This window comes from Phenylobacterium sp., assembly GCF_036495085.1.
GTDB lineage: Bacteria > Pseudomonadota > Alphaproteobacteria > Caulobacterales > Caulobacteraceae > Phenylobacterium.
Genome location: NZ_DASXNL010000016.1, coordinates 1 through 57160, shown reverse-complemented (window position 1 = coordinate 57160; position 57160 = coordinate 1). Strand labels below are relative to the sequence as shown.

The following is a 57160-nucleotide window of genomic DNA, read 5'->3' as shown; positions in this document are numbered from 1 at the left end:
CCGGCCCAGCGCCTCGGCGGCCGGGCGCTGCAGGTAGGCGCCGGCGCGTTCATAGAGCGGGAAGCCCATGAAATTGTTTGCCGTGGCGTAGCGGATATCGAGCCTGATCCTCTTGTCGACCGTCGTCAGCTCCACCAGGTCGGCGGGCCGCTTGCCGGTCTCTGACGGCGGCGAGGCCGCCAGCGCCGCAGCTCGGACTTTCGCCGGATCGGCCTTCACCTTCGCCTGGATCGCGGCGACGGCCTCGGCCCCGAAATCGCGCCGCGGCAGACGCAGACCCATGAGAAATACGGCCTGAGCACGTCCCCCGGCGTCAAAGTCGAGGGCGCCTCGCTGTCCGTTCTGCAACTCGACGGCATAGCCGGAGCCGCGCCGGATTAGCGGCGAGCTGTGGATGGTCGGCGCGTCGGCGTAGAGGCGGCCCTTGTCCTCGTAGATCGTCAGGATGAAACCGGGTGCGCCGTACTGGCCAAGCAGCCTTTCGAGGGCCGGCGGCGGCGCCGGCGGGAGGGCCAAGGCGGGCCTGGTCGCCGCCAGGGCGACGAACATCAGCAAGGCAAGGGCGGTGCGTCTTGGCATGCCCAATTGGTGTGGTGCTCTGGGCCATTCCACAAGCGCCGTTGCGTATGTCGAACAAGCGTTTGATAATGAACCGAAGGCGGAAACATACCGCCATTTCGAACAATCACAGCGCTAGGGAGACTCGTCATGGCTTGGGATTTTGAGACCGACCCGGAGTTCCAGAAGAAGCTCGACTGGATCGAGGACTTCATGCGTGAGGAGGTCGAGCCGCTCTCCTATCTGGGCATGGCGGTGTACGGCCCGCTCGGCCGCGAGAAATTCATTCGGCCGCTGCAGCAGAAAGTGCGGGACCAGGGCCTGTGGGCCTGCCATCTGGGTCCGGAACTGGGCGGCCAGGGCTACGGGCAGCTGAAGCTCGGCCTGATGAACGAGAAGCTGGGCCGCAATGGCCTCGCGCCCACGGTCTTCGGCTGCCAGGCGCCGGACAGCGGCAACGCCGAGATCATCGCCCACTACGGCACCGACGCCCAGAAGGAGAAGTATCTTTGGCCGTTGCTGAACGGCGAGATCCGATCGGCCTTTTCGATGTCCGAGCCCACAGGCGGCTCCGATCCGCTGACCTTCAAGACCCGCGCGGTGCTCGACGGCGACGAGTGGGTGATCAACGGCGAGAAGTGGTTCTCCACGAATGCTCGGTATTCCAAGGTGCTGGTGCTCTACGCCGTCACCGATCCCGACGCCAAGGACCCCTACCGCCGTACCTCGATCTTCCTGGTTCCCACCGACACCCCCGGTGTCGAGATCGTCCGCAATGTCGCCGTCGGCGGCGGCGGCGAGATCGGCGGGGGCAACGAGGGGTACGTCCGCTACACCAACGTGCGCCTGCCCTACGATGCGCTGCTGGGGGAACGCGGCGCGGCCTTCGTGATCGCTCAGGTGCGCCTTGGCGGCGGGCGTGTGCACCACGCCATGCGCACTGTCGGCGCCTGCAAGAATGCGCTCGACCTGATGTGCCGGCGCGCAGTCAGCCGCACCACCCGTGACGGCAAGCTCGCCGACCTGCAGATGGTGCAATCCGACATCGCCGAAAGCTGGATCGCGCTGGAAAGCTTCCGGCTGATGGTCCTGCGGACCGCGTGGCTGATCGACAAGCACAAGGACTACAACCTCGTGCGCAGGGACATCGCCGCGATCAAAGTGATGATGCCGAAGGTCTATAACGACATCGCCACCAAGGCCGCCCACTTGCACGGCGCGCTCGGCGTCTCGAACGAGATGCCGTTCATGCACATGGTCACCTCGAGCCTGGTCATGGGCATCGCCGACGGGCCGACCGAGGTGCACAAGGTCACGGTCGCCAAGCAGGTCCTCAAGGACTACCGCCCCGACAACGACCTATTCCCCGCCTACCACATCCCCAAGCTGCGCGAGGCGGCCCACGAAAAATACGCCAAGGAGCTCGGTGAGCTGAAAGCGGCCTACTCCGAGCGCAAGGAGAAGGCCCCGGCCTAGAAGCGCTCTGCGTTGAAACGCCGATTGTGCAATAGATCGTCGCCTCGACCTGCCGCCGGGCGCGTCGGGCGACGAGTTCGTTTGGAGTAGATGAGAGTGACTGACGCTGCCTGGCCCGTGATGTCGATTGCTCAAGCGCACGCGCGTCTGACCGCGCCGGGCGAGCGCTTCGAGATTGAGGAGATCCCGATCCGCGGGATTATGACCAAGGTCTGGAAGAACGCGCCGCCGACGCTCGCCGATGTGTTTCAGAACGCCCGCAGCTTTCCGGACCGCGAGTTCCTGGTCTACGACGACGAGCGGGCGACTTACGAGGCTTTCGCCCGCGCGACGATCGCGCTCGCCCATCAGCTGCAGGCCGACGGGGTCAGGAAAGGCGACCGCGTCGCGGTGATCATGCGCAACCTGCCGGAATGGCCGGTGGCGTTCTTCGCCGGCGTCCTCGCCGGCGCCATCGTCACCCCGCTGAACGCCTGGTGGACCGGTCCGGAGCTCGAGTATGGCCTGGCCGACTCCGGGGCCAAGGTCGCCATCGTCGACGACGAACGCCTGCGCCGGATCGTCGGTGACCTGGATGATCTGACCCACCTGCAGCGCGTCTATGTTTCGAGACTGGACGAAGGGTCGACGCACTCGAAGGTTGCGCGGCTCGAGGACGTGATCGGTTCGGTCAGCCGGTGGAAGGGCCTGGCCGTGCAGCCAATGCCCGATGTGGAGCTGGGACCCGAGGATGACGCCACCATCCTTTACACCTCAGGTACGACCGGCAAGCCGAAGGGCGCACTGGGCACCCACCGCAACATGACGTCGAACATCGGCGCCGGCGGCATCTCGGCCGTGCGCAACTTCCTGCGCGCTGGCGAGCCCTTGCCCGAGAGCGACCCGCACAAACTGCCGCAGCGGGTGACCCTTCTGGTCGTCCCGTTCTTCCATGCCACAGGCCTTTCGGCGACGCTGGGCCCGACGATGAACGCCGGCGGCAAGATCGTCCTGATGCGCCGTTGGGACGCCGAACCGGCAATGCGGCTGATCGAGCGCGAGAAGGTGAGCTCCACGGGCGGCGTGCCGACCATCGCCTGGCAACTGATCGAGCATCCGGCGCGCGCGAAGTACGACCTCTCCTCGCTTGTGGCGGTGACCTACGGCGGCGCGCCCTCGGCTCCCGAGCTGGTGCGCAGGATCGGCGAGACCTTTCCAGGCTCGACCCCCGGCAACGGTTGGGGGATGACCGAGACCACGGCGACCTTCACCTCGCATCTGGGCAAGGATTACGAGAACCGGCCCGATAGCGCCGGCCCCGCCGCGCCCGTGGGGGAGATGCAGATCCGCGATCCCGCCGACGGCAAGACCATGCTGCCGGTGGCGGCGGTGGGTGAGCTCTGGGTCAAGGGCCCGCAGGTCGTAAAAGGCTACTGGAACAAGCCCGACGCCACGGCTGAAACCTTCGTCGACGGCTGGTTGCGTACGGGCGACCTGGCGCGCCTGGACGAAGAGGGCTTCCTCTTCATTATCGACCGGGCCAAGGACATGCTGATCCGAGGCGGCGAGAACATCTACTGCGTGGAGGTGGAGAACGTGCTGTACGACCACCCCGCCGTCATGGATGCCGCTCTTGTCGGCATCCCGCACAAGACCCTAGGCGAGGAACCTGCTGCTGTCGTCCATCTCAAGCCGGACGGCGTGGCCACGGAGAGCGAGCTTCGCGCCTTCGTCCGCGCGAGACTGGCGGCCTTCAAGGTCCCGGTTAAGGTGGCCTTCTGGCCGGAGACCCTGCCGCGAAACGCCAACGGCAAGATCCTCAAGACCGAGCTGAAAAAGGTCTTCGCCAGCGAAACCGAGACCGTATGAGCAGACCGCCGACCGCGGGCCCCCTGATCGTGGGCGTAGGCGGAACGCCCCGCAGCGGGTCGTCCACCGAGCGGGCGCTCGCCCTGGCCCTGCGACGGGCGGAAAAATCCGGCGCGCGGACGAGAGTGTTTGGCGGCGAGTTCCTCGAGCGCCTGCCACACTTCAACCCGGGGCCGCAGGGTCCGAGCCCTGAGCAGGCGGAACTGGCCGCCGCGGTCCGCGAAGCCGATGGGATCATCCTGGCGACGCCCGGCTATCATGGCTCACTGTCCGGCGTGGTGAAGAACGCGCTCGACACGCTGGAGCTGACCCGCGACGACGAGCGCCCCTATTTCGACGGAAAGCCGGTCGGGATCATCATCACCGCCGACGGCGCCCAGGCCGGCGGCACGACCTTGATGGCGGTGCGAGGCATCATACATGCCATGCGTGGCTGGCCGACGCCCTACGGCGCCGCGTTGAACGCTGCGAATCTGTTCGATGCAGCGGGCGAGTGCCGGCACCCCAAGGACACCTGGCAGATCACCACCGTAGCCGACCAGGTCATGGAGTTTGCACAGATGCGACGCGCTCATGTGCTAAGGGGCGGCTCATGAAGCGCCCCTATCTCGTCCCGCCCTCGAACGGATCCGAAGGTCCGCCGACCGATCCCGACGCCTTCACCTCGGCGATCTCGCCCATCGAGGACATCATCGAGGATGCCCGTAACGGCAGGCCCTACATCCTGGTCGACGCCGAGGACCGGGAAAACGAGGGCGACGTCATCATTCCCGCGCAGTTCGCGACGCCCGAGCAGATCAACTTCATGGCCAAGCACGCGCGCGGCCTGGTCTGCTTATCGATCACCGCGGAGCGGGCGCGACAGCTGCGCTTGCCGCCCATGGCCAGCGACAACCAGTCCGGCCATGGCACCGCGTTTACGGTCTCCATTGAGGCTCGCGAGGGGGTGACCACCGGAATTTCCGCCCACGACCGGGCCCACACCATCGCGGTCGCCGTCGACCCGACCAAGGGCCCCGACGACATCGTCTCGCCCGGCCACGTCTTCCCGCTGGTCGCCAGGGACGGCGGAGTGCTGGTCCGCGCCGGTCACACCGAGGCGGCCGTCGACATCTCCCGCATGGCCGGACTCAACCCGGCCGGGGTGATCTGCGAGGTGATGAAGGACGACGGCTCGATGGCGCGTCTTCCCGACCTTGTCGCCTTCGCACAGCTGCACGGCCTGAAGATCGGCACCATTGCCGATCTGATCGCCCATCGCAGGCGCACCGAGCGGCAGGTGGAGCGGGTGCTGGAGACGCCGTTCAACTCGACCTACGGCGGGCGCTTCCGGATGGTCATCTACCGCAATTCCATCGACCAGACCGAGCACGTCGTCCTGACCCGGGGCCGGATCGAGCCAGACAAGGCGACGCTGGTGCGTATGCATCGCGTGGATCTGGCCACTGACATGCTCGGAGCCGTGGAGGCCAGGCGCGAGTACGTGCCAAAAGCCCTCCAGACGCTGGCGGATTATGACGGCGCAGCCGTGGCGGTGTTTATCCGTGACTCGAACCCGCACTGGCTATCCGAACGCTACGGCCAGCCGCAGGCGAACCACTCGGAGAATATTCTGCGCGACTACGGCATCGGCGCGCAGATCCTGCTGGATCTCGGCGTGCGCGACCTGTTGCTGCTCACCTCGTCGAAGACCGTGCTGCCGGCTTCAGCAGGCTATGGCCTCAGGATCGTCGGCCGCGTTGCGCTGAGCTAAGGGGCGGCATCAGCTCGGCCGTCAAGCTCTCGACCCCGCGCCTCGACGCCTTCTTGACGGTCTGGCCCGCCCTGAGGACGAGCGGCCGTATACAATCTCGTTTCCTCACCCGCCGAACCGGCCTATAGATCGCCATCACACCGCCCGGCCGAAAGGCCGGGCGCCTTCATTTCCGACGCACGGAAAACCGATATGACCACTGACATCCTGATGCCGAAGGCGACCGCCGTTTGGCTGGTGGACAACACCTCGCTCACCTTCGAACAGATCGCCGACTTCTGCGGCCTGCACCCGCTTGAGGTTAAGGGCATCGCCGACGGCGAGGTGGCGCGCGACATCCGCGGCGCCGACCCTATCGCCAACGGCCAGCTCAGCCGGGAAGAACTGGACCTCGCCGAGAAGAACGCGAAGCACAAGCTTGTCGCCCTGAAGAGCCGGCACGCCGAATATCTGAAGCCGCAGAAGAAGGCGCCCCGCTACACGCCGGTTTCGCGCCGGCAGGACCGCCCGGACGCCATCGCCTGGTTCCTGCGCAATCACCCCGAGGTGGCAGACGCCCAACTCGCCCGCATCCTGGGTACGACCAAGGCCACCATCGATCAGGTGCGCAACCGCACACACTGGAACTCCGCCAACATCAAGCCGGTCGATCCGGTGACGCTTGGCCTCTCCACCCAGCTTGAACTGGATGCGGTGGTGAAGAAGGCGGCCGACAAGAAGGCCAAGGAAGATAAGCGCCGCGGCATCGTCGAGCCGGAAGGCCCGACGCTGATGCCGGCGTCGGAAACCGGCCTGCTGGAGACTGAAGACCATGCCCCGGCCTTCGCCGAGCATCATGATGACAACGACCACGCCGACGATGACACCGACGACTAGATTCTGATTGAAACACCGAGGCGGGTGAGAGAGGCCCTGCAGGGCTTCCCTCACCCTCGCCGGCGCACCGCCGGCTTCAGCTCTCCCACTTCGGGGAGGGATTGTGCGACGCGAAGCCTAGTGCAGCTGGCCGCGCAGGGCTTCCATCTCTTCCTTCAGCTTCAGCTTCTGTCGCTTTAGCTCCTTCAGCCTGATGTCGTCGGCGGCCGGCCTGCGCAGTTCGTCCTGAATGGCTTCTTCGAGGGACTGGTGGCGAGATCCGAGTTCCCGGATCCGGGCTTCCAACGCCATGATGGATGGCCTCCTTGCTGTTGGAAACGTCAGTGAACACCCGCTATGCGCGGCTGTCAGATCAAATATGTTTGCGGACGGCGAAGCTGAAGCGACGCCCTTAGTTCGCGCATTCAAGGACCCTCGCATGTCGAGAAGCGAGCAGCCCAGGTTGGTGGTCGGGATCTCCGGGGCCTCGGGGGTCGTCTACGGCCTGCGGACGCTGGACGCCTGTCGCGAACTGGGGATCGAGTCCCATCTGGTGATGAGCCGGGCCGCGGCCCTGACCTTGTCACAGGAGACCGAACTCACCGCGGCTGACGTCAACGCCAAGGCGGGCGTGGTCCACAAGGTCTCCGATATCGGCGCGGCCATCGCGTCGGGTTCATTCAAGACCCTTGGCATGATCGTCGCTCCCTGTTCAGTGAGGACCATGAGCGAGATCGCCAGCGGCGTGACCTCATCCCTGCTCACCCGCGCCGCCGACGTGGTGCTGAAGGAACGCCGGCCGCTGGTGCTGATGGTGCGCGAGACGCCGTTGCACCTGGGACACCTTCGGACCCTCGTAAAGCTGGCGGAGATGGGCGCTGTGATCGCCCCGCCATTGCCGGCCTTCTACGCCAAGCCCGCCAGCCTGGAGGCTATGGTCGATCAGTCGGTCGGCCGCGCGCTCGACCTCTTCGGAGTGTCATGGACGCCGGTTAAGCGCTGGGGCCAGGATGTTGGTCCATTGAAGACCGAGGCTTAGGCGTCGTGGCGCTCTGGGACTGGACACTTGAGGCCTATGCGCGAGCCGGCGTGCCGGAAGCTTGCCTGTCGCTGCAGGATCAGTACGGCCAGAACGCCTCCCTGCTGCTTTGGGCGGTGTGGGCGGAGGCCGGCGATCCGGTGATGCTGGCGCGAGCGGCCGATGTAGCTCGCCGATGGGAAGCGCTGGCGCTTGCTCCCTTGCGCGATGTGCGCCGGGCGCTCAAGCCGAGCTTCGAGGGCGTGTCGGACTCCGCGCGCTCGGCCCTGCGAGAAGATGTGAAAGCCGTCGAGCTTCGCGCCGAGCGGGTCTTGATGGAGACTCTCGAGGCCATGACCGAAGGCCGTGGCGGCGTCCACGCCCTGACCGCCCTGGAAGGCGCGTCAAAAGCCTGGGGCAAGCCCGCCCCGTCAGATGTCCTGGCTGCGCTCGCCGGCGCCCTGGGGTAGTATCGAACCTGCGCATGAACGACGATCAGCCCGAAGAATTGCTGCAGGCGAAACTCGCCGAGTTGCGGCAGGATCACGCAGACCTCGACGCCGCGGTCCAGGCGATTGCGCTCTCGCCCCTGCCGGACATGCTGCTGATCGCGCGGCTGAAACGCAAGAAGCTGGCGCTGAAGGACGAAATCACCCGCATCGAGGATCAACTGACCCCCGACATCATCGCTTAGCTCAGCGAGGCTTTGCGGTGCGCGCGCTTGCGCGCGTACATCGCCGCGTCGGCCTGGGCGACCAGGCCCTCCGGGTCGGTGTCCTGGGTGATTTCGCGCACGCCCCAGGAGACATGGAGCGGCGCAGACCAGTCTCCGAACTTCAGCGGCTCGACCTCGATTGCCCGGGCCAGCGCGGCGGCCTTGGCCTCGGCCGTCGCGTGATCGGCCTGGGCCAGGATGACGGCGAATTCGTCGCCGCCCATACGGCCGACAACGTCGCTCTCCCGCACATGCGCCAGGAGCCGCTCGGCGACGGCCTTGAGCGCGGCGTCCCCGGCGGCATGTCCAAGGCGGTCGTTGACCCCCTTAAGGTCGTCAAGATCGAAATAGACGAGGCTGGCCGGTGAGCCATATCGCTGGGCGAAGGTGCGGATGCGGCCAAGTTCGCGGAGCAACGCGCGGCGATTGAGGAGCGGTGTCAGGGCGTCGCGGTCCGCCAGGTCCTCGATCTCCCGGAGCCGGCCCTTCAGCCGGGTGACCTCGCCGCGCAGATCGTCGATCTCGCCGAGCAGGGTCTGGATCGCGCCGCGCACCGCCGGCGTCATCTCCATCTCGGTGACGCCCAGGAATTCGGCTGTGTCCGGCGTCGCCGTCGGGCGCGCCTGAGCCCCGGCCTGCGCGAGCGCGCGTCTTCGCATGGCCGAGAATGGCTCGCTGCGGGCGCCGGTGATTTTCATAGGCTTGATTTCCTAGGGTCTTGAGACGGAATCACGGCGGCGACGGCGACTTAACCAAATCTAGTCATCCTTGGTTGCCCCTGCAAAGTCGGCGCCTATACTCCGCGCCCTTCAAGCTAGGGGGCCGGTCACGACATGAGCGCCAAGCACGCGCCCGTCGCCATCATCATGGGCAGCCGTTCCGACTGGCCGGTGCTTCGGCACGCCGCCGATATGCTGGAGGCGCTAGGCGTCGCCTATGAGGCCAAGGTCGTCTCGGCCCACCGGACACCCGACCGGATGTACGCCTTCGCGAAGGGCGCCAAGGCGGCCGGCTTCCGGGTGATCATCGCGGCCGCCGGGGGCGCGGCCCATCTACCGGGGATGACCGCTTCGCTCACGGAGCTGCCGGTCCTGGGCGTGCCCATCGAGTCCAAGGCGCTGAAGGGAATGGACAGCCTGCTGTCGATCGTCCAGATGCCGGCCGGGATCCCGGTCGGCACCTTGGCGATCGGAGAGGCGGGCGCCAAGAATGCCGGCCTGATGGCGGCGAAGATCCTGGCGCTGGCCGACGAAGACCTCGCTGGACGGCTGGAAGCTTTTACCGCCCGCCAGACCGACGGGGTCGCTGAAACGGTGGAAGACGCGTGAGCCCGCCCGCGCTCCCCCTCGAGCCCGGCTCGACCATCGGCATTCTTGGCGGAGGCCAGCTCGGCCGCATGCTGGCGCTCGCCGCCGCGCGCCTGGGCTTTGACGTGGTGGTGCTGGAACAGAAGGCCGACAGCCCGGCCGGGCGCGCCGCCTGCCGACTGATCGTCGCTGACTACGGCGACGAGGCCGCCCTCGCCCAACTCGCAGGCCTCACGAACCTGGTCACTTATGAATTCGAGAACGTGCCGTCGGCATCCGTCGCCTGGCTCGCGGCGCACGGCGTTGAGGTGGCCCCGGGCTCGCGAGCCCTGGCCGTGGCGCAGGACCGGTTCGAGGAAAAGACGTTCCTGAACGCCAACGGCGCACCCACTGTGGCCTTCGCCAAAGCCGACACAGCGCAGGAGGCCGCTGATGCTGTGGCGCAGATTGGCGCACCGGCCCTGATGAAGACGCGCCGCGAAGGGTACGACGGCAAGGGCCAGCGCTGGGTGGAACACGCCGCGGGCGCGGTTTCGGCCTTCGAGGCTCTGGGCGGGGTTCCGGTAATCGTCGAGGCGGCCGCAAGCTTCGTTCGCGAGCTGTCGGTCATCGCCGCGCGCGGCCGGGATGGCGCGACGGCGATCTATCCACTGGCCGAGAACCATCACGAGAACGGCATACTCCGCCGATCGATCGCGCCGGCTCACGCCGATGCGGCGTTGAACGACCAGGCCGAACGCATCGCCGCGCGGGTCCTGGCCGGCCTCGACTACGTGGGCGTGATCGGCATCGAGCTCTTCGAGATGGAGCGTGGCCAGTTGCTGGTGAACGAGATCGCCCCGCGCGTGCACAACACCGGCCACTGGACCGAAGACGGCTGCGAGGTCGACCAGTTCGAACAGCACATCCGCGCGGTGGCGGGCTGGCCGCTGGGCCCGACGCGGGCGATCGCGCGCGTGGAAATGGTCAACTTGCTCGGCGAGGAGGCCGAAGCGTGGGCCAAATTCGCCGCCGAGCCGGAAACCCGGCTGCATCTTTACGGCAAGCGCGGTTCTCGCCCCGGTCGAAAGATGGGTCACATCAACCGGGTCAGGCCGCTCTAGTCGCGCGTCGAAAGCCCGTATCGAATTCGGCCGAGCGCGCCGGCGGCCTTCTCCAGCATCCGAGAGGGCTTGAGCTTCGTCGTCGCCTTCCATTTCTCGAAAGCCATGACATCGGCGATGCGGCGATCGGTGAACGCCAGCGCCGCTTGTGGGCCCGACGAGAGGCGGATGGCGAGCGCGCCGGCAAGGATGCCGGCCAGGAGGGCGCGCTTGGAGTAATGGTTCTCGTCGGTGGCCGTGTCGCCGGCCCAGCGCCAGAGAACATCGGCGCTCCGCCAGGTCAGGCGCGCACCCAGCGGCGCATTTGCGGGGAGGGCGAGGAACCCTGCCCAGCGGCGGACCGCCGCCTCGTCCGCTGCGGCGACGGCAAGGCGCGCCTCGACGGCGCGCGCGATGCGCTCGCGGATCTTCAGGGCCTTTGGATCGACGTCAGCGAGAGCCTCAAGCGCCTGGGCGTCATGCCGGTGGGACAACAGGGTCGCAAGGTCGGCGGCCCCTTGCGGCAACAGCAGTTCGGTCTCGCCGGACGACAGGCCGCACGCCTTGCCCGCCATTGTCGCTGTGCGCGAGGTCCAGCCCTCCCGTGGAGCGATCCTCAGCGCAGCGTCCAGCACGCGCTGCTCGGCGGCGTCCGCCCAATCTTGGCGGGGTGTCTTGGGGGCGGCTTCAGCCATGTCACCCCTTTACCCCACCTCGGGCCTAAGGAGAAAAGCCTGTCGTGCGGCGTGGACATCACGAGCCTCTTCTGATATCTCGCCGCGCTCAATCCGGTAGGCTCCCGCCTGCGGGACGTAGTTTCTTTTTGTTCGCTCGCCGCCGCCCCTGAGCAAGGGACGTAAGGGGGCCGGGCGCCAGGCGACAATAGGAGAGAGACCTCTGGTTCAGATTTTCGTCCGCGATAACAACGTCGACCAAGCCCTCAAGGCGCTGAAGAAGAAGATGCAGCGCGAGGGCTCGTTCCGCGAAATGAAGCGGCACGTGCACTACGAAAAGCCGTCGGAAAAGCGCGCTCGCCAGAAGGCGGAAGCCGTGCGCCGGGCGCGCAAGCTGGCTCGCAAGCGCGCTCAGCGCGAAGGGCTGATCGCCGCGCCGAAGAAGCCGGCTCCCCGGTAGCGCTTAATTCAGCAAATTCGTGCCTATCTAGGGGCCGCGTCTTCCGGGCGCGGCCCCTTGCTTTTGTGGTCAAGGCGCGGTCTTCCGTCGCGCTGTTGCCCGGACAACTGGTGAAACGGCGATCAGAGTCTTATCTTCGACCTGACGCGAAGCCCTTTTCGAGGCGGTCCTAACCGATGAATCTGCGCAATCTGGCCATCTGGGGCGTCATCGTCGTCGTCCTCATCGGCCTCTACTCGATGGTCACCGGCGGCGGCAAGGCAGCCAGCTCGGGGGAAATCACCTATTCGCAGATGCTGAACAAGGTCGACGCCGGCGAGATCAAGTCCGCCGAAGTTCGCGCTGGTTCAGTCACGATCACCGACCAGGCGAACAAAACGTTCACCGCCTATACGCCGAACGACCAGGGTGACCTGGTCCATGAGTTGCGTGCCCACGGGGTCAACGTCTCGGCCAAGCCGGTCGGCGGGATGACCGTCGTCGGCTTCCTGCTGCAGAGCTTGCCCGTACTGTTGCTGATCGGCGTCTGGGTGTTTTTCATGCGCCAGATGCAAGGCGGCACGCGCGGAGCCATGGGCTTCGGCAAGTCGAAGGCCCGCCTGCTCACCGAGAACAAGAACCGCGTGACCTTTGAGGACGTGGCGGGTGTCGAGGAAGCCAAGGAAGAGGTCGTCGAGATCGTCGACTTCCTGAAGGACCCGCAGAAGTTCCAGCGCCTGGGCGGCAAGATCCCCAAGGGCGCCCTGCTGATCGGCCCGCCCGGCACCGGCAAGACGCTGCTCGCGCGCGCCATCGCTGGCGAGGCCGGCGTGCCCTTCTTCACCATCTCCGGCTCGGACTTCGTCGAGATGTTCGTCGGCGTCGGCGCGAGCCGCGTGCGCGACATGTTCGAACAAGCGAAGAAGAACGCGCCCTGCATCATCTTCATCGACGAAATCGACGCGGTCGGTCGTCACCGGGGCGCCGGCCTTGGCGGCGGTAACGACGAGCGCGAGCAGACTCTGAACCAGCTGCTGGTCGAGATGGACGGCTTCGAGGCCAACGAGGGCATCATCCTGATCGCCGCCACCAACCGGCCCGACGTGCTGGACCCGGCCCTGCTGCGCCCCGGCCGCTTCGACCGCCAGGTCGTGGTGCCGAACCCCGATGTGAATGGCCGCGAGCGCATCTTGCGCGTGCACATGAAGAACGTGCCGCTGGCCGCCGACGTCGAAACCAAGGTCATCGCCCGCGGGACGCCCGGCTTCTCCGGCGCCGACCTTTCCAACCTGGTCAACGAGGCCGCCCTGATGGCCGCGCGGAAGAACCGCCGCATGGTCACGATGCGCGACTTCGAAGAGGCCAAGGACAAGGTCATGATGGGCGCCGAGCGCCGGTCAATGGTCATGACCGAGGAGGAAAAGCGCAATACCGCCTACCACGAAGGCGGCCACGCCCTGGTGGCGCTCACGGTCCCGTCCGCCGATCCGGTGCACAAGGCCACGATCATTCCGCGTGGTCGCGCGCTCGGCATGGTGATGCAGCTGCCGGAAGGCGACCGCTACTCGATGAACTTCGAGCAGATGACCTCGCGTCTGGCGATCATGATGGGCGGCCGCGTTGCCGAGGAACTGATCTTCGGCAAGGACAAGGTGACCTCGGGCGCTTCCAGCGACATCCAGGCGGCCACGGGCCTCGCCCGCAACATGGTCACCCGCTGGGGTTATTCCGACAAGCTGGGCCTCGTTTCCTACGGCGACAACCAGGAGGAAGTGTTCCTCGGACATTCGGTGTCGCGCACCCAGAACGTCTCGGAAGAAACCGCCAACATCATCGACGCCGAGGTCAAGCGCCTCGTCCAGGCCGGCTATGACGAGGCCAAGCGGATCCTCACGGAACGCCTGGAGGACCTGCACACGCTGGCCAAGGCGCTGCTCGAGTACGAAACCCTGAGCGGCGACGAGATCATAGGCGCGCTTAAGGGCGTGGCTCCGAATCGCGATGACGTCGACGCCAAGCGCCCGACCGGCCCGGCGGTGGCGGTGCCGATCTCGCCCAAGCCCGAACCGGCGTGAGGTTGAGGGCGACCTCAAGTTGACGAAGGGCGGCCACCGGCGACGGGGCCGCCCTTTTTCGTTATCAGGTCTGGCGATGATGGCTCCGCTCATTCTGCGGCCCGTGGGAGTCCCTCCCGTGAAGGTCTGGGGCGTGATCAACGTCACGCCGGACAGTTTCTCCGATGGCGGGCGGTTCGACGAACCGGGCGCGGCCTTGGTCCAGGCGCGCCGGCTGATCGCCGAGGGAGCCGACGTCATCGACGTGGGCGGCGAGTCGACCCGGCCAGGCGCCAAGGCCGTCGGTGCGGCCGAGGAGATCGCCCGCGTCGTCCCGCTGATCCGCGCGATCCGGGCTGAGAGCGAGGTCGCTATTTCGATCGACACCATGAAGCCCGAGGTGGCGCGCGCCGCCGTGGCGGCCGGCGCAACGACGTGGAACGACGTCTCGGCTCTGCGGCATGGGCCCGGGAGCCTGCCCGCGGCCGCCGAGCTCGGCTGTGACGTGGTGCTGATGCACATGCAGGGCGAACCCCGGACCATGCAGTCCGCGCCACGCTACGAGGACGTTGTCGCCGATGTGACGGCGTTTCTGGCGATGCGCGCCGAAGCCGCCATGGCCGCCGGCGTCGTCCGCGAGCGGATCTGGCTGGATCCCGGCGTCGGCTTCGGCAAGCACATGCTGGATCACAACCTGCCAATCCTCGCCGGGCTGGATCGCATCGTGGCCCTGGGTTTTCCGGTGCTGCTCGGCGTGAGCCGCAAGAGCTTCATCAGCGCAGTGGACGGGCGCGGACACGCCGCCGACCAGCGCTTGGGCGGCTCACTCGCCGGCGCTCTCGCGGGTGCGGCGGCGGGGGTCGCAGCCGTGCGCGTGCATGACGTGCGCGAGACCGTGCAGGCGCTGCGCGTATGGGAAGCGATCGCCGCCTCGCAGGCTCCCTAGCGACACGGATGCAGATTTTCCGCCCCGGCCTGATCCAGTTGCATCGTGCAATTCGACGTATCCCGCGCTATCGCCTCGCCATGTCGTCCCTGGGCCGAGTTCTGATCATCGCCGGATCCGACTCCGGCGGCGGGGCGGGGATCCAGGCGGACATCAAGACGGTGACCGCCTTGGGCGGCTATGCGGCGACGGCGGTCAGCGCGGTCACGGTGCAGAACACGCTGGGCGTCAGCGCTGTCTATCCGATCCCAGCCGAGGTCGTGGAAGCGCAGGCGCGCGCGGTGCTGGACGATATCGGCGCGGACGCCATCAAGACCGGCATGCTGGGGTCGAAAACGGTGGTGGAGGCGGTCGCCCGGATCCTGGCGTCAGCGTCTGGCGTTCCTGCGGTTATTGATCCCGTGATGGTGGCCAAGGGGGGAGCGTCACTGCTCGACGCCGAAGCTATCGCGGCGGTGAGGGCCCTCCTGATACCGGCTTCGTCGCTGCTCACCCCCAACGCGCCTGAGGCGGAGGTCCTGACGGGCTTAACGGTCTGCGCCGCCGACGACCTGCGCCGCGCCGGCGAGGCTCTGCTGACTGCGGGTGCGAAGGCCGTGCTGATGAAGGGCGGCCACGTGCCGGGCGCGCGAGTGATCGACGTCCTGATGACCGCCGAAGGCGAGACGGTCTTCGAGGCCGAGCGGGTCGATACGAGGCACACCCACGGCACCGGCTGCACCCTCGCCTCGGCCTGCGCCGCGGGCCTGGCCCAGGGATTGACCCTGACTGAGGCTGTCGCGCGTGGCTGGGCCTATGTTCAGGAGGCCTTGGCGCGCGCGCCCGGCTTTGGGGCGGGCGCCGGGCCACTCGATCACGCATGGCCCTTGAGGGGACGTATATGACCGACGCACCGGAGCGGCGCCTGGAAGAGATCGTCCGCGGCTCCCCAAGCCTGATGCAGGTGCTCACCACCGTTCGCGACCTGGACCTGCCTGACTGGCTGATCTTCTCTGGCGCCATCTACCAACGGGTGCTCAACCATCTGACCGGCCGCGACCCGGACTATGGGATCAAGGACTACGACCTCGGGTATTTCGACGCCTCCGACACATCCTACGAGGCCGAAGATGCCGTCATCCGCCAGGTGGCCTCGGCTTTCGAGCCGCCGTTGCGCGAGATGGTGGAGGTGCGCAACCAGGCGCGTGTGCACCTGTGGTTCGAGGCGAAGTTCGGCGAGCCCTATGCGCCGCTGACCCGGACGGCCGACTGCCTCGAGCGCTTTGTCAGTCCGCTGTTCGCGGTGGGCGTGCGGCTGGAAGCCGACAACCGGCTGACGGTCCTGGCTCCCTTCGGCCTTTCCGACCTCTTCGCCCTGCGGCTTACGCCCAATCCGAGGCGCAGGACCAACGGCTTTGCGCGAACCTCCGCCTCGGCGACGGCGCGCTGGCCGGAGCTCACTGTGATCAATTCGTCACTTGCCTAAGTCCTCCCTGCGCCTATCTGCAAGCTTCGCCCTAAAGGAGACCAGGGATGCGCCAATGGACCATCGACGCTTTCGCCACCGGACCCTTCCGCGGCAATCCGGCCTGTGTATTGGAGCCGATGGGCGCGTGGCCTGACGCCGACTGGATGCAGGCCCTGGCCGCTGAGAACAACCAGGCCGAGACGGCGTTCCTGCTGAAGACGCAGGACCCGGCGCGATTCGGGTTACGGTGGTTCACGCCGGCCCTGGAGGTGCCGCTCTGTGGTCACGCCACCCTCGCCTCGAGCCACGTGCTGTTCTCGGAGCTGGGGCTCGCGGCCGAGGCTTTGACCTTCGATACCAAATCCGGGCCCCTGACGGTCCGGCGCGCGGGGGATGGGGGCTATGAGATGGATTTCCCCGCCCAGCCGCCGCGAGAGCAGGCGACTCCTGCGGGCCTCGCCGAGGCGCTTGGCGCCGAACCGCAAGAGGTCTGGGCGTCGTCCTTTCTGGTCGCCGTGATGAAAAACGAGGCCGACGTTCGCGCGCTGAAACCGGACCTCGTGGCTCTGGAAGCGGTCGCCAGTGACGCTACGGGCGGACGCGGCAACGTCGGTGTGGTGGCGCTTGCCGACCCGGGACGGCCCTACGACGTGGTCGACCGGTTCTTCGCGCCGGGATCCGGCATCCCTGAAGATCCGGCCACCGGGTCACTGCACTGCATCTTGAGCCCCCTGTTTGCCGAGAAGCTTGGTCGGCCGCGCGTCAGGTTCCACCAGGCCTACCCCGGCCGGGGCGGCGATCTCGACTGCGAGGTTCGGGGCGACCGCGTCCTGCTTCGCGGACGCGCGGTCACCGTGCTGGACGGCACGCTACGCCTTACCTGAGCCGAGACAGTGACGCCCCGGGGACGCCAAATCCCGGGGCGCTTGATACTTATCCAGGAGCCGCAAGCCGGCTTGCCTAGCGACGCCAGTCCCGGTCGGGGCCGGACCTGTCATGGTCGCGCCAGGCGTAGCTGTTCTGAGACATATAGACGTTCAGCCCGGCCTGCACGTGGCCCAGCCCGCGAGCGAGCTCCTGGCGTTCCCAAGGTCCCGCCCGGCCGGTGTCGAGGCGCCACGCCAACGGCCGAAGCTGGTGCAACTCGCCCAGAAGCTGCTGGGCCTGGCCCCCTGAGATGCGGCCTTCATTGACCGCGTTGCGAATGCGCCACTCGTAAGCCCTGTAACCCGAGCCGTCTTGGACCCCGTAGGCGGAGCCGTGGTCATTGACGCCGTAGGTGCGCCAAGGCTGCGCCGCTGCGGGCGCGACAGCGGCGGCCAGGGCGGCGGCGGCCGTCAGTCCGAGCAGTGTCTTCTTCATGGCATGGTCCTCCCGAACCAGTACGCCGGAACTCCGGACGATGGAGGGATGGAACCACGCGGGCTGTGACGCGAACCTGAGGGCCTCGTTGTTCGCCGTTCAGATGCGCAAGGCATCGACGACCACGGCGCAACGAGGCGCCTTTGCGCCTGTCGGCGGCCGGAACGCCGGAGGTTACGGCTTCGGCGTTCGGATCAGGCGACCTGGGTCGCGGCGGGCGTGCGAGCGGCCGCACCAGTGGCCGCAGCAGTGAGCGCGGCGCTTACGGCCTCATAGAGCTTGGCGATCTCGATGGGTTTGGCCACGTGTCCGTCCATGCCGGCGGCAAGGTATTCGTCCACCTGGTGTGTGAGCGCGTTGGCGGTCAGTGCCACGATCGGCGTGCGCCGGCGCTGTTCGGAAACCTCGATTCCACGGATCAGCCGCGCCGCATCGATGCCGTCCATGACCGGCATCTGGATGTCCATCAAGACGAGGTCGTAGCCGCCCAGCTTCCAGGCCTCGACCGCCTGCTTGCCGTCCGCGACGATGTCGATGTCGATGCCCAGCGACTCCATCACCGCGGCCAACACCTGCTGATTGGTCGGATTGTCCTCTGCCGCCAGCAGCCGCAGGTTGCGTTCGCCGGTGTCGGCGGCCGCCTCGGGCTGGGCCGCCTCGACCGCTTCGCCTCGGCTGAGCGGTAACTCGACAGTAAAGGTCGAGCCGTGTCCCTCGCGACTTTCCACGTCGATAGAACCGCCCATCATCTGGGTGAGCTCGCGGCAGATCGCCAGGCCGAGGCCCGTCCCGCCGAAACGCCGGGTGGCGGAGTTGTCCGCTTGGGTGAACTTCTCGAACAGCGCCGGCAGCTTCTCGGGCGCGATCCCGACGCCGGTGTCGCGGACGACCAGGCGAAGGGCGCCGGTTTCGTCGTTAACGTCGACAACCGCTTCGACCGAGCCCTGGCCGGTGAACTTGACCGCGTTGGAGAGCAGATTGCCCGTGATCTGGCGAAGGCGGTCGGCGTCGCCGCGCCACCAGCCTTGCGCCGCCTCGCTCAGCGTAAAGCCGAAGTCGAGGCCCTTGCCTCTGGCCAGGACCTGGAAGCTTTCGATGGTGGAGCTGAGCGTCGGACCCAGATCGAAGTCTTCCTTTAACAGACTGAGCTTGCCGGCTTCGATCTTGGAAAGGTCGAGGACGTCGTTCAGCACCGCCAGCAACAGGCTGCCGGACTGGCGGATGATGCCAAGGCGCTCGCGCTGCACGTCGGCCAGCTCGCCCATCGACATCACCTCGGCCATGGCCAGGACGCCATTCAGCGGAGTTCGTATCTCGTGGCTCATGTTGGCCAGGAACTGGGTCTTAAGCACATTGGCGGCATTGGCGGCGTCGCGGGCGCTTTCCAGTTCGCGCATGGCCCGCTTCAGGTCCTCCTCCCGCTCGCCGAGCTTGCCGAGCAAATGGTTGAAGCTGGCGGTCAGGCCGCGGAACAGTTCGTCCTGCGCCTCAACCTCGACGGGCTCGAAACTGCCGCTCTCGGCCACCTCGTGCATGGCTTCGGACAGCCGCTGCACAGGCGCGATAACCCGGTGCGCCATCCCGCGGGCGAGGAACAGCGCGACGCCGACACCCCCGAACAATAGAGCGGCGGTGAGCGCAATGAACTGGGGCAGCAGCGCCGTGAGCGCCGGCCGGCGCACGACGAGCGCCAGGGTCCCGACCTTGCGTCCGTCGGAGACGACGTCTGACCGGATGACTTCGGTCGGGGTTGAGGCGAGTTCGCTTGCGCCTCGGTCATAGGCGGCCAGGATGTGGCCATCCAGTCCGGTGAGGCGCGCGGCCGCGACATTTCGGCTCGCCGCGAGCGCAGCGACGGGAGCCTGGATCATCGCCTGGTTGCCAACGGCGATCGCGGGGGCGGCGGTGGTCGCGGTCATCTCCGCAAGACCGGTATACATCTGGTGAGACTGGGTGCGCGCCACCGCCCACTGCTGCAGCATGAACGTCAGGCACGCTGCGATCAGCACCACAAGGGTCGTCACCAACCCGACGCCCGCAACGCGCGCGTGGAAGGTCGCTGTCGAGGGCGAGCCGGGGGTGCCGTTCGATGAGGTCATAAGGTTCGCAAAGGCCGCACGGACCTTCGCTTTAGCCCAACATTCCTAACGCTTCGCTTCCCGGCTGTACGGCCGCGGCGGTTCCAGCCCTCGCCAAACTCCGGAAAACTGTGCCTTTGGCGCCACAGTACAACCCGTGGGGGAGAAAAACGTAGTTAACAACCCATGAATCGATTGCGAGAAGGTTAAGCTTCTATTTACCCTGACGTGTGGTTGTTCACCGTTTCTAGGGGATCGTGATGGAAAAGGCGTTTGTGGCTCAGCGGGTGGCTAAAAAGCTGTTCGTGACCGAGGCCGCCGTCGATGGCGCGCTGGCGGAAGCGTCAGAACTGATGAGCGAGATGCTCAAGGCTCGTAAGGACGTGAACGCCTCGATGGTGTTCGCCGACGACGCGGCCGTGAAGATGGTCGAGGCGATCAAGGCGCTCAGCGAAGCGCGCACTGCCATGGTCGGCGTGCACAACGAACTGAATGAGGCCAAGCTGCGGCTCGGCATCCGCACCAAGCTCGGCGTCGAGAACAAGAGCTTCCTCGGCGAGGAAGCGGCTCCGACGGTGATGCGCGAAGTCGGCTGATTTTCTAGCCTTCATTGCAATGAATTAACTGGTGGTGCGCTCCTATTGGGTTAGGGGCGCATTTCCATGTCCATTTCACCCATCACCGCCGCCATCGCTTTGCTCGGATTTGCGGGGTGCGCCTTCGCCATTTTGAAGGGCGGACCGGCGGAACGCAGCGGCGGCGCCGTGATCCTGGCCAATCTCCTGCTGCTCTGGGTTGCCGACATGACGTGGCCCGACGCCTCGTCGGGCGTCGTCGGTCTTTTGGTGGATGGGCTGACGGCGATGGGCCTTCTGTTCATCGTCCTTCGCCACGGAAGCCTTTGGCTGGGCGGCGTCATGATCCTCTATGCCGCCCAGTTCAGCCTTCACTCATTCTACTTCGTCACCGAACGGCCCAAGGACGACTTCCACGCCATCGCCAACAACACCAACTTCATCGCCATCATCACCTGCCTGATGATCGGCGCCTCGATCGCCTGGCGCCGCCGTCTGCGTAGTGTGGCCAACTAGGCCGGCGATATCGGGGCTCACAGCCGCCCCAGAAACTTTCCCTTGCACCGCAGCGTAAACGCAGGCTTTTGGCCCGCGGGCCACGCCCTCCCAACGGGGCGCAGTCCATCTGTGAGGATGGGAGACATAGCTATGACGACCCCCGCGACGCCGGCCATGCGGCCGGCGCGACCTGAATTTTCATCCGGGCCATGCGCAAAGCGCCCCGGATGGGCCCCCGAAAATCTCCAGAATGCGGTCCTTGGGCGCTCGCACCGTTCCAAGCTTGGAAAGGCGCGCCTCAAGGAGGTGATCGACCGCACTCGGCAGGTGTTGGAGGTCCCCGACGATTTCCTGATCGGCATCGTGCCCGGCTCTGACACCGGGGCCGTCGAGATGGCCATGTGGTCGATGCTGGGCCCGCGGCCCGTGCAACTCCTGGCCTTCGAGAGCTTTGGCAAGGACTGGGTGACCGACGTGGTCAAGCAGTTGAAGATCGAAGCCGAGGTCCTGGAGGCGCCCTACGGCGAGCTGCCGGACCTGGCCAAGGTGCGGCCCGACGCCGACCTGGTGTTCACCTGGAACGGCACGACATCGGGTGTGCGCGTACCGAACGCCGACTTCATCGCCGCCGATCGCGAAGGCGTGGTCATCTGCGACGCCACCAGCGCCGCCTTCGCCCAGGACCTCGATTGGGACAAGCTCGATGTGGTCACCTTCTCCTGGCAGAAAGCCCTGGGCGGAGAGGCCGCGCACGGCGTCCTGGTCCTGTCCCGGCGTGCGGTAGCCAGGCTCGAAACCTACAGTCCGCCGTGGCCCATGCCGAAACTCTTCCGCATGACCAAGGCCGGCAAGGTCACCCTGGACCTGTTTGAGGGCGCAACGATCAACACGCCCTCGATGCTAGCCGTCGAGGATGCCGTCGATGCGCTCAAGTGGGCCGCTTCCATTGGCGGCCTTGTGGAAATGCGCCGCCGAGCGGACGCCAACCTCGGTGTCCTTGAGGCCTGGGTGCAGAAGACCGGCTGGGCCGCTTTCCTGGCGGAAGACCCGGCGATCCGCTCCAATACCTCGGTGTGCCTCAAGGTGATCGACCCGCGGATCACGTCCCTTTCCGAGGATGCCCAGGCCGACTTCGCCAAGAAGCTGGCCAGCCTCCTGGAGAAAGAGGGCGTGGCCCTCGACGTGGGCGGCTACCGCGACGCGCCACCCGGCTTGCGGATCTGGTGCGGCGCCACGGTCGACACCTCCGACCTCGATGCACTGACGCCGTGGCTCGACTGGGCCTTCGCGACCGCCGCCTTCGACCTTCAGCCCGCCTGAACCCGGCGCGCGCCCGCGCGCGCCTTCTCAAAACTCACCCTCTCCGCCACGGCGGAGAGGCTCTCCCCAACGGAGACCTCCATGCCCCGCGTTCTCATTGCCGATAGCCTGAGCCCTGCTGCGATCGACATCTTTCGTCAGCGCGGCGTCGACGCCGACGTCAGGACGGGCCTCGCCAAGGAAGACCTGATCCAGATCATCGGCGACTACGACGGCCTCGTCGTGCGCTCCGACACCAAGCCCAACAAAGACGTCATCGCCGCCGCCAGCCGCCTCAAGGTGATCGGCCGCGCCGGCATCGGTGTCGACAACATCGACATCCCGGCGGCCACCGCCGCCGGCATCGTGGTGATGAACACCCCCTTCGGCAATTCGATCACAACCGCCGAGCACGCCATAGCGATGATGTTCGCGCTGGCCCGCCAGATGCCGGCGGCAGACGCCTCCACCCAGGCCGGCAAGTGGGAAAAGAGCCGGTTCATGGGGGTCGAGCTCTACGGCAAGACGCTGGGCCTGATCGGGGCCGGCAATATCGGCTCCATCGTCGCCGATCGGGCGCTAGGGCTGAAGATGAAGGTCGTGGCTTACGACCCCTTCCTGTCCGTCGAGCGCGCCGTCGAACTCGGCGTCGAGAAGGTCGAATTGGACGACCTCCTCGCCCGCGCCGACTTCATCACCCTGCACACCCCCCTCACAGACAAGACCCGGAACATCCTCTCGGCCGAGAACCTCGCCAAAACCAAGAAGGGCGTGATGATCATCAACTGCGCCCGCGGCGGCCTGGTGGATGAAGCTGCGCTGAGGGCCGGGCTGGAAAGCGGCCACATCGGGGGCGCGGGCTTCGATGTGTTCGTCACGGAGCCGGCCAAAGAGAACGTGCTCTTCGGCGCACCGAATTTCGTGGCCACCCCACACCTGGGCGCCTCCACAAACGAAGCGCAGGAGAACGTCGCCCTGCAAGTCGCCGAACAGATCAGCGACTACCTGCTCACCGGGGCGGTCACCAATGCCCTGAATAGCCCCTCGGTCACCGCCGAAGAGGCGCCAAGGCTGAAGCCCTTCATCGCGCTCGCTGAAAAACTCGGCGCCTTCGCAGGCCAGATGGTCGACTTCGGCATCAAGGCCATCGACATCGCCTACGAGGGTGACGTGGCGGCGCTCAACGCCAAGCCAATGACCGCCGCGGCCCTGGCCGGCGTCATGCGGCCGATGCTGGCGGAGATCAACATGGTCTCGGCCCCGGCGGTGGCGAAGGAGCGCGGGATCACGGTTTCGGAAAGCCGTCAGGAAGAGTCGCCGATCTACGAGAGCCTGATCCGCATCACCATCACTACCGAGAAGGGCAAACGCTCCTTTGCCGGCTCGGTGCTGGCCGGCGCTCCGCGGGTTGTTGAGGTGAAGGGCATGGACCTCGACGCCCCGTTCGGCCCGACCATGCTCTACGTCAACAACCTCGATAAGCCGGGCTTCATCGGAAATCTGGGTGGCCTCCTCGCCGAGGCGGGAGTCAATATCGCGACCTTCAACCTCGGCCGCGTTTCCGCCGGCGACGACGCCATCGCCCTGGTCGGCGTCGATCAGGAGCCGAGCCAAGCTCTTATCGGCAGGATTCAGGCCTTGCCGCACGTGAAAGAGGCGCGCTCGCTCCGGTTCTAAGGAGCCATCGTAGTCGCCCTCTGCGGGGTGGGCCCTCACCCAGGCCCGCACCTGCGATCGCGTGGGCACGATCCGTGCCGACGCGGGCCAGGTGGCGCAGCTCGTCTTGGTCTCGGCGGCGACCCCCTCGCAGACGATGCCGCGGCGCTGCGCGCGCGCCGCCCTTCCCCCGGAACCTCTGCAAATCCGCGGGTAGCTGTCTGAAGCTACGCAGCGGCCTTGCTGTCCGGTGCCTGCTTCGCCGGGGTCCGTTTCACGCGAGGCTTTCGTCCCGCGCCAGAGCGTTCCTCTCCACAGGCTATCACCGCAGAGCTTGCCGCCAGTCGGTCGAGATTTCGCGCGGCGTCGAGGTCGCGATCGGCCGCATAGCCGCAGGTGTCTGGCGCGCAGACTGGCGCCTCCGCGCGGTCGGAGCGATGCGTGGGTCTACGAGCGCGTTGGTCGCCGCGCCGGCGCGCGGCGTCGACGACTACGGCCGAGGCCGGGGGAACACTTACGCGGCTCGAACGCCGGGTACGACCTGCCAAACTCAGGCCTGAGCGATTTCGCGTGGCGCCGGAGGCGGCCAGCCGCACGGTGGCCTACGCACGCGTGTCCAACCCCGACCAGCAGGCGCCCTGAACCGGCAGACGCAGGTCCTGGAGCTGTGGACGATGCCGGAATAAAAGCCCTCTCGCAAAAGAGTTCCTGACGCCCTCGCGACAACTTAGTCCGCGTCAATATTTTGAGACAAGCAAGCGGCGGAGGTCAGCCACCGCTCAGCGCGCCGAAGATCAGCAGCTCCTGGCCATCCACAAGGGCCGCGACAGTGCTCCGCGTTTCCTGGAGGCCGATGAACAGCCGCATGTGCTTGCGCACACGGTCCTGTTCGTCGATCACCCGGAACTTCAGGCCGGGAAAGCGGCGCTCGAGATCGTCAAGTACGCCGCCCACGGTGGCGCCATCCGCCTCCACCCGGGTCGCGCCGCCTGTATAGGAGGTGAGCTGCGAGGGGATCAGGACCTGGATCATGGGATCGGCGCTGCGACCACCGAGTAGATTTCGGGAAGGTGGGCTGTGATCTGGCGCCAGTTCTGGCCCTCGTCCCCGCTCATCCATAACTCGCCGTTGGTGGCCCCAAGATAGAGGCCCATGGGTTCGGCGCGGTCAGCGCAAAAGGCCTGACGCTTGACGGTGAACCAAGCCTGGTCGGCAGGGAAGCCCCTGTCCTGGCGCTCCCAGGTCGCCCCGCCGTCGCGTGTCCGGTAAGCGGCCGGCTTACCGCCGGGGCTCACCCGCGGCCACACATCGGTGCCGTCCATCGGCCAGACCCAGGCGACGTCGGCATTGCGGGCGTGAGGAACGATCGTGAAGCCGATGTCGCCGACCTCGGCGGGCATCGCATTGCCGATCCTCTCCCAGCGCGTGGCCGGACGGTCCAGCCGGTAGATGCCGCAATGGTTCTGTTGCCAGAGTCGGTCGGGATTGGTTGGAGCCAGGGCGATGAAATGCGCGTCCTGGCCGAATTCGGGATAGGGGTCCGGAAAAAAATTCGCCTCCACGTTCTCGTTCAGCGGCCGCCAGGTTTCCGCGCGGTCGGTGCTCTCGAACACGCCGCCGCTGGACGTAGCGACGTACATATGCCGAGCGTCGCGAGGGTCGATGATCACCTGGTTCAGGAGCGAGCCGTCCGGCGTGCCGGCCTCCGGCGGACACCAGTCCCAGTAACTCGGGTGGTCGTTGAAACCCGCGACGCTGTCCCACGTCTCGCCGCCGTCGGCGCTACGGAAGAGGCCGGGTGGTGAGGTGCCCGCCCACCAGACGCCAGGCTCATCGGCAAGCCCGGGCTCGAGCCAGAAGCTGTGGTCGACGGCCCGCGCCCGGCTATCATCGGATTTCGGAAAGGCCGGCGGGCGCCTGGCTTCGGTCCAGGTGGCGCCGTCGTCTGCGGAGCGGAAGATCGTCGGACCCAGGTGGCCGGTGGAGGCGGCCATGACCAGGGTTCGGCCATCACGTGGATCGAGCACGAGGTGGTTGACGATGGAGCCAAGGAATATCGGCCCCTGGACGCGCCAGGTCCTGCGCTCCTCGTCGCTTCGATAGATCCATGCGCCCTTGCGGGTGCCCACAAGCAGCTGAATTCCGTCGGTCATGGACGCCTCCTGACCCTAGGACGCTGCATTTCACGTCAAACCGACACCGACCGGCAAGTCCTCAAGTTTTGTCTGATCTAGGTGCGCCTCGGGGCAGGCGTGGCGGGGACCGCGTCGGCGATCATGCGGACGAAGTCGCCGCGATAGTCGTCGACCACTCGCATCTCCGTGTCGAAGACCATCGTCGCGCGCCGCTGGGGATCGTAGGCCGGCCAGTCGGGGATCGAGGAGTTGTTCGGGTCGCCGGTCTTCGCGAACGCCACCCACGTCGCCGACAGCCGGTCCGACATCAGCCGCCCGCCCTTGGTCCCGGCCCCGCCGATGGCGTTGCGCGACAGATGGAAGGAGGCCTCCACGTCGTGGCCATGGACTGCGCCGAACTTGCCGTCGAAGGCCGGCGTCGCCCAGTCCCAGACGTACATGTACGTCGGAGCCCTGCCGAGCGCGGCCCTGCGCTCGGCCTGCAACATGGAATTTCCGCGGGTGGCGTCAGTGAAGGCTTCAGCCTGGGTCAGGTAGGCAGACTGCCGAGGGTTGGAGCGACGATACGCAGCCAGGATCTGATCGCCCTTGGCGCCGAACCGCTCGCGGAAAAGGCCGGCCAATCCGGCCTCGTCGAGGTCGAAGTTGGTCAGCCTGAGCGCCGCGTCGTGCAGGGTCGTCGAGATGATCACCGGCACGTCGGCCGATTCCTCGGGCGCGCCTGGATCGAAGGGATGGCGCGGCAGGACCTTGCCGTCCACCACCGGACGGAAATTGCCTCGAGATCCTACCTGCGCCTCCAGCAGGTCCTGCCAGGACACTTTCTGGATGTCGGCGATGTTGGCCTTGGCGAGCCCGAGCGCCTTTAGCAGTTTCTCCGCCTCGGCGGTGGCCTCCGGTTTGGTCGCCTGGCGAAGCGTCGACCCGGACTGCACGGCCGCGCGGTGGAACAAACCCTTGGCGGACGGGACCGCCAGGAGGGTCGAAGTCTTCGACCCGCCCCCCGACTGGCCGAAGACCATGACCCGTCCAGGGTCGCCTCCGAAGCGCTCGATGTTGTCGCGCACCCACTCGAGCGAGGCGACCATGTCCATGACGCCGCAGACGCCGGCATAGGCGAACTCCGGCGGCGCGCCCAGGTCGGCCAGGTGAGTGTAGCCGAAGGCCGCCAGCCGGTGGTTGACCGTCACCACCACCACATCGCCCAACCGGGCCATTTGCGCCCCGTCATACATCGGCCCGTTACCGGAGCCGGTCGTCCAGCCGCCGCCGTGGAAGGAGACCAGCACGGGGCGCTTGGCGTGGTCGTTCACGCCGGGTGTCCAGACGTTGAGGTTGAGGCAATCCTCGCCCATGCCGCCCGGCCCGACATGCCGGTCCCAGGCGATCAGCATCGAATAGTCCGACGCCAGGTCGGCCGGCGTCTGCGGAGAGATCTGGCCGTAGCCGATGCTTTCGCGGACCCCGGTCCAGGGGCTCGGCTTCTTGGGCGGCATGAAACGGTTCTTGCCTCCGGTGGGAGCACCGTAGGGGATACCCTTGAAGAGCTTCACCCGCCCGTTGGCGATGCCTTGCACCTTCCCGGAGGTGGTCTCCACGGTCCAGAAAATGGCCCCCGGCTCCCCGCCACCGCCCAGGACCGGCGCAGGCCGCGCCGGCGCGGGGGCGGGCGCTTGCGCCTCGGCTTTCGGCGCCGCGAGCGCACCCGCCGCGGTGGCCGCGAGCGACGCCGCCTGGATGAGGCTGCGGCGACTGAGCGTCAGGCCGGGTTTGCGTTCCATGCTCGCCTCCTAGCCCCGCTGGCCGGGGGCCGGGGGATGAGCATCCCACCAGGCGCGGATTTCGCCACGCGGATTGAAGTCCTGCCGGGTGTCGTTGTCGTAGACCATCACGGCGCGGGTCTTGTCGTCGTAGGCCTTCCACGGCGGCACGTGGGCGTTGTTCGGGTCGCCGGTCGCGGCGAACGCGGCCCAGGTCGAGGCCAGTCGGTCGGCCATCTTCTTGCCCGGCGTCGAGCCGGCGAAAAAACCATCGCGATAGGAGTGGAACGAGGCCGAGACATCGATCCCGTGCACTGCTCCGAACCTGCCGTCATAGGCCGGCGTGCGCCAGTTCCACTGGTAGACGTAGGCCGGCGCCGCGCCCAGCGCCGCCTTGCGCGTCGCCAGCGCATAGGCCGCGCGCCGTCCGCCCGCATCGGTCAGCGCCTGAGCCTGGATCAGGAACGGCGTCGCGCCGGGGTCATAGCGCCGGTAGAGCGCCAGCACCTCAGCGCCCTTGCCCCCCGTCCGCTGGTCAAGCAGGGCCCGAAGCCCGTCCTCGGTGAGATCGAAATTCGTGAGGCCGAGGGCGGCATCCTCCAACGTCGTCGAGACGATCACCGGCACATTGGCGGAGACCGCCGGGGCCACCGGATCGAACGGGTGGTTCGGCAAGGCGTCGGTCCCGATCACGGGAGAGAAATTGGCGCGCGCCGCGGTCTGGGCCTCCAGGATCTGCTGCCAGGACGCCTTCTGGATGTCGGCGATGTTGGCCTTGCCGAGGCCGAGCTGCTTGATGAGCTTCTCGGCGGCCTCCGCGCCGGCCTCTGGCGTCATGAGCCGCAGCGCCGCGCCGGACTGAACAGCGGCGCGGTGGAAGAGGCCTTTGCCCGGCGGCATGGCCAGGACGGTTGAGGTTTTCGCGCCCCCGCCGGACTGACCGAAAATCATCACTCGCCCAGGGTCGCCGCCGAAATTTTCGATGTTCTCCTTCACCCATTCAAGGGATGCGATCAGGTCCATGACGCCGGTGACGCCGGCGTACTTGAACGCGTCCGGCGCCCCAGCTCCGACGAGGTCGGTGTAGCCGAAAGCGGCCAGCCGGTGGTTCACCGTCACGACGACCGCGTCGGCGTAGTGGGCGAGGTTCTTGCCGTCGAAACCCGGGGCATTGCCTGAACCGGTGGCGAATCCGCCGCCATGGAACGAAACGAACACCGGCTTCTTCGCAGCCCTATCGACGTTGGTCGTCCAGACGTTGAGCGAGAGGCAATCCTCCCCCATGCCGCCGACCTGGCGATCCCACATGATCAGCTGACCATATTCGCCGCGGATGTCGGACTGGGTCTGCGGGCAGACCGAGGTAAAGGCGAAGCACTCGCGCACGCCGGTCCACGGCGCCGGCTTCTTGGGGGGCATGAATCGGTTCTTGCCGCCGGTCGGCGCGCCATAGGGGATGCCGCGGAATTCCCAGGTCGGACCATTGGCGATGCCCTGCACCTTTCCGGTGGCGGTGGTGGTGACCTGAAAGATCTTGCTGGAGCCACCACCAGCCGCCAGCCCGGCGGGCGGCATGGCCGGCGGGGTGGGGGCTTGGGCGGCCGCCTTGCCGGCCACGGCCGCCGTGGCGGCGACCGCGGCGCCGGCGATCAGCATCGACCTGCGGCTTGCATCTGGTTGATCCTTGGACACGCGCTTACTCCCGGCCAGATACATTTTTTCCATGGACGCGGGCGGCTGGCTCGCACGCTCCTGACCAATTGAAAGCTTAAGCGTCGTTCTGGTTTGTGGTCAACGAAGACTACAAATCACTTTTCGCTACTTTGCAGCTCATCGACGAGGCGCTGACGCATGTCCTTTAGGAGGGCTACGACCTTCAGGGCGTCGCTCGTGGGTCGTCCGATGAAAACCGATTCCATGGCCAGCCCGTGGAGGGCGGCGCGGGTGAGATGCGCCAGGACGTCGATCTCGGCGGTCCTTTCCGGCACGCCCAGATTTATCGCCATCCGGCGACGGGAGCGGTGCAGGGCCGCATCAAGATCGTCGGCGAACAGGGGGTAACGCGCAGCGAGCTCAGGGTCGCTGCGGGTGGCGATGGTGATTTCCATCAGCGCGATCGCGGCGGGCTCCTGAAGTGACGCCCAGACGGCGTCGACCCCATGCAGGAACCGGTCAGGCCCGTCCGGATAGGGCCCGAGGTTCTCACGAACCGCGGCTCCACGGGCGCGGGAGGCGTAGTCCGCCACGCCCAGGATCAGATCCACCTTGGTCGGAAACTGGTGCAGCAGTGAGCCGCGGCTCACCTTGGCAAGCCGCGCCACGAGGGGCGTGGAGGTCGCGGCGTAGCCGAATTCTGCGAGGCAGCGGACCGCCGCCTCCATGATCTTCGCCCGCGTCGCGGCGCGCCGCTCGGCGTTGGGGCCGCGCGGAACCTTGGGCTTTGGAGCCTTAACCATGGACCGAACATGGCGCGGTGGCGCGCTTCCGCCAAGCCTAATGGAAATCGCGGCTGCGGACGAGGCGGTCGGAAGCCCTGGCGTGCGGCTGAGGGGGCTTGGCGCCGGGCGCCTCTTCGTGGTCGCGCATTTCGCTCAGTTTGGCGGAAAGGTCGGTGAAGCGTTCGGCGACCAGGTGGATGACATCGCCCGCCACCTGGAGCTGGCCATGCACGACCAGGAATGAGGCGCTCATCACCAAGCGGCGATTGGCCTCGAAGGCGTCCTTCCAGCAAACTATGTTGGCGATTCCGGTCTCGTCCTCCAGGGTCAGGAACACCACGCCCTTGGCCGTCCCTGGCCGTTGACGCACCAGAACGAGGCCGCCGACCGACAACTTGCGGCTATCACCCACGCTCTTCATCGCTGAACAGGGGACCACCCGCATCCGCGTCAGGTCCTCCCGGAAAAAGCTCACCGGATGGGCTTTCAGCGATAGGCTGGTGGTGCGGAAATCCTCCGCCACCTGCTTGGGCAGGCTCATGAACGGCAACTGGACCTGGGCCTCCTTCAGGTCCTGGCGAGCGAGCAGTGGCGCGTCCCGTTCGGCACGGATCTCACCTGCCATGCCCTTCACCGCCCACAGCGCCTGGCGACGGTCCAGCCCCAGCGAGCGGAAAGCGTCGGCTTCAGCCAGAAGCTCCAGGCCCCGGCGCGAGAGGCCCGAACGCAGGACGAAGTCTTCCAGTGTGGTCAGCCCCAGGGCGCGGGCTTTCATGAAGTCCTCGGCTTCCTGCCTCTTGAAGCCTTTGATCTGGCGAAAGCCCAGGCGGAGCGCCCTGTGCGGCGTGCGCGGATCGTCGGGGGGTTCCAGCGTGCAGTCCCAATCGCTGGCGATGATATCCGGCGGCCGTACTTCGACGCCGTGCTCCTTGGCGTCGCGAACCAGTTGGGCCGGCTGGTAAAAACCCATCGGCTGGCTGTTGAGCAGGCTCGCGCAGAACGCATCGGGGTGGTGACGCTTCACCCAGGCCGAGGCGTAGACCAGCAGCGCGAAGCTGATCGCATGGCTTTCGGGGAAACCGTAGGAGCCGAAGCCCTCAATCTGCTTGAAGCAGCGCCCCGCAAATTCCCGGTCATAACCCCGCCCGGCCATGCCCTCGATGAACATCTCCTTGTAGGACCACAGCTTGCCGTTGGCGCGGAAGGTGGCCATGGACCGGCGCAAGCCGTCGGCGTCGTTTTCGGAGAAATGGGCCGCATCGATGGCCAGGCGCATGGCCTGCTCCTGGAAAAGAGGCACGCCGAAAGTCTTGCCGAGCACCTTCTTCAGTTCGTCGCTCGGGCCATGGTCGGGATGCGGGGCCGGGAATTCCACGGGCTCTGTTCCCTCGCGGCGGCGGAGGTAGGGATGCACCATGTCGCCTTGGATCGGCCCGGGCCGGACGATCGCCACCTCGATCACCAGGTCATAGAATCTGCGCGGCTTCAGCCTCGGCAGCATCGACATCTGAGCCCGGCTCTCGACCTGGAACACCCCTACCGAGTCGGCCTTGCAGAGCATGTCGTAGACCGCTGGGTCCTCCTGCGGGATGTGGTCGATGTCCGTGATGCAGGTCCCGTTCGGTAGCGGCGGCAACATGTCGAAGCTGCGTTTCAGGGCCGTCAGCATGCCCAGCGCCAGAACGTCGACCTTCATCAGGCCGAGCGCATCGATGTCGTCCTTGTCCCATTCGATAAAGGTGCGCTTCTCCATGGCCGCGTTGCCGATGGGCACGGTTTCGTCGAGGCGGCGCTTGGTCAGGACATAGCCGCCCACGTGCTGTGACAGGTGGCGAGGGAAACCTAGCAATTCCTCGGCAAGGGTGACCGCGCGGCGGATCTCGGGCGTCTTTGGATCAAGGCCGACCTGGCGGATGTGGTCGTCGGGGACACTGTCTCCCCAGCTGCCCCAAACGGTGTTGGCCAGGGCGGCGGTAACGTCCTCGGTCAGGCCCAGCGCCTTGCCGACCTGGCGGATAGCCATCCGCGGGCGATAGTGGATCACAGTGGCGACGATGGCCGCCCGGTGGCGGCCATAACGCTCGTAGACGTATTGCATCACCTCCTCGCGCCGCTCGTGCTCGAAGTCGACGTCGATGTCCGGCGGCTCGCCGCGATTCTCGGAAATGAAGCGGGAAAAGAGCAGGTCCTGGTCTTCTTTGGTCGGATCGACCGCGGTCACCCCAAGGCAGTAGCAAACGCAGGAATTCGCCGCCGAGCCGCGGCCCTGGCAGAGGATTTTCAGCTCGTCACGGGCGTGGCGTACGATGTCGTGGACCGTCAGAAAGTAGTTCGGGAAATCCAGTTTCTCGATCAGGTTGAGCTCGTAGGCGACGAGGTTCCTGACTTTCTCCGGGACGCCGTCGGGATAGCGCCACTCAGCGCCCGCCCAGGCCAGGTCGCGCAGGTGCTGGATGGCGGTCTTGCCGGGCGGGACCGGCTCGTCGGGGTATTCGTAGCGGAGCTGACCAAGGTCAAAGCCGATCCGCTCGGCGATCTCGACACTGCGCTCGACCGCGCCCGGGAACCTTGCGAACAGACGCGCCATTTCGTCGGGCGACTTCAGGTGACGCTCGGCGTTGGCCTGCAGGCGCAGTCCCGCCTGCTGGATGGTGCAGGTCTCGCGGATGCAGGTGAGCACATCCTGCAGCGCCCGCCGTTCGGGGACGTGGTAGAGCACGTCATTGGCCGCGACCATCGGCGCGCCGTTCGCCAGGGCGAGAGCGGCCAACTGCGACAGCCGCTTCAGGTCGCGCGGCCCATATCGCCGGGCCGCCGCCAGCCAGACGTTCCCGGAGAGCTCGCCGCCGATGCGCCGAAGGTCGCGCTCGAAGCTCTCGTCAAGATGGTCGGGTGGGACCACCAGCACGAGCTGGCCTTCGGCATGGTCTGCAAAGTCGTTCCAGTGCAGCTCACACGAGCCCTTCCTGGCGCGGATCTGGCCGACGGTGAGCAGACGCGTCAGACGGCCGTAGGCCTCGCGATCAGACGGGTAGACGAGGAGGCTCGGCGTCCCGTCGGCGAAGTCCAGCCGGCAGCCGGTGAGGTCGCGGATCTTCGCGCCGGCTTCCTGCAGATCGTTCTTCGCCGACCAGGCCCGCACGACACCGGCGAGCGAGTTGCGGTCGCAGACGCCGATGGCCTGCATGCCGAGTCTGGCGGCTTCAGCCACCAGTTCCCCAGGGTGCGAGGCCCCTCGCAGGAACGAGAAGTTGGTCGCCGCCTGAAGCTCGGCATACCGGGCGGTCACGTCAGATCCGTGAACGGATTGAAGGCAACCTCCCAGAGGTTGCCTTCAGGGTCCGCGAAATAGCCGGAGTAGCCACCCCAGAAGACGTCCTCAGGCTGCTTGATCGGCGTCGCGCCGGCCGCGATCGCCTCAGCGAAAGCTTGGTCGACGCCTGCCTTCGATGGCTCGTTGTGGGCGATCGCAACCCCGCTGAAGCCGGAGCCTTCGGCTGACACCGTGGCGTCTTTCGCAAGTTCGTCGCGCGGGAAAAGGCCGAGCCACGTTCCCTCCAGGCGGAACATGACCATGTCGTCGCCGGGCTTGTAGTTGTGCGGCGGGAAGCCCAGGCCGTCACGGTAGAAGGCGATCATTCGGTCGAGGTCGCGGACGCCGAAGGTGATCAGGCTGATCTTGGGTTTCATCTGGATCCTAACCGAATAGGCCGTGCAGCCACCACTGGGGCGGCGTCGCCGGGTCACCGTAAAGGCCGGCGCGGAATAGCCAGAAGCGGGCGCCCGCCTCGTCCTCGACCCGGTAGTAATCGCGCACGTGATCTGTCCTCACGTTCTCGATCGGGCCCTTCCACCACTCCTCGCCGATCCGCTCGGGCCCCTCGGCGCGGCGTATGCGATGCAGCTGGCCGCGCCAGCGGAACTGGGTCGGCGGATCATCGGGGGTGAGCGCCATCACCGCCTCGACGGGCTCGGGACGGCGCAAGAGGCGGGCTGGGCGTGGGGTCTGCCGGTTCCAGGCTTGGGCCTCCGGCGGGGGGGCAAGTGGCCGCGCTCGACGGGTGGCGAGTTCCGGCACATGGCTCTCCACCGGCACAGGGCGCCAGACCCGCTCCGCGCCCAGGCGGTTGACCAGCCGGTCGACGAGCGGAGCCAGGCCCTCCTCGACAGTGGCCTCGCGGGCGTTGTCGAGCCGCGCCTGGCGTCCGGAGATCGGCTCGACGCCATGGGCGGCGATCGTCACCACCTCGATCCCGAAGCCTGGATCGATGGTCTCCAGCCTTGGCGCGAAAAGCTTCGCCATCCGCGCGGCGTCGCGACCGGGCAGGGAGAGGCCGATGGCCAGCGGCAAGGCTTTTCCGTCCAGCCGATGGAAGCAGACCTCGAAGCGCCGTGCGCCTTGGCCCTCGATTTCCAGCCGGGCGCAGAGCCTGGTGGCGACGTCGAAGGTGACGCGCGCCATGTCTTCCGGGGCGCTGATCGGCTCGGCAAAGGCCAGCCTGGCGAACCACGGTGTCGGCGGCCGGCGGAAGGTGAGCGCTTCTCCCTCGCGCCCAAGGGCCTGGTCGAGGCGCGTGAGCGCCGCGCGACCGAAGCGGCGGCCGAAGGGGGCGCGGGGCATGGCCATCAGCTGGCCCACCTGGCGCAGGCCCAGACGCTCGACTTGCGCCCAGGTTTCGGCCTCCAGCCGCAAAGCGGCCGGCGGGAGGGGCGCGAGCAGTGGGCCTTGGCCGCCCGGCGGGGCGATCGCGCCGTCCTCGCCGAAGTGGGCGAGCGCCCAGGCCGCGCCCGGCGTGTCGGCGATGGCGCAGCGGAACGGCAGCCCGTTGGCGATGAGACGGCTGCGGAAATCGGCCAGCATCTGCGCTTCGCCATTCCACAGGTGGTCGACACCGGTGACATCCAGGAAGAACCCGTCCGGCGCATCGGCCGCCACTGCGGGTGAGAAGCGTACGCACCAGTCGACGAGGGTGGTCAGGGCCGCAGCGTCAGCCTCCGGCTCGGCCTCGGCGGTGATCAACTCGGGGACCAGGGCCATAGCGTCGGCGGCCTTCTGGCCGGGCCGCAGGCCGTAAGCGGCGGCCTTGGCGTCGACGGCGGCCAGGCGGCGGACCGCCCTGACGGTTTCCAGCAAGGCGAACGGCGCATGGCCCCGCACCTCCCCCAAAGTGTTCCCTGCGGGAACGGTGCTGGGATCAGGCGACCCGGGAGAGGGCCGGCGCCGGCGCCAGTTGGCGATCGCCCAGTTCGGCGACCAGGCGCAGAGGATGCGCGACATCCGTCATCTCCAAAGAATAGGCCTGCGTGGCCTCGAACAGCCAGGCCCCTGTCCGTCCCCCTCTGCAGCGTTCCAGCACCGCCTCGAAGCGCGGCGCACCCAGGCCGAACTCGCCGGGCGGCGGCTCGGAGGGGGCAGAGGCGATCCGCCAGCGGGTGGCGGCCGCCGACCCGGTCGCCTCGCGCTTCGCCCGGCCGCCATAGGGCCGGCGGAGGATCAGGAAGCCGGTGGCGTGGCGCTTCTCGCAGGCGAGTTGCAACCTGCGCCCGGCGGTGAGGTCAGCGGCCTCCGCTTCGCCCACTACAGCCGCGACGCCCACGGTTGAAAGCGCGTCCTCCATCACCGACAGGGCCTCGGCTTCGTCGCGGGCGCAGACCTGGATCAGCCGCTCCGGCGGAAACCCGAGACCCTGCAGTCCCGGCGCCCACAGGTCGTCGCGGCGCAGCACCCAGACCACCTCGCCCCGCCTGGCCAGGGGCGCGGCCATGAGCGCGGTGAAGGCCGCCGGCGCCGCCGCGGTCTCCGCCTCCATTCCGCTGCCGCCGATCTCGTGCCAGCGACCGAGCGGCAGGCCACCGCCAGGCAGGCAGCTATCGATCCGTTGATCTCCGAACGGCAGGGATTCAGAGTCCGTCCGTCCGCCCGCCTCGATCGCGGCGATCTTCGCCTTGAGGGCGGCTAGCCCTCTTGCGCGAAAATCGGACATGGCTTTGCGGACTCCTTTCGTTCCACTTTTGTTCTAGAACATGAACATAAGGAGTCAAGCCGCCTCAGCGTTCCCTTGACCGCTTGGCCTCGCAGACCAATCCTCCCGGCCATCAAACCGGGGGAACAGCCGGTGGAAGGACTGCAAATGCACCGTATAGCCGCCATTCTTGGGGTCGCTGCGACACTCGTCGCCGGCGGGGCCCGCGCCCAGGCCGACAAGCCCATCACCGTCAAGATCGACTCAGGTCCGGTGGTCGGCGTAGCCGGCGAGAAGGCCAACGTCTTCCGCAACATCCCCTTTGCCGCATCGCCGGTTGGGACGCTGCGCTGGGCGCCGCCGCAAGCCGTGAAGCCCTGGACCGCGCCTCGTGCGGCAGCCGAGGCGGGCCCCTCCTGCCCGCAACCGATGAACGCCGACAACACGCCCAACTCCGGCGGCGCCAACGGGCCGATCTCGGAAGACTGCCTGCAGCTCAACGTCTACGCCCCGCCCAATGCCAAAGGCGCCCCCGTGATGGTCTGGATCCACGGCGGCGGTCACCGCACGGGCGCGGGCTGGATCTATGGCGGCGAAAACTTCGCTCGCGACGGCGTCGTCGTGGTGACCATCAACTATCGCCTAGGCGCGCTCGGCTACTTCGCCCACCCGGCCCTGACCAAGGCCGCCAGGCCTGGTGATCCGGTCGGCAATTACGGCCTGATGGACCAGATCGCAGCGCTGAAGTGGGTGCAGCGGAACATCGCCGCCTTCGGCGGCGACCCCAAGAACGTCACCGTCTTCGGCGAGAGCGCCGGCGGGATGAGCACCCTCGCGCTCCTCGCCACCCCCTCGGCCAAGGGACTTTACTCGAAGGCCATTGTGGAGTCTGGAGCCGGCTGGTTCGCGCCTAAGACACTGGCGGCCAAGGAGGCCGAGGGCGTCGCTGCGCTGGAGAAAGCAGGGATCACGGCTGCGAGCGCGGAAGATCTGCGCGCGCTGCCGGTCGACAAGCTCGTGGCGGTCAACGCCGACTACCAGCCCTTCACCGACGGCAAGCTGATGACCGAGACCCCCTCACAGGCCCTCGCTGACGGCCATTTCGCCGACGTGCCGCTGATCATCGGTTCCAACTCCGGAGAAGACTCGCTGATGGGGCCGCGTCCCGTCTCGCCTCAGGTCGTGGCGATGATCCCGGCGGCCGCACGCGCGATATACAAGGACGAAGCGGCCGCAGGCGACGACACGCTCGCCCGCGCCATCTTCACCGACCGGATCATGGGCGGCCCCGCCCGCTGGGTGGCCGCCAAGGCCTCGTCCGGGCAGCCGGCATACCTCTACTACTTCACCTACGTCGGCTCGCGATTCCCGCCCACGAAGACCCGCGCCGGCCATGCGGACGAGATCCAGTACGCTTGGGAATACTGGGGCCGCCGCACGCCGATGAGCATGGTCAGCGCCAAGGACCAGGCCGTGGCCAGCCTGATGCATGCCTGCTGGGTGAGCTTCGCCAAGACTGGGGTTCCCAAGTGCGGAACGGAGGCCTGGCCCGCCTACACGCCAGCCGGTGATCAGCTGATGGAATTCGGCGCGACCAGCGGCGTGCGCACCCACCTGCGAAAGGCCCAGCTCGACGCCCAGGAGATGGTGACCCTGCCGACCCTGGCGCTTGGCGGGACCAGCGCCCTTGCGGCGCGCAGGAGCGACGCCGCCCCGAACTGAATCCCCGGGCCCTGCGTTCCCACCCGGAGGCGCTCATGGCTACTCGACCGACCTGGCAGGGCTACCTGCGGCTCTCTCTCGTGAGCTGCCCGGTGGCGCTTTATACGGCCACCTCGCGCACTGGTGAGGTGCACTTCAACATGCTGTCGAAGAAGACCCACAACCGGATTCGGATGATCCCCACCGATCCGGAGAAGGGACCAGTGGAGCGGTCGGACATCGTCAAGGGTTATGAGATCGAGAAGGGCCACTACGTCGTCATCACCGACGAGGAGATCAAGAACGTTCGGCTGGAGACCACCCGCACGCTCGACATCGAACGCTTCGTCGAGGAAACCGACATCGATCGGCTCTATTGGAACGACCCCTATTTCATGGCCCCGGACGGCGATATGGCGCTCGAGGCCTTCGCCGTGATCCGCGAGGCGATGAAGCAGGCGGGAAAGGTGGCGCTGGGCCGCCTGGTCATGCACCAGCGCGAGCGGATGATGGCGCTGGAGCCGCGCGACAGAGGCATCGTGGCCTATACCCTGCGCAACAATCGCGAAGTGCGCCAGGCTGAGGACATCTTCGAGCACATCAAGGCCGAAAAGCCGCCGCCGGCGATGGTAGATATCGCCACCAGGATCATCGACCAACTGGAAGGCCCCTTCGATCCCAGCCAGTTCAACGACCGCTATGAGGACGCGCTACGGGCGCTGATCAAGGAGAAGGAAAGGGGCCACACCGTTGAGGCGCCGGAAGAGCCCAAGGGCGCAGAGGTCATAGATCTCATGGAAGCCCTCAAACGCAGCCTGGGCCAATCTGGCGGCGGTGGACGTCGCAAGGCGGCGACCCATCGTTCCGGAGCCAAGAAGCCCGCCGCCAAACATTCAACGGTCAAGAAGCGCGCTTAGGGCGGCCCGGCAAAGCTGGTCTCCAGGACAAGCTTGTTCGGTCGCCGACAGAACATCCCAGGGCCAGGTTCGGTCGCGGCGCCGCGGTGGCGCGGGGGCCCTGCATAGCCGGCCCCGCGCCACCGCAGTGGCTACTTCGCCGAGTTCGGCGAGGCGCTGGCGCCGGCTTTGACGTCCTGTTCGGCCCAGTCGAGCTGGGCTTTCAGGAAGTGCTCGTGCGGGACCGGACCGTCGGCGCCGAACTCCATGAAGGTCTCGTTCGGCGCGAACCTCGGCCACGTCGGTCCGCCGGCGCTGTCGGGATTGCCGGTCTTGATGAAGGCCGCCCAGTAGGCGTTGACCGCCTTGGCCAGGGCCATGTCCTCGGGCGCGAAGGTCTGTTTCGGGCCCGCGAAGGCGTACCTGATCTCAGCGGTGTGGACAGCGCCATACTGGGACCGCGCCTTCTGGCCCGCGGACACGTAGGAGAAATAGTAGGTGAAGACCGGCTGGCCGGCCTTGGCGTGCGCCCGGCTGATCGCACGATCGGGCTCGGTGATGTACCGGCGCGTCGCCATATCGTTGACGATCTGGAGCGTGTTGCCCTCGCTTTTGGGATCGAAGGCGGCCATGGCTGCGGTCTTACGATCCGCAGGCATGGCGTCCAGCACAGCCGGCTGCGGACGGAAGAGGCTGGCCTCGTTGGAATTTCCGCCGATCATCAGCGGCACCTTGGCTTGCTTGCCGGCCGCGAAGCCCTCGGCGACGCCGCTCTGGACGTAGCGTCCGTCGAGGATCGGCCCCGCACGGCTGGTGAACGGGCCGGAGTAAGGCATGGCCGAGAGCGGCGCCTTACGCAGCGCCGCAGCGGCTGCGGCGTCCTCGCCGGTCACGCCCGCAAGCGCGGCGGCCTTGACGCCGGCGGCCTGCGCGTCAGTCATGGACATGGGCTCGACCCGGCCGAAGCTCGACTCTCCGATCGCCTTCTGGAAGAGGCCACGGGCATCGGGCGCCAGCATCAACTCCAGCACGGAGATGCCGCCGGCGCTCTCGCCGGCGATCGTGACGTTCTTGGGGTCCCCGCCGAAGGAGGCGATGTTGTCGCGGACCCACTTCAGCGCCGCGACCTGGTCCATGTAGCCATAGTTGCCGCAGGGGCCCTCCTTGCAGAGCGCCGGATGCGCGAACCACCCGGCGCGGCCAAGCCGATAGCTGACCGAGACGGTGATCACGCCTTCCTTGGCGAACTGGATGCCGTCGGTTTCCGCCCCGAACGCACCGGTGGCCGAGCCGATGGTGAAGCCCCCGCCATGGATCCAGACCAGAACCGGGAGCTTCTCGCCGGGCTTGGCGCCGGGCGGGCGGGTGACATTCGCGAACAGGCAGTCCTCGGTGTAGACGCCCTTCTGCGTCGGCTGGCATGAAGCGCCGGCCTTGGTGGCGTCGCGTGCGCCGTTCCAGCTCGGCGCGGCCGCCGGCGGCTTCCAGCGCAGGTCGCCGACCGGCGCCGCCGCGTAGGGAATGCCCCAGAATTCTTCGACGCCGTCGACGACGGCGCCTTGCAGGGCGCCCTGCCTGATCTTCGCCGTGGGTCCAGCTGCGGTTTGAGCGAAACCGGCGGTCGGTGTGGCCAGAACGCCCAGAACAAGACAGGCGGCAGTCAATGTGCGTCGAACGATCATCCAAATCCCCAAATTTTCAGGGATCTCTAGGAGGCGGCTGTTTCGCGATTGTGTCTTACAGGCCGGCTAAGCGCTCAGCCCTTCAGCTTCCGGATCGCCGGCGTCAACGGCTGCTCGACGTCGCAATAGTCGGCCCAGGCGTCGGTCTTTTTCAGCAGCGCAGGCGCAGTGCGGACCGTGAAGGCTTTGGGGTCCAGACCGGGTCTCACCTGATCCCAGGTCAGGGGAAAAGACACCGGCGCTCCGACCCTCGCGCGAGGCGACAACGGGGCGACCGCCGTCGCCATGCGGTCGTTGCGCAGATAGTCGAGGAAAATCCGGCCGACACGCTTGGCCTTGGCCATGTTGACCACGTAGCGCTCCGGTTGGTCGCGGGCGACGGCCAGGCAGACGTCCTGCGCAAACTGCTTGGCGGCCGGCCAGTCGATCTTGCCCTTCTCGTTCTTAAGCGGAGTGACCACGTGCAGGCCCTTGCCGCCGGTGGTCTTGCAGAAGGCCACGAGACCAAGCGCCTCCAGGCGCGCCTTCACGGCAAGAGCGCCTTCGATCACCCGCTCGAAGGGAATCTCCTCGTCGGGATCCAGGTCGAAGACCAGGCGGCCCGGAACCTCTGGCGCGAAGGGCTGGCAGTTCCAGGGGTGGTATTCCGTGGCGCCCTGCTGGGCCAGCGCGGCAAGCGCCTCGACCCGGTCGACCTGCAGATAGGGCTTGTGGTCGCCGAACACCTTGACCTCGGATATCAGCGCCGAGGATCCTTTGCTCACGTGGCGCTGGAAAAATCTCTGGCCGCCGCTGATGCCGTCCGGCGTGCGGATGATTGAGCAGGGACGGCCCTTTATGTGGGTCATCATCCAGGGCCCGACCTCCTCCAGGTAGCGGGCGAGGTCGAGCTTGGTGACGGGGACCCCGTCACCGCCATCGGGCCAAAGAGCTTTGCCTGGATTGGAGAGGGTCACGCCCATGACGATCGGTGGCCCGGCCCTCACCGCGGGCGCAGGCCCCGGCGGGCGGGCGGGTTGAGCAAGTTCGACGTCTCCAACGCTCGTCGGCGTCTCAGCCTCGACTTGGGCGGCCGCCTTGTCTTCCCGCAGCGCCTTGAAGGCGGCCTGGCGCACCATACCCGACGACGTGAAGCCCGCGAACTCGATCTCGGCGACCAACTCGGGACGCGCCCAGTGGACATTGGCGGCCTGCAGGGACGCCTGCGGCCCTGAGAAAGGACTCCTGTCTGACTCAAGCCGTACCAGTCGGGGGAGGACACGTGCGACCTTGTCGCGGCCGAAACCAGTCCCTACGCGGCCGACATAGACCAGCTTCCCGTCCCTGTTCACCCCTACCAGCAGCGAGCGAAGTTGGCCCGTCTCGCCGGTCCAGCCACCGATCACCACCTCGTGGCCGGCGCGGCACTTGGATTTCAGCCAGCTGTCGCTGCGCTCGGAGCGATAGGGCGCATCGAGGCGCTTGGAGACGATGCCTTCCAGCGACATGCGGCACGCTGAGCCCAGCACCGCCTCGCCGGCGGTCTCGAAGTGGTCGACATAGCGGATGCGCCCGGCCGTCCTCGGCGCGCCGTCGAGCACGGCCTTCAGCCGAGCCTTGCGCTCTCGCAGCGGCCGGTTCCTCAGGTCTGCCCCCTCTGCAAACAGCAGATCGAAGGCAAAGAAGATCAGGTCCCCGGTTTTGCCGTCAGACAGCGCAGCCTGCAGGGCCGCAAAGTCAGGCCTCCCATTGGCGTCGAGCGCGCACGCCTCGCCATCGACGATACAGTCCGGCAACACCGTGGCATCTTTGGCGATCTCTCTGAACTTGGCCGTCCAATCGAGGCCCGCGCGGGTCTTCAGCGCCGCGCGGCCGTTCTCGACGCGCAGCTGCAGTCGATAGCCGTCGAACTTGATTTCGTGGCCCCATCCGGACCCGGGTGGCGGCCGGTCCACCGACCTGGCGAGCTGGGGGGGCACAAAGCCCGGCATGCCTGTGGCCTTCAGCTTCGGCCCCGGCGCCGTGCGCAGCGGCGCAGCGGCGCGTTTCTCAGCCGCTTCGCCCTTGTTCGTGGTCCATACCCGTTTGCCGCCGTCTCGCGTCTTACCGGTCATGAACCGCGTCGCTCCTTTGCCCTTGCCGGCAGCGATCTGCTCCATCGTCCGCCCTGAGGCGACCGAGGTCATCTCTGCGGCAACGAGCGCGTCGCCATCGCCCTCCATGGCCCAGCCATCATGGTGCTTGATCAGCAACCAGTTGTCGCGCTTCTCCCGTTCGCGGCGTTTCATCCGTACCAGGACGAATCCGCCCTTCAGCCGCTCGCCGTCCAGGACGAACTTCAGGTCGCCCTTCCTCAAGCCATCGTGGGGGTCGCTCCCCGATTCGGGCGCCCAGTAGCCTCGGTCCCACAGCATGACGGTTCCACCGCCGTACTGGCCATCGGGGATCGTGCCTTCGAAGTCGCCATAGTCGAGCGGGTGGTCCTCCACCTCGACGGCGAGCCGCTTGTCCGCCGGGTCCATCGACGGACCTCGGGTGACCGCCCAGGATTTGAAGGTTCCGTCGAGCTCCAGCCGGAAGTCGAAATGCAGCCGAGTGGCGTCGTGTTTCTGGATCACGAACCGGAGCCGATCGGACGGCTGAACCTTCTCCTCGCCGCTCGGCTCCGCTGTCTTCGAAAAATTGCGCATCGACTGGTAGCGGGCGAGCTTGTTCACCATCGGGACAGCTCCGCGAAGGACCTTTGGACGGAAAGGCCCGTGCGACACCGTGGGTTCCCCCCTAGCTGGCCAATGCGGTCCGCCGTTCCTTAACGCCCGTCAGCGCGCCCACGAAGGCGTCGCGCCAGGCGGTCACGTCGTCGCGCTGGACGTTGTCGAAGAGCGCATGCCAGCGGCGGACCCGCTCGGCCTTCTCCATGCTGATCGCCCGCTTGAGCGCGTCGGCGATCTCTTCAGGACTGTTGGGATTTATCAGGAGGGCATGGCGCAGCTGCTGTGCGGCTCCGGCGAACCGCGAGAGGATCAGTACGCCCGGGTCCTCGGGGTTCTGCGCTGCGACGAACTCCTTGGAGACCAGGTTCATGCCGTCGCGCAGGGGAGTCACCAAACCGACCCGCGCTGCGCCGTAGATGCCGGCGAGTTCGTCACGGCGATAGTTCTTGTTCACATAGCGGAACGGGTTCCAGTCCACATCGGCGAACTCGCCGTTGATCCGCCCGGAGAGCGCGTCCAGCCGCCCGCGAATCTCCTGATAGGCTTCGACGCTCTCGCGGCTGACCGGCGCGATTTGCAGCATCAACACTTCGCGCCGCATGTCCGGGTTGTCGGCCAAGAAGCGCTCGAAGCCCAAGAACCGCTCTTCAAGTCCTTTGGAGTAATCCAGCCGGTCGACGCCGACTACCAGATGGCGGAAGACCGTTGCGGCGGACATCAGGTCGCGCATGCGCCGCGCTTTGGGGCTGGTCAGCAGACGCGCGAAATCCTCGGCGTCGATCCCGATCGGAAAGGAGCCGACCCGCAAGGATCGGCCGAAAGCCTGCAACCGGCCGGGCTCAGGCTCCGAGCCGCCAGCCTCGTACAGCACGTATTCCTCGAAGGCCTGGCTGTACTCCGCCGTCTGGAAGCCGACGAGGTCATACTCGAACATCGCCTGCGCCAGCAGGGCGTGGCCGGGCAGCGTTGTGTACACCTGCCTCGCGGGCCACGGGACGTGCAGGAAGAAGCCGATCCGGTTCTTGACGCCCAGCGCCCTCAGTTCACGAGCAAGCGGGATCAGGTGGTAGTCGTGCACCCAGACGAGGTCGTCCGCCTCGATCAGTGGCGCCAGGGTCTCGGCGAAGCGACGGTTCACCCTGCTGTAGCCCTCGCCATAGACCCGGTCATAGGCCGCCAGGTCAGTGCGGTAGTGGAACAGCGGCCAGAGAGTCTTGTTGGCGTAGCCGTTGTAATATTCGTCGAGATCCGCCTCCTCGAGGTCGACGACGGCCGCCGTCACCCCGTCGATGGTCTGGATCGCCAGTTCGCCGGAGAAAACCGGTACAGTCTTTCCGCTCCAGCCGAACCAAAGCCCCGAGTACTCCCGCAGCGCAGCCGCGAGCGCCATGGCCAGACCGCCGACGGCTTCTTCGCCGACGTGACCGGGCGGATTGACACGGTTGGAGACGACAATCAGGCGGCTCATGTGGCCGCCTCCAGCCAGGCGAGCGCTGCATCCACGCCGAGCAGGCCGAACCTCGCCTCCGTCAATCTCGGCTCACCGACCCGAACGCCTGCGCCACCCAGGGACTGGACCGCCTCGAAGCCGAACTCATCGGTGGCGTCATCACCGACAAACACCGGCCGGGCGCCTGCGAACGGCGGCCGCGCCATGTAAGCACGCACACTGTCGCCCTTGTTGGCGCCCGGCGTACGTAGCTCTTCGACCATGTCACCCTCCTGAAGGGCGAGTCCGGTGCGCCGGGCGAGGTCGCGGGCGCATGCACGGGCGGCGGCGGCGTACTCCGGGGCCAGGCGAAAGTGCAAGGCGACTGAAAGGCCGCCCTTTTCCTCAACGAGCAGGTGCGGATCACGCGCCGCCAGGACGGCGAAGCCCGCGGCGGCGAGGGAAAGGCTGGGGTGCGGGGGCGTCTCATACACAGCGCCGCTGGGGTCGCGAACAACCAGGCCGTGGACCGCGGCGACCGACGTCACGCACCCTTCCAGAATGCGGTCCACATCGGCAAGCGTCCGGCCGCTGACCACAGCCAGGCGGCCTTCCAACTTGACCGCCAGACGTTCGAGCAGGCTCGTGCGCCGTGGATCGGGGCCCACGTCCTGTGGCCTTGCGGCGATCGGCGCGAGCGTCCCATCGAGATCGAGGAACAGGGCGGTCTGCGTCAGCCTCAACGGCTTGGGCGCAGGCAACTCAACCGTGACGTTCTGCATCGACATGAATAAACGCCCGCCTGATGTAGGCGGAACGCCTCACGGCCGCGTTCGATCCCGTGGAATTCCTTGACGATCTGTATAGCAATCCGCGCTATTCGAGCGCTCCGCTCAACCACGTGACAGGTGACGCCCGATGGCAGAGACGCCGCTGGCCGATGCAATCGTTCTGTTCGGGGCGACCGGTGACCTTTCGCGGCGCATGCTGCTGCCGTCGCTGTATTTCCTCGATGCCGACGGCCTCCTGCCGCTTGACTTCAAAATCCTGGCGACCGCCCGCGCCCAGCTGAGCCGCGAGGAGTTCGTCGAGCAGGCGCGCCAGATCCTCCAGGCGCGGCCGGAGGCGGTCGACGACAAGGTTTGGGAGCGCTTCTCCGGGCGGCTTGACTATGTGGCCTGCGACGCCACGACAGCCCAAGGTGTTGGGCTGCTGAAGCCCCACGTCGACCGGTTTTCCCGGCCGATCTTCTTCCTGGCGATCTCGCCCAGCCTCTATAGCCGCGTCGCCGCGGCCTTGGCCGGGGCGGATCTTGCCGGTGAGCAAAGCCGCATCGTGCTCGAAAAGCCCATTGGTCGCGACCTTGCCACGTCGCGCGAGGTCAACGAGGCGGTGGGCGCCGTCTTCAACGAGGATCGGATTTTCCGCATCGACCACTACCTGGGCAAGGAGACCGTCCAGAACCTGATCGCGCTTCGCTTCGCCAACACGCTTTTCGAGCCGTTGTGGAACAACCTCACCATCGACCACGTGCAGATCACCGTGGCGGAGACGGAAGGCGTGGGCGACCGCTGGCCTTACTATGACGAGTACGGCGCGCTCCGCGACATGCTGCAGAACCACATGCTGCAGCTCCTCTGTTTTGTGGCCATGGAGCCGCCAGCGGACATGGATCCCCGCTCGGTGCGCAACGAAAAGGTCAAGGTGCTGCGCTCGCTCCGCCGCCTCACCCGCGCCGACGCCCAGAACGCCTCGGTCCGCGGCCAGTACGCAAAAGGCGTCGCAGGCGGCAAGGAAGTCGCCGGCTACGAGACCGAGCGCGGCCAGCCGACCGGCACCGAGACCTTCGCGGCGCTGCGGGTCGATATAGACAACTGGCGTTGGGCGGGCGTGCCCTTCTTCCTGCGCACCGGCAAACGCCTGCCCGAGCGGCGCACCCAGATCGTCATCCAGTTCAAACCGGTGCCGCATTCGATCTTCGGAAATGCGGCCAGCGACGACCTGGTCGCCAATCGCCTGGTCATCGACCTGCAGCCCGACGAGGACATCGAGCTGCTGCTCATGAACAAGGCGCCGGGCATCAGCCGGGGCGGCATGCGGCTGCAGCCACTGCCCCTCTCACTCAGCTTGCTTCGCGCCTACGAAGGCCCGGGCGCGCGGCGTCGGATCGCCTACGAACGCCTGCTGCTGGACGTTATCCACGGCAACTCCACCCTCTTCGTCCGCCGCGACGAGGTGGAGGAAGCCTGGCGGTGGGTCGACGGCGTCGCCGCGGCCTGGGCGGAAGCCGGGATGGCGCCCAAGCCCTACGCCGCCGGCAGCTGGGGCCCCTCGGGCGCTTTTGCGCTCATTGAGCGCTCGGAGCGGGCGTGGCTGGACTAGAAGGTCCCGTCTGACTTTGCTGAGGGGCTAAGTCTCAGCCCTCCTACCGCACGCTCGACCACGGGCGCGAAAGAAGGGTCGCGCAGTTGATCAGCCCCACCAGGGAGTAGGTCTGCGGATAGTTTCCCCACAGCTCTTTGCCGTCGAAGGTGATGTCCTCCGACAGCAGGCCAGCCCTGGTGCGACGGTTCAGCATCTCCTCGAACAGCTCCCGGGCTTCTTCGCCACGACCCGAGAGATGCAGGGCCTCGATCAGCCAGAAGGTGCAGAAATTGAACGCAGTCTTCGGCTCGCCGAAGTCGTCAGGCAGGGCGTAGCGCAACATGAATTCGCCGCGCCGCAGGCCATCTTCGACCGCCTGCATGGTCGCTGCCATTCGTGGATTGTCGGGCGAGCAGAACCGGACATCGACGAGTTGAAGCAAGGAGGCGTCCAACTGGTCGCCGCCGAAGGTGGAGGCGTAGCGGCCGAGCTTCTCGTTCCAGGCCTCCCGTTCGATGGTCTCCCGGATCTTCCCAGCCCTGGTATCCCAATAGCGGGCGCGCTCGCCCAGACCCAGTTTCTGCGCCGCGTTGGCCAGCCGGTCGCATGCCGCCCAGCACATCACGGAAGAATACGTATGGACCGCCTCGCGCCCGCGGAATTCCCAAAGGCTCGCGTCGGGCTTGTCGTGCAGCTCGAAGGCGCGGTCGCCCACCGGTTCCAGAGCCCGAAAGTCGTCGATGCTCGCTGGTCGGATCAGCCGTTCGTCGAAGAAGGCCTGGACCGTGGAAAGCACGATCTGTCCGAACACGTCGTATTGCATATGCTCGTGAGCCTGGTTTCCCACACGCACGGGCCCCATGCCGCGATAGCCGGAAAGCCCCGGCGCGATCCGTTCTGTCAGCACTGGCTCAAGCCCCACTCCATAAAGCGGCTGCACCCTGCCGCTGGCCCCCACCTGGTCGACGAGGTTGCGCAGGTAGCCGAGGTAGTTCTCCAGCATGTCCGCCGCACCCAACCGGTTCAGCGCCTGGACGACGTAGTAGGCGTCCCGTAGCCAGCAGTAGCGATAGTCCCAGTTGCGGGCCGGCTCGCCGGGCTCGACGGCGTGCTCCGGGATCGAGGTGGTCAGCGCCGCTACGATCGCCCCGGTCTCCTCGTGGGCGCAGAGCTTCAGCGTGATCGCAGAGCGGATCACGGCGGCCTGCCACTCGAGGGGAGTCGAGAGCGTCCTTACCCAGTGACGCCAATAGTCGGTGGTCTCGCGCAGCATCCGCCGCGTCGTCGACATGATGTCGGCGTCGAAGCCTTCATCTGGCCCCAGGAACAGGCTGATCGGCTCTTCCAACCGGAAGATGCGTTCTTCGACGACATGGCTTACCGCCATGTCGGTGGTGAGCCGCAACGTCGTTTTGCCCCCCACATAGCGGATATGGTTTGATCCCCTGGTGATCTGGGCGGGGGCTGCGCCGTAGTCCACGGTCGGGCGAAGCTTGATACGAATCCGAGGGGTTCCCTCGATCGGCTGGATCAGTCGAACGAAGGCCAGCGGCCGATAGAGACGCCCGAACTGGCGGTATCGGGGGCAAAAATCGATGATCTCCAGCCGTGCGCCGGCCGCGTCTGTGATCTCGGTTCGAAGGATCGGGGTGTTGCGCACGTAGGCCTGGGAGGTCTTCGCGCGATCGATGACATCAATAGCCCACAGCCCCGACGCATCCTCTTGGTCGATGTCCCGGCCGGACAGCAGGGCCGAGAAGAACGGGTCGCCGTCCACCCGGGGCGCACACGCCCAGACATGGCGGCCCTCCTCGTCGATCAGCGAGCTCGCCGCACAGTTGCCGATCGGGAAGAGCTCAAGGCTCTGCCTCACGAGTGCGGCCCGAGATTCAGCAGCCTTACCATTCGACGCGCCCCGCCGGTTCCCACGACATAAGGTCTAACGCGCCTTGATAAGCTTGGCTCCGGAAGCCTAAGCCTCTTGGATGATCCGCGCGCGTAGAGCCCGAATCGTTGCGACCCTCGGCCCGGCCAGCCGGGGCGCATCGAAGATCCAGGAACTGGCGGTGGCCGGCGCCGACGTATTCCGTGTCAACTTCAGCCACGGGGCCCACGATGACCACGCTCGCGCCATCGAGGCTGTGCGCAAGGCTGAGGCCGCCGTCGGCCGGCCGCTGGCCGTGTTGGCGGACCTGCAGGGGCCAAAGCTTCGCTTGGGCGAATTCGCCGACGGTGTGGTGCGGCTGACTGCCGGCCACCACCTTCGCCTGGACCTGAAGTCCGCGCCCGGCGACGCTTCACGTATCGGCGTGCCCCATCCGGAGGTGTTCGCAGCGCTTCGCACGGGTGCCCGGGTCCTGCTCGATGATGGCAAGGTTCGCCTGCGAGTGGTCAAGCATGGCGCAAACTTCGCCGATACGGTCGTGGAGGCCGGCGAGCAGCTCTCCGACCACAAGGGACTGAACCTGCCGGGCCTTGCGATCCCGATCCCGGCCCTCACCGTCAAAGACCGCGCGGACCTCGCGTTTGCGCTGAAGGAGGGTGTCGACTGGGTGGCGCTCTCGTTCGTGCAGCGGGCCTCCGATATGGCTGAGCTGCGCAGCCTCGTGCAGGGGCGCGCCAACGTGCTGGCCAAGATCGAGAAGCCTTCGGCGCTGGATGCGTTGGACGAGATCCTCGATCTCTCGCAAGCCATCATGGTGGCGCGCGGCGACCTGGGTGTCGAGCTCGCCCCCGAGGAGGTGCCGGTCGTACAAAAGCAACTGGTCCGCGCTGCCCGGCTCAGGGGCATTCCGGTCGTCGTTGCGACCCAGATGCTGGAGTCCATGACCCACTCGCCGACACCTACGCGCGCCGAAGCTTCGGATGTGGCCGGTGCGGTCTATGAAGGCGCCGACGCCCTGATGCTGTCGGCGGAAAGCGCCGTCGGCGAATATCCGGTCGAAGCGGTGTCGATGATGGACCGCATCATCACCCGCGTCGAAAGGGACCCTCGGTGGCCCGAACTGATGCGCGCCGAATATCCCGTCGAGGACGCCGATGCCGACGCCCTCGTGGCCGCGGCGCGCCGCGCCGCCGAAGCTGCCTCTACGGCTTGTTTGGCGGCGTTCACGACCACCGGCCAGACGGCGCTGCGCCTCGCCCGCGAGCGACCGTTGCAGCCGACCTTGGGTCTCACGCCGAGCCTTGCCACCGCGCGAAAGCTGGCGCTGGCCTGGGGCGTGGAGCCGCGGGTGGTGGCCGAGCTCTACGACCCCGAAGACCTGGCCCGCGTGGCGCTGGAGCAGGCTGTCCAGTCGGGCCTTGCCGACCCAGGCCAGCGCGTCCTGATCCTCGCCGGGCTTCCCATGGGCTCACCAGGCGCCGCCAATATTTTGCGGATCGCCCACGCGCCTCTGCGATAGGCGCGGCGGGCGGATTTCGGTCCGGCGACGGAAGTGGCACTGCAAAGATGGATTGCTAACGGCCAGGAACCTTCACGACGACCGTCCTTTGGCGCGAATGGCTCGCCACCCGAATCTCATCCCCGTGCCGTTCAAACGCCAGATCGATGACGTCGTCGCCCACGCGCAGGGCGTCGATCCAGAGACGGTCGATGCCAATGGGCAGGTGGGGATCGACGACGGTTATAACCCCCTCGGTGGCATCGACCGTAATTCCGAGGCATGCCTGCAGCATCATGAACACCGATCCAGCCGCCCAAGCCTGCGGCAGGCAGGCGACCGGATAGGCCACCGGCGGCTCGCCAGGGCATCGCGTGAACCCGCAGAAAAGCTCCGGCAGGCGCATCTCGAAACTGTCGGCGGTCTCGAAAAGCGCGGCTGTAAGCGCCACCACGCCTTTGCGCTCGCCGTAGTGTGACAGGCCGAGCGCGCACATCGCCGTATCGTGCGGCCAGACCGAACCGTTGTGGTAGCTCATCGGATTGTAGCGGGCTTCGCCGAGCGCCAGCGTCCGCACCCCCCAGCCGGGTGCGAAGTCCCGCGACAGGAGCTGTTCGGCAACCTTTCGGGCGCGCTGCGGCGCGACCAGCTTGGAAAACAGCAGATGTCCGGGGTTGGAGGCCCGCACCCTGCAGAGCTCGCCGTTGCCATCCACCGCGATGGCGTAGAAGCCGAGGTCTTCCATCCAGAAGCGCCGCTCGACCGCTTCGCGGATCCGCTCGGCCTTGGCGCGCCAGACGGCTGCGGCTTCGACGTCCTGGCCGCGGCGCTCGGCCAACGAAGCCATCGCGCGATAGGCGGCGAAGGCATATCCCTGCACTTCGACCAGCGCGATCGGCCCGGTGGCGAATCGGCCGTCCGCGTGGAAGACCGAGTCCTGGCTGTCTTTCCATCCCTGATTGCTCAGACCGCTCGCGGCGCCGCGGGCGTAGTCGATCAGGCCGTCGCCGTCGGTATCGCCGTAGGTTTCGATCCAGCCGACCGCAGCCAGGAGATGCGGCCAGAGCGCCTCGATTAGCTCCATGTCGCCGGTTCGCTCGGCGTAGGCGCCGGCCAGCGCCACGAACAGGGGTGTGGTGTCGACCCCGCCGTAATAGCGCGCGAACGGGACCTCCCCGAGCGCCGCCATCTCGCCGAAGCGGGCCTCGTGCATGATCTTGCCGGGGGCGGAATCCCGGAATGCCGACATTTCGGTGGCCTGGTTGGCCGCCAGGAATGACAGGACGCCCTTGGCGAGCGAGGGATCGAGCCAGAGGATCTGGTAAGCTGTTATGATCGCATCGCGGCCAAAGGTCGTCGAGAACCAGGGGATGCCGGCATAGGGATAGGGTCCGCTGGCCATTTCGGTGGTCAGGAGCGCCAGGTCCGCCTTCGACTTCTCGATCCACTCGGAGAACAGCCGTCCTGAGCTGCGCACCCGTGCGCCGTGCCGCCGCCGCGCGCGCATCGAAAAACGGGCGCGCGCCGCGTGGCTGCGAAACCGCTCGCGGGTGGGCGTTGGCCCCGAAGACATTCCGATCTCCAGGTAGAGCTCCAGCTGGCTCTCAGGGGCCAGCGGATACATGAACTCCGCGCGGTGCTCGCTCAGGCGAAATGGCGGGTCCGAAAAGCTGATGACGCACGCGCGCTCGACGCCATCCAAGCCCGTGTAGCTCATTGCGACGGATCGGCCGTTCAGCTCTGCAGGATGTTTGACGCCACGCCGCGGACGGGTCAGCCCGCGCACCTCGAACATGTCACTGAAGTCGGCGTCGAACTCGAAGACCAGCGGGATGATCACTTCGTCGCGGCTGTAGTTGACCATTCCAACGCGTTCAAAGAGGCGGCCCTCCCAAAGGAAGCGCTGGCGTTCGATGTGGAGCACGCCGGGGGGCGCCACGGGGCCGCCGGGAAAGGGCAAATGCTGGTTGGCGCTATGCGACGTGAAGAACACATTGTCCCTGGCGATCGCGGCGGACAGCAGGGATGGCTTGCGTGTTCCCAGCAGCAGCTGGAATCGCGACAGAATCCGCGTGTCGTTGTGGAAGAGTCCGTCGCCCAGGCCCATGAGGTCGCCAAAGGCGTCGGCCACCAGGTAGGTGTCGCCATCCTTCAGCGCATAGAGTCTATGGGGAACGCGCGGCTCGCTGGTCTCGCCAAGGGCCACCTGGGCTTCAGGTGACGGCGCGAGGTCGTCCATGCGGCTACCTCATTCGGCTGCGAGGTCCAGCTCCGCCTCTTCCGGTGCGGCAAGCCCTCCGTAGATCTCGATATACCGCATTGCCATGGCGGTTGCCGAGAATCGCTCTTCGAACCGCTTGCGAACCGCCCGACGGTCGAGCTCGCGCAGGCGAGCGACGGCGGCGATCGCGTGTGCGTCGTCGCCTACCAGAAACCCCGTCAACCCATCTTCGACGACCTCTGGCGCCGAGCCGCAGGCATAGGCGAGCACGGGGGTTCCACAGGCCATGGCCTCGATCATCACCAAGCCGAAGGGCTCAGGCCAGTCGATGGGAAAGAGCAGCCCATCCGCGCCGCCGAGGAACGCTTGTTTCCCCTTGTCGCTGATCTCGCCGACGAACTCGATCAACGGGTGGTCCATCAGGTGCGCAATCTTCTCCTCGAAGTAAGCGCGGTCGACGTCGTCCACCTTGGCGGCGATCTTCAACTTCTTGCCCGTCGCCTTGGCGATGGCGATCGCCCGATCAGGCCGCTTTTCGGGTGATATGCGGCCGAGGAAAACGAGGTAGCCCTCGCTCGCGGGGCTGAATCGATAGAGCGAGGCGGGAACGCCGTGTTGCGCTGTTCCGACCCAGTTGGCGTGTATCAGGGGCCGGCGCTGGTCGTCGCTGATGGAAACCAGCGGGTACTGCGGCCAGCGCTGATAGACCGCTCCAAGGTCCTTCAGGTCGAGTCGGCCGTGAACGGTGGTCACGGTGCGGCCTGCCCGCTGCTCGAAGAACGGGAAATGCAGCATGTCCGTATGAAAATGGATCACGTCGAACTGGTCGGCTCTGCGCTTCACTTCCGAGAGCAGCGACAGGTGGGCGGCGAGATCGGACTTCAATGGGGCGGGGTCGAGCCGGATCGCCTGGTCGCGCACAGCCACCAACTTGGCCTTGGTCTCGGCGTCGGCGCTCGCGAACAGGGTGACATCATGGCCGAGCTCGACCAGCGCGTCTGTCAGGTGGGCGACGACCCGTTCGGTTCCACCGTAAAGGCGCGGGGGAACGGCTTCGTAGAGGGGCGTGACCTGGGCTATCTTCATAAGCAGACTCGATTACTCACATTAGAATTGGCTGGCGCTGAACGGCGGCGCACCGTGCCGGCGCCCCTCCGCGCTAGGTTGATCTATGTTTGAACGCGCGGTTGGTTCCCACAGACCACCTGTATTTCTGGCCACAATCCCTTGAACTGCAGGTCGCCATCGGACTGCGCTAGAACCCGGGAATGCTTGAGATCTTCACAAATTCTGCCGAGCTCGCCATCGCGGCGTCGGAGGCCATCGAGGACCGGCTCGCCGCCGGCCTCGCAGCGCGCGGACGGGCCGCCCTGGTCGCGACCGGCGGGCGCTCGCCCGGGCCGGTCTACGATCGCCTTTGCAATGCCGATCTCGAATGGGCGCACATTGCCGTGACCCTCTCGGACGAGCGGCAGGTGGAGGCTTCATCGCCCAGTTCCAACGCCCGACTGCTGCGCGAACGGCTGTTCGTCGGCCCCGCCGCCGCCGCCCGGTTTCTGCCGCTCACCGACGAGACCGAGCTCCGAGAGCTCATGCCCTTCGATGCGGTGATGCTGGGCATGGGCGAGGACGGGCATATCGCCTCCCTGATCCCAGGCAGCCCTGTCATGGCCCACGCCATGGATCCGAACGGGCGTGCGCTGACGGCCCTATCCCCTGCGGGGTTCGGCTCGCCCCCCCTGGCTCGAATCACGCTGACGTTTGCGGCCCTGTTGCAAAGCCGGGCCATCTTCCTCTTGATCGCCGGCGGGGCTAAGCGGCAGGTGATCGCACGCGCCCTGGATGGTGAAGACCTGCCGGTGCGCGCCGTCCTCGCTCAGGACCGTGTCCCGGTGAGGATTTTCTGGACGCCGAACCAGTAAGGAAATGAGTCATGCATCCGGTCACGGCGGAAGTTACCGAACGAATCGTCGAGCGAAGCCGGGAGACCCGGGCCGACTACATGACCCGCATTGAGGCGGCGCGGTCTTCCGGAACCGGGCGGGCGAAGCTCTCCTGCGCCAATTGGGCCCACGCCTTCGCCGCCGAGAGCGACGCGGACAAAGCCACCATGCGCAACCCGACTGCGCCGAACGTCGCGATCGTCTCGGCCTACAATGATATGCTCTCCGCCCATCAGCCGTTGGAGCGCTTCCCGGCGATCATCAAGCAGGCCGCCCGTGAAGTCGGCGCCACCGCCCAGTACGCCGGTGGGGTGCCCGCCATGTGCGATGGGGTCACGCAAGGCCGACCGGGCATGGAGCTTTCGCTGTTCTCCCGCGATGTGATCGCCATGGCCACGGCGGTTGCGCTCACCCACGACGCCTTCGACGCAGCCCTGATGCTGGGCGTCTGTGACAAGATCGTGCCGGGCCTGACCATGGGTGCGCTGGCCTTCGGCCACCTGCCGGTGATCTTTGTGCCGGCAGGGCCGATGACCTCGGGTATCTCCAACGCGCAGAAGGCCAGGGTCCGCGCCCTTTATGCGCAAGGCCAGGCGACGCGTGAGGAGCTGTTGCAGAGCGAGATGGCCTCCTACCACGGCCCCGGCACCTGCACCTTCTATGGCACCGCCAATTCCAACCAGATGATGATGGAGATGACCGGCCTGCATTTGCCGGGCTCGGCCTTCGTGCATCCCAATACCCCACTGCGCGACGCTCTGGTTGCGGCCGCACCCAAGCGGGCGGTGGAAATCCGCGATGGGACCAACGCCTACACGCCGATGGCTCAGGTCGTGGACGCCAAGAGCCTGGTTAACGCCTTGGCGGGCCTGCTCGCCACCGGCGGCTCGACAAACCACACCCTGCACCTGATCGCCATGGGCCGCGCGGCCGGCATCCAGATCACCTGGGAGGATTTCGATGAGCTGAGTCGCGTCACTCCGCTGATCGCCAGGGTCTACCCGAACGGCTCGGAGGACGTGAACGCCTTCCACGCGGCGGGCGGCATGGCGTTCGTGGTGCGCCAGTTGCTGGACGCCGGGCTCGCCCACGACGACGTCATGACGATCGCCGGTCCCGGGCTTCGCCGTTACCAGACCGAGCCGTTCCTGGACGGCGGCAACCTGGTCTGGCGTGAGGGAAGGACGACCTCACTCAATCCCGACATCCTGCGACCTGTCGACGACCCGTTCCAAGCCGAAGGCGGGCTTCGCCTTCTGAACGGTCCGCTGGGCCGAGCGGTGATGAAGACCTCGGCGGTGAAGCCGGAGCACTTGGTGATCGAGGCTCCGGCGGTGGTGTTCGAAGACCAGGACGAACTCCAGGCCGCCTATCATCGCGGCGAGCTCAACAGGGACTTCGTCGCCGTCGTCCGCTTCCAGGGCCCCCGGGCCAACGGTATGCCGGAGTTGCACAACCTCACCCCGGCGCTCGGTGTTCTTCTGGACAAGGGCTTCAAGGTGGCGCTGGTCACCGATGGACGCATGTCGGGAGCCTCGGGCAAGGTGCCGGCCGCCATCCACGTCACGCCGGAGGCCGCCGACGGCGGCGCACTCGCTTACGTGCGCAATGGCGACGTCATTCGCCTTGATGCGCAAAAAGGGACCCTGGAGATCAAGGCGCCCCCCGCCAAGCTGATGGCGCGCGCGAGGATCTTTGGCCCACGCTCCGACCACGGCTACGGCCGCGATCTTTTTGGATTGATGCGCCGCGCCGCCGGGCCCGCCGACGCCGGCGCATGCTCACTCTTCGAGGCCGCCCAAATATGAAGACGCATTACACGGGACTGGTTGGCGACGTTGGCGGCACCAACGCACGCTTCGCCCTGATCGATGGGGAGGGGCGGGTGCGCAACCTCCACATCTATCCAGCCGCCAACTTCGCATCCCTGGTCGCCGTCATCGCCGACTACCTTGAGCGGACCATGGGCCGCAACAAGCGTCCCCCGCGGGCGGTCGTCGCCGTAGCCGGTCCGGTGCTCGACGGCGAGAGCGAGTTCACCAATCTCGATTGGCAGGTCTCGGAAGGCGAACTCCTCGCGCACTTCGAATTCGAAGCCGTGAGGCTGATCAACGACTTCGCCGCCCAGGCGCTGGCGTGCCCGATGCTGGCTCCCGATGCGCTTCGGGCCCTGGGCCCGCAACTGCGCGGGGCAGCCGATAGTCCGATGGTGATCCTGGGGGCGGGGACAGGTTTCGGCGTGGCGGGCCTGGCGCGCAGCGAACGCGGCGACATCGCGGTCGCCACGGAGGGCGGCCACGCCGCCTTCGCCCCTTCCGACGACGTGGAGGTCGAGATCTGGGCCAAGCTCCGCGCGCGCCACGGAAGGGTCTCCATCGAGCGGATCCTCTCCGGACAGGGGCTGTTCGACCTCTACAGCGTGATGGCGGGGATGCGGCAGGCCGAACCGACGCTCGCCAACGAGAAGGCCGTGTTCGACGCCGCCGCCAAGGGCGACGCCCTGGCCGGCGAGACCCTCGACCGATTCTGCGGCATACTCGGCTCAGTGGCGGGCGACCTGGCGCTTTCCCACGGCGCCCGCGGCGGTGTGTTCGTCTCCGGGGGCATTGCGCCGCGCATGGCCGACCGCCTGGCGGCAGGGAGTTTTCGGGCGCGTTTCCAGGACAAAGGCCGCCTGACTACCTTCGTCGAGCAGATCCCGACGTCGCTAGTCCTGCACCCATACCCCGCGCTTATCGGCGCGGCCCGCGAACTGGAGATGATGGAGCGTCTTTAACATCTTCCCCCGGCTGAAGCCGGGGGATTTCCCAGGGAGGAAATCCACTGAGGAGTTCGCGCTTCATCGGGCGCCTGACGGCCACCCTCCACGCGCAGCGACGGTGTGTTCCACCGCCGGACGCCGGTCCCGGCGT

General features: G+C 66.9%; 49 protein-coding genes (1 of these 49 cut by a window edge). 27 read left to right on the top strand and 22 right to left on the bottom strand.

Annotation, left to right across the window (positions count from 1 at the left end):
• Window positions 1-579, bottom strand: partial view of a M15 family metallopeptidase gene (locus tag VGI62_RS02485; RefSeq protein ID WP_331502809.1) — the 5' portion only. Its footprint begins 420 nt before the window's first position; the window shows 579 of its 999 coding nt (coding positions 1-579); it begins with the start codon at window positions 577-579; its stop codon lies off the left edge, out of view.
• A gap of 129 nt (window positions 580-708) precedes the next feature.
• Here VGI62_RS02485 and VGI62_RS02480 point away from each other — a divergent pair, with 129 nt between their 5' ends.
• From VGI62_RS02480 to VGI62_RS02460, 5 genes are all read left to right on the top strand, one after another.
• Window positions 709-2034 (top strand): acyl-CoA dehydrogenase family protein, encoded by a 1326-nt coding sequence (locus VGI62_RS02480; RefSeq protein WP_331502808.1) that lies wholly within the window; start codon window positions 709-711, stop codon window positions 2032-2034.
• Between the two features lie 96 nt (window positions 2035-2130).
• Entirely contained in the window at window positions 2131-3882 is a 1752-nt protein-coding gene (locus tag VGI62_RS02475; RefSeq protein ID WP_414695625.1) for a class I adenylate-forming enzyme family protein, read from the top strand.
• Complete coding sequence (locus VGI62_RS02470) at window positions 3879-4478, top strand: NADPH-dependent FMN reductase (protein WP_331502806.1); 600 nt, start codon at window positions 3879-3881, stop codon at window positions 4476-4478. Before VGI62_RS02475 ends, VGI62_RS02470 begins: the two co-directional genes overlap by 4 nt.
• Complete coding sequence (ribB, locus tag VGI62_RS02465; protein ID WP_331502805.1) at window positions 4475-5635, top strand: 3,4-dihydroxy-2-butanone-4-phosphate synthase; 1161 nt, start codon at window positions 4475-4477, stop codon at window positions 5633-5635. Before VGI62_RS02470 ends, ribB begins: the two co-directional genes overlap by 4 nt.
• Before the next feature lie 192 nt (window positions 5636-5827).
• The gene (locus tag VGI62_RS02460) at window positions 5828-6511 is read left to right on the top strand and encodes a DUF1013 domain-containing protein (RefSeq protein WP_331502804.1); all 684 of its coding nucleotides are present in this window, start codon (window positions 5828-5830) and stop codon (window positions 6509-6511) included.
• A 117-nt stretch (window positions 6512-6628) separates the two neighbouring features.
• On the opposite strand, the gene VGI62_RS02455 is transcribed toward VGI62_RS02460, so the two are convergent.
• Window positions 6629-6802, bottom strand: a complete 174-nt coding sequence (locus tag VGI62_RS02455) for a YdcH family protein (protein ID WP_299539109.1) — start codon at window positions 6800-6802, stop codon at window positions 6629-6631.
• Window positions 6803-6929: 127 nt separating this feature from the next.
• Here VGI62_RS02455 and VGI62_RS02450 point away from each other — a divergent pair, with 127 nt between their 5' ends.
• The 3 genes from VGI62_RS02450 to VGI62_RS02440 are packed head-to-tail and all read left to right on the top strand — an operon-like array spanning window position 6930 to window position 8202.
• A complete protein-coding gene (locus tag VGI62_RS02450; RefSeq protein WP_331502803.1) occupies window positions 6930-7529 on the top strand; it encodes a UbiX family flavin prenyltransferase in 600 nt (199 codons plus the stop codon).
• A 5-nt stretch (window positions 7530-7534) separates the two neighbouring features.
• Window positions 7535-7978: a TIGR02444 family protein gene (locus tag VGI62_RS02445; RefSeq protein ID WP_331502802.1), complete on the top strand. Its 444-nt coding sequence runs from the start codon at window positions 7535-7537 to the stop codon at window positions 7976-7978.
• A 14-nt stretch (window positions 7979-7992) separates the two neighbouring features.
• Window positions 7993-8202, top strand: a complete 210-nt coding sequence (locus tag VGI62_RS02440) for a YdcH family protein (protein WP_331502801.1) — start codon at window positions 7993-7995, stop codon at window positions 8200-8202.
• Here VGI62_RS02440 and VGI62_RS02435 read toward each other — a convergent pair.
• Window positions 8199-8921 (bottom strand): GGDEF domain-containing protein, encoded by a 723-nt coding sequence (locus tag VGI62_RS02435; RefSeq protein ID WP_331502800.1) that lies wholly within the window; start codon window positions 8919-8921, stop codon window positions 8199-8201. The genes VGI62_RS02440 and VGI62_RS02435 overlap by 4 nt on opposite strands.
• Window positions 8922-9056: 135 nt before the next feature.
• Between VGI62_RS02435 and purE the strand changes: the two genes are divergently transcribed.
• A complete protein-coding gene (gene purE / locus VGI62_RS02430; RefSeq protein ID WP_331502799.1) occupies window positions 9057-9551 on the top strand; it encodes a 5-(carboxyamino)imidazole ribonucleotide mutase in 495 nt (164 codons plus the stop codon).
• A complete protein-coding gene (locus tag VGI62_RS02425; protein WP_331502798.1) occupies window positions 9548-10633 on the top strand; it encodes a 5-(carboxyamino)imidazole ribonucleotide synthase in 1086 nt (361 codons plus the stop codon). The genes purE and VGI62_RS02425 overlap by 4 nt, the downstream gene beginning before the upstream one ends.
• Here VGI62_RS02425 and VGI62_RS02420 read toward each other — a convergent pair.
• The gene (locus VGI62_RS02420) at window positions 10630-11307 is read right to left on the bottom strand and encodes a COQ9 family protein (protein ID WP_331502797.1); all 678 of its coding nucleotides are present in this window, start codon (window positions 11305-11307) and stop codon (window positions 10630-10632) included. The genes VGI62_RS02425 and VGI62_RS02420 overlap by 4 nt on opposite strands.
• A 202-nt stretch (window positions 11308-11509) precedes the next feature.
• On the opposite strand from VGI62_RS02420, the gene rpsU reads away from it, so the two are divergent.
• The 6 genes from rpsU to VGI62_RS02390 all read left to right on the top strand — a co-directional run bounded on the left by rpsU (window position 11510) and on the right by VGI62_RS02390 (window position 17056).
• Entirely contained in the window at window positions 11510-11746 is a 237-nt protein-coding gene (rpsU, locus tag VGI62_RS02415; protein WP_199622309.1) for a 30S ribosomal protein S21, read from the top strand.
• Window positions 11747-11922: 176 nt separating this feature from the next.
• A complete protein-coding gene (gene ftsH / locus VGI62_RS02410; RefSeq protein ID WP_331502796.1) occupies window positions 11923-13800 on the top strand; it encodes an ATP-dependent zinc metalloprotease FtsH in 1878 nt (625 codons plus the stop codon).
• Window positions 13801-13879: 79 nt separating this feature from the next.
• The gene (gene folP / locus VGI62_RS02405) at window positions 13880-14725 is read left to right on the top strand and encodes a dihydropteroate synthase (protein ID WP_331502795.1); all 846 of its coding nucleotides are present in this window, start codon (window positions 13880-13882) and stop codon (window positions 14723-14725) included.
• An 80-nt stretch (window positions 14726-14805) separates the two neighbouring features.
• Window positions 14806-15609 (top strand): bifunctional hydroxymethylpyrimidine kinase/phosphomethylpyrimidine kinase, encoded by an 804-nt coding sequence (thiD, locus tag VGI62_RS02400; RefSeq protein WP_331502815.1) that lies wholly within the window; start codon window positions 14806-14808, stop codon window positions 15607-15609.
• Window positions 15606-16190 carry a nucleotidyltransferase family protein gene (locus VGI62_RS02395; protein ID WP_331502794.1) on the top strand — a complete coding sequence of 195 codons (585 nt, stop codon included), beginning with the start codon at window positions 15606-15608 and terminating at the stop codon, window positions 16188-16190. The genes thiD and VGI62_RS02395 overlap by 4 nt, the downstream gene beginning before the upstream one ends.
• A 47-nt stretch (window positions 16191-16237) precedes the next feature.
• Window positions 16238-17056 carry a PhzF family phenazine biosynthesis protein gene (locus tag VGI62_RS02390; protein ID WP_331502793.1) on the top strand — a complete coding sequence of 273 codons (819 nt, stop codon included), beginning with the start codon at window positions 16238-16240 and terminating at the stop codon, window positions 17054-17056.
• A gap of 76 nt (window positions 17057-17132) precedes the next feature.
• Here the strand turns inward: VGI62_RS02390 and VGI62_RS02385 are convergent, their stop codons facing one another.
• Together VGI62_RS02385 and VGI62_RS02380 are read right to left on the bottom strand one after the other, a co-directional pair.
• The gene (locus VGI62_RS02385; protein ID WP_331502792.1) at window positions 17133-17534 is read right to left on the bottom strand and encodes a hypothetical protein; all 402 of its coding nucleotides are present in this window, start codon (window positions 17532-17534) and stop codon (window positions 17133-17135) included.
• A 194-nt stretch (window positions 17535-17728) separates the two neighbouring features.
• Entirely contained in the window at window positions 17729-19633 is a 1905-nt protein-coding gene (locus VGI62_RS02380) for an ATP-binding protein (protein WP_331502791.1), read from the bottom strand.
• Window positions 19634-19872: 239 nt separating this feature from the next.
• On the opposite strand from VGI62_RS02380, the gene VGI62_RS02375 reads away from it, so the two are divergent.
• The 4 genes from VGI62_RS02375 to serA all read left to right on the top strand — a co-directional run bounded on the left by VGI62_RS02375 (window position 19873) and on the right by serA (window position 23661).
• A complete protein-coding gene (locus tag VGI62_RS02375) occupies window positions 19873-20208 on the top strand; it encodes a hypothetical protein (protein ID WP_331502790.1) in 336 nt (111 codons plus the stop codon).
• 66 nt (window positions 20209-20274) lie between these two features.
• On the top strand, window positions 20275-20703 hold the full coding sequence (locus VGI62_RS02370) for a hypothetical protein (RefSeq protein ID WP_331502789.1): 429 nt from the start codon (window positions 20275-20277) through the stop codon (window positions 20701-20703).
• 132 nt (window positions 20704-20835) lie between these two features.
• Window positions 20836-22005, top strand: coding sequence for a phosphoserine transaminase (locus VGI62_RS02365; protein WP_331502788.1), 1170 nt, complete (start codon window positions 20836-20838; stop codon window positions 22003-22005).
• An 81-nt stretch (window positions 22006-22086) separates the two neighbouring features.
• Entirely contained in the window at window positions 22087-23661 is a 1575-nt protein-coding gene (serA, locus tag VGI62_RS02360; RefSeq protein ID WP_331502787.1) for a phosphoglycerate dehydrogenase, read from the top strand.
• A gap of 747 nt (window positions 23662-24408) precedes the next feature.
• Here the strand turns inward: serA and VGI62_RS02355 are convergent.
• From VGI62_RS02355 to VGI62_RS02315, 9 genes are all read right to left on the bottom strand, one after another.
• The gene (locus VGI62_RS02355) at window positions 24409-24672 is read right to left on the bottom strand and encodes a MoaD/ThiS family protein (RefSeq protein WP_331502786.1); all 264 of its coding nucleotides are present in this window, start codon (window positions 24670-24672) and stop codon (window positions 24409-24411) included.
• Window positions 24669-25793, bottom strand: a complete 1125-nt coding sequence (locus VGI62_RS02350; RefSeq protein ID WP_331502785.1) for a glycosyl hydrolase — start codon at window positions 25791-25793, stop codon at window positions 24669-24671. The genes VGI62_RS02355 and VGI62_RS02350 overlap by 4 nt, the downstream gene beginning before the upstream one ends.
• Before the next feature lie 77 nt (window positions 25794-25870).
• Entirely contained in the window at window positions 25871-27556 is a 1686-nt protein-coding gene (locus VGI62_RS02345) for a carboxylesterase/lipase family protein (RefSeq protein WP_331502784.1), read from the bottom strand.
• 9 nt (window positions 27557-27565) lie between these two features.
• Complete coding sequence (locus VGI62_RS02340) at window positions 27566-29227, bottom strand: carboxylesterase/lipase family protein (protein WP_331502783.1); 1662 nt, start codon at window positions 29225-29227, stop codon at window positions 27566-27568.
• A gap of 116 nt (window positions 29228-29343) precedes the next feature.
• Window positions 29344-29991, bottom strand: coding sequence for a TetR/AcrR family transcriptional regulator (locus VGI62_RS02335; protein WP_331502782.1), 648 nt, complete (start codon window positions 29989-29991; stop codon window positions 29344-29346).
• Between the two features lie 37 nt (window positions 29992-30028).
• A complete protein-coding gene (locus tag VGI62_RS02330) occupies window positions 30029-33262 on the bottom strand; it encodes an error-prone DNA polymerase (RefSeq protein ID WP_331502781.1) in 3234 nt (1077 codons plus the stop codon).
• Window positions 33259-33663: a VOC family protein gene (locus VGI62_RS02325; protein ID WP_331502780.1), complete on the bottom strand. Its 405-nt coding sequence runs from the start codon at window positions 33661-33663 to the stop codon at window positions 33259-33261. The genes VGI62_RS02330 and VGI62_RS02325 overlap by 4 nt, the downstream gene beginning before the upstream one ends.
• A 7-nt stretch (window positions 33664-33670) precedes the next feature.
• Window positions 33671-35251 (bottom strand): DUF6504 family protein, encoded by a 1581-nt coding sequence (locus VGI62_RS02320; protein WP_331502779.1) that lies wholly within the window; start codon window positions 35249-35251, stop codon window positions 33671-33673.
• Window positions 35169-35957, bottom strand: coding sequence for a protein imuA (locus tag VGI62_RS02315; protein WP_331502778.1), 789 nt, complete (start codon window positions 35955-35957; stop codon window positions 35169-35171). The genes VGI62_RS02320 and VGI62_RS02315 overlap by 83 nt, the downstream gene beginning before the upstream one ends.
• Before the next feature lie 147 nt (window positions 35958-36104).
• On the opposite strand from VGI62_RS02315, the gene VGI62_RS02310 reads away from it, so the two are divergent.
• Window positions 36105-37658 (top strand): carboxylesterase/lipase family protein, encoded by a 1554-nt coding sequence (locus VGI62_RS02310; RefSeq protein ID WP_331502777.1) that lies wholly within the window; start codon window positions 36105-36107, stop codon window positions 37656-37658.
• A 35-nt stretch (window positions 37659-37693) separates the two neighbouring features.
• Window positions 37694-38554 (top strand): Ku protein, encoded by an 861-nt coding sequence (locus VGI62_RS02305; RefSeq protein ID WP_331502776.1) that lies wholly within the window; start codon window positions 37694-37696, stop codon window positions 38552-38554.
• A 131-nt stretch (window positions 38555-38685) separates the two neighbouring features.
• Here the strand turns inward: VGI62_RS02305 and VGI62_RS02300 are convergent, their stop codons facing one another.
• The 4 genes from VGI62_RS02300 to otsB form a co-directional block, all read right to left on the bottom strand.
• Window positions 38686-40215 (bottom strand): carboxylesterase/lipase family protein, encoded by a 1530-nt coding sequence (locus VGI62_RS02300; protein WP_331502775.1) that lies wholly within the window; start codon window positions 40213-40215, stop codon window positions 38686-38688.
• A gap of 74 nt (window positions 40216-40289) precedes the next feature.
• Window positions 40290-42914, bottom strand: a complete 2625-nt coding sequence (gene ligD, locus VGI62_RS02295) for a DNA ligase D (RefSeq protein ID WP_331502774.1) — start codon at window positions 42912-42914, stop codon at window positions 40290-40292.
• Between the two features lie 61 nt (window positions 42915-42975).
• Entirely contained in the window at window positions 42976-44376 is a 1401-nt protein-coding gene (locus VGI62_RS02290) for an alpha,alpha-trehalose-phosphate synthase (UDP-forming) (protein WP_331502773.1), read from the bottom strand.
• Complete coding sequence (gene otsB, locus VGI62_RS02285; protein WP_331502772.1) at window positions 44373-45125, bottom strand: trehalose-phosphatase; 753 nt, start codon at window positions 45123-45125, stop codon at window positions 44373-44375. The genes VGI62_RS02290 and otsB overlap by 4 nt, the downstream gene beginning before the upstream one ends.
• A 130-nt stretch (window positions 45126-45255) precedes the next feature.
• Here otsB and zwf point away from each other — a divergent pair, with 130 nt between their 5' ends.
• Entirely contained in the window at window positions 45256-46719 is a 1464-nt protein-coding gene (zwf, locus tag VGI62_RS02280; RefSeq protein ID WP_331502771.1) for a glucose-6-phosphate dehydrogenase, read from the top strand.
• A gap of 43 nt (window positions 46720-46762) precedes the next feature.
• Here zwf and VGI62_RS02275 read toward each other — a convergent pair whose 3' ends face one another.
• Window positions 46763-48574, bottom strand: a complete 1812-nt coding sequence (locus VGI62_RS02275; protein ID WP_331502770.1) for a glycoside hydrolase family 15 protein — start codon at window positions 48572-48574, stop codon at window positions 46763-46765.
• 112 nt (window positions 48575-48686) lie between these two features.
• On the opposite strand from VGI62_RS02275, the gene pyk reads away from it, so the two are divergent.
• Entirely contained in the window at window positions 48687-50105 is a 1419-nt protein-coding gene (pyk, locus tag VGI62_RS02270; RefSeq protein WP_331502769.1) for a pyruvate kinase, read from the top strand.
• 55 nt (window positions 50106-50160) lie between these two features.
• Here pyk and VGI62_RS02265 read toward each other — a convergent pair whose 3' ends face one another.
• Both VGI62_RS02265 and VGI62_RS02260 read right to left on the bottom strand, forming a co-directional pair.
• A complete protein-coding gene (locus tag VGI62_RS02265) occupies window positions 50161-52323 on the bottom strand; it encodes an amylo-alpha-1,6-glucosidase (RefSeq protein ID WP_331502768.1) in 2163 nt (720 codons plus the stop codon).
• Between the two features lie 9 nt (window positions 52324-52332).
• On the bottom strand, window positions 52333-53391 hold the full coding sequence (locus VGI62_RS02260) for a glycosyltransferase family 4 protein (RefSeq protein ID WP_331502767.1): 1059 nt from the start codon (window positions 53389-53391) through the stop codon (window positions 52333-52335).
• 182 nt (window positions 53392-53573) lie between these two features.
• Between VGI62_RS02260 and pgl the strand changes: the two genes are divergently transcribed.
• Genes pgl through glk form a run of 3 tightly spaced genes read left to right on the top strand, consistent with a single transcriptional unit; the run spans window position 53574 to window position 57024 of the window.
• Window positions 53574-54227 carry a 6-phosphogluconolactonase gene (gene pgl / locus VGI62_RS02255; RefSeq protein WP_331502766.1) on the top strand — a complete coding sequence of 218 codons (654 nt, stop codon included), beginning with the start codon at window positions 53574-53576 and terminating at the stop codon, window positions 54225-54227.
• Between the two features lie 11 nt (window positions 54228-54238).
• The gene (edd, locus tag VGI62_RS02250; protein WP_331502765.1) at window positions 54239-56056 is read left to right on the top strand and encodes a phosphogluconate dehydratase; all 1818 of its coding nucleotides are present in this window, start codon (window positions 54239-54241) and stop codon (window positions 56054-56056) included.
• Window positions 56053-57024, top strand: a complete 972-nt coding sequence (glk, locus tag VGI62_RS02245) for a glucokinase (protein WP_331502764.1) — start codon at window positions 56053-56055, stop codon at window positions 57022-57024. Before edd ends, glk begins: the two co-directional genes overlap by 4 nt.
• Window positions 57025-57160: the final 136 nt, after the last annotated feature.

Coding starts and splice junctions, on each gene's coding strand:
- VGI62_RS02385 (WP_331502792.1), bottom strand. CDS start 17,534: ATGAAGAAGACACTGCTCGGACTGACGGCCGCCGCCGCCCTGGCCGCC.
- VGI62_RS02365 (WP_331502788.1), top strand. CDS start 20,836: ATGACGACCCCCGCGACGCCGGCCATGCGGCCGGCGCGACCTGAATTT.
- VGI62_RS02350 (WP_331502785.1), bottom strand. CDS start 25,793: ATGACCGACGGAATTCAGCTGCTTGTGGGCACCCGCAAGGGCGCATGG.
- pyk (WP_331502769.1), top strand. CDS start 48,687: ATGATCCGCGCGCGTAGAGCCCGAATCGTTGCGACCCTCGGCCCGGCC.
- zwf (WP_331502771.1), top strand. CDS start 45,256: ATGGCAGAGACGCCGCTGGCCGATGCAATCGTTCTGTTCGGGGCGACC.
- VGI62_RS02315 (WP_331502778.1), bottom strand. CDS start 35,957: ATGTCCGATTTTCGCGCAAGAGGGCTAGCCGCCCTCAAGGCGAAGATC.
- VGI62_RS02355 (WP_331502786.1), bottom strand. CDS start 24,672: ATGATCCAGGTCCTGATCCCCTCGCAGCTCACCTCCTATACAGGCGGC.
- VGI62_RS02335 (WP_331502782.1), bottom strand. CDS start 29,991: ATGGTTAAGGCTCCAAAGCCCAAGGTTCCGCGCGGCCCCAACGCCGAG.
- VGI62_RS02290 (WP_331502773.1), bottom strand. CDS start 44,376: ATGAGCCGCCTGATTGTCGTCTCCAACCGTGTCAATCCGCCCGGTCAC.
- thiD (WP_331502815.1), top strand. CDS start 14,806: ATGTCGTCCCTGGGCCGAGTTCTGATCATCGCCGGATCCGACTCCGGC.
- edd (WP_331502765.1), top strand. CDS start 54,239: ATGCATCCGGTCACGGCGGAAGTTACCGAACGAATCGTCGAGCGAAGC.
- VGI62_RS02300 (WP_331502775.1), bottom strand. CDS start 40,215: ATGATCGTTCGACGCACATTGACTGCCGCCTGTCTTGTTCTGGGCGTT.
- folP (WP_331502795.1), top strand. CDS start 13,880: ATGGCTCCGCTCATTCTGCGGCCCGTGGGAGTCCCTCCCGTGAAGGTC.
- VGI62_RS02310 (WP_331502777.1), top strand. CDS start 36,105: ATGCACCGTATAGCCGCCATTCTTGGGGTCGCTGCGACACTCGTCGCC.
- VGI62_RS02390 (WP_331502793.1), top strand. CDS start 16,238: ATGCGCCAATGGACCATCGACGCTTTCGCCACCGGACCCTTCCGCGGC.
- VGI62_RS02380 (WP_331502791.1), bottom strand. CDS start 19,633: ATGACCTCATCGAACGGCACCCCCGGCTCGCCCTCGACAGCGACCTTC.
- serA (WP_331502787.1), top strand. CDS start 22,087: ATGCCCCGCGTTCTCATTGCCGATAGCCTGAGCCCTGCTGCGATCGAC.
- VGI62_RS02480 (WP_331502808.1), top strand. CDS start 709: ATGGCTTGGGATTTTGAGACCGACCCGGAGTTCCAGAAGAAGCTCGAC.
- VGI62_RS02440 (WP_331502801.1), top strand. CDS start 7,993: ATGAACGACGATCAGCCCGAAGAATTGCTGCAGGCGAAACTCGCCGAG.
- ligD (WP_331502774.1), bottom strand. CDS start 42,914: ATGGTGAACAAGCTCGCCCGCTACCAGTCGATGCGCAATTTTTCGAAG.
- VGI62_RS02370 (WP_331502789.1), top strand. CDS start 20,275: ATGTCCATTTCACCCATCACCGCCGCCATCGCTTTGCTCGGATTTGCG.
- VGI62_RS02455 (WP_299539109.1), bottom strand. CDS start 6,802: ATGGCGTTGGAAGCCCGGATCCGGGAACTCGGATCTCGCCACCAGTCC.
- glk (WP_331502764.1), top strand. CDS start 56,053: ATGAAGACGCATTACACGGGACTGGTTGGCGACGTTGGCGGCACCAAC.
- ftsH (WP_331502796.1), top strand. CDS start 11,923: ATGAATCTGCGCAATCTGGCCATCTGGGGCGTCATCGTCGTCGTCCTC.
- VGI62_RS02420 (WP_331502797.1), bottom strand. CDS start 11,307: ATGGCTGAAGCCGCCCCCAAGACACCCCGCCAAGATTGGGCGGACGCC.
- VGI62_RS02375 (WP_331502790.1), top strand. CDS start 19,873: ATGGAAAAGGCGTTTGTGGCTCAGCGGGTGGCTAAAAAGCTGTTCGTG.
- pgl (WP_331502766.1), top strand. CDS start 53,574: ATGCTTGAGATCTTCACAAATTCTGCCGAGCTCGCCATCGCGGCGTCG.
- VGI62_RS02395 (WP_331502794.1), top strand. CDS start 15,606: ATGACCGACGCACCGGAGCGGCGCCTGGAAGAGATCGTCCGCGGCTCC.
- otsB (WP_331502772.1), bottom strand. CDS start 45,125: ATGTCGATGCAGAACGTCACGGTTGAGTTGCCTGCGCCCAAGCCGTTG.
- VGI62_RS02450 (WP_331502803.1), top strand. CDS start 6,930: ATGTCGAGAAGCGAGCAGCCCAGGTTGGTGGTCGGGATCTCCGGGGCC.
- VGI62_RS02320 (WP_331502779.1), bottom strand. CDS start 35,251: ATGTCGCGCATCCTCTGCGCCTGGTCGCCGAACTGGGCGATCGCCAAC.
- VGI62_RS02435 (WP_331502800.1), bottom strand. CDS start 8,921: ATGAAAATCACCGGCGCCCGCAGCGAGCCATTCTCGGCCATGCGAAGA.
- VGI62_RS02460 (WP_331502804.1), top strand. CDS start 5,828: ATGACCACTGACATCCTGATGCCGAAGGCGACCGCCGTTTGGCTGGTG.
- VGI62_RS02345 (WP_331502784.1), bottom strand. CDS start 27,556: ATGGAACGCAAACCCGGCCTGACGCTCAGTCGCCGCAGCCTCATCCAG.
- VGI62_RS02325 (WP_331502780.1), bottom strand. CDS start 33,663: ATGAAACCCAAGATCAGCCTGATCACCTTCGGCGTCCGCGACCTCGAC.
- VGI62_RS02265 (WP_331502768.1), bottom strand. CDS start 52,323: ATGGACGACCTCGCGCCGTCACCTGAAGCCCAGGTGGCCCTTGGCGAG.
- VGI62_RS02470 (WP_331502806.1), top strand. CDS start 3,879: ATGAGCAGACCGCCGACCGCGGGCCCCCTGATCGTGGGCGTAGGCGGA.
- VGI62_RS02260 (WP_331502767.1), bottom strand. CDS start 53,391: ATGAAGATAGCCCAGGTCACGCCCCTCTACGAAGCCGTTCCCCCGCGC.
- VGI62_RS02305 (WP_331502776.1), top strand. CDS start 37,694: ATGGCTACTCGACCGACCTGGCAGGGCTACCTGCGGCTCTCTCTCGTG.
- purE (WP_331502799.1), top strand. CDS start 9,057: ATGAGCGCCAAGCACGCGCCCGTCGCCATCATCATGGGCAGCCGTTCC.
- ribB (WP_331502805.1), top strand. CDS start 4,475: ATGAAGCGCCCCTATCTCGTCCCGCCCTCGAACGGATCCGAAGGTCCG.